Source organism: Actinacidiphila oryziradicis (assembly GCF_005047355.1).
Classification (GTDB): Bacteria; Actinomycetota; Actinomycetes; order Streptomycetales; family Streptomycetaceae; genus Actinacidiphila; species Actinacidiphila oryziradicis.
Map to the genome: position 1 here is coordinate 171,777 of NZ_SUMC01000004.1, position 55,939 is coordinate 227,715.

At 70.6% G+C, this 55,939-nt stretch carries 52 protein-coding genes and 7 tRNA genes (1 of these 59 running past the window's edge); 39 read left to right on the top strand and 20 right to left on the bottom strand.

What is annotated here, in order from left to right; genetic code table 11:
• From cbiE to FCI23_RS06395, 4 genes are all read left to right on the top strand, one after another.
• On the top strand, nt 1–890 hold the 3' portion of the coding sequence (gene cbiE, locus FCI23_RS06380; RefSeq protein WP_136722458.1) for a precorrin-6y C5,15-methyltransferase (decarboxylating) subunit CbiE. The gene continues 328 nt to the left of window position 1, outside the view; only the last 890 of its 1,218 coding nucleotides appear in the window; the start codon falls outside the window, past its left edge; the stop codon is at nt 888–890.
• 218 nt (nt 891–1,108) lie between these two features.
• Complete coding sequence (gene cobT, locus FCI23_RS06385) at nt 1,109–4,291, top strand: nicotinate-nucleotide--dimethylbenzimidazole phosphoribosyltransferase (RefSeq protein WP_136722459.1); 3,183 nt, start codon at nt 1,109–1,111, stop codon at nt 4,289–4,291.
• 333 nt (nt 4,292–4,624) lie between these two features.
• The gene (cobA, locus tag FCI23_RS06390) at nt 4,625–5,851 is read left to right on the top strand and encodes a uroporphyrinogen-III C-methyltransferase (protein ID WP_136722460.1); all 1,227 of its coding nucleotides are present in this window, start codon (nt 4,625–4,627) and stop codon (nt 5,849–5,851) included.
• 53 nt (nt 5,852–5,904) lie between these two features.
• Nucleotides 5,905–6,723 carry a TrmH family RNA methyltransferase gene (locus FCI23_RS06395; RefSeq protein ID WP_136722461.1) on the top strand — a complete coding sequence of 273 codons (819 nt, stop codon included), beginning with the start codon at nt 5,905–5,907 and terminating at the stop codon, nt 6,721–6,723.
• On the opposite strand, the gene FCI23_RS06400 is transcribed toward FCI23_RS06395, so the two are convergent.
• The 3 genes from FCI23_RS06400 to FCI23_RS06410 form a co-directional block, all read right to left on the bottom strand.
• Nucleotides 6,724–7,851: an acyl-CoA dehydrogenase family protein gene (locus tag FCI23_RS06400; protein WP_136722462.1), complete on the bottom strand. Its 1,128-nt coding sequence runs from the start codon at nt 7,849–7,851 to the stop codon at nt 6,724–6,726. It abuts the gene before it with no gap.
• Nucleotides 7,848–9,026: an acyl-CoA dehydrogenase family protein gene (locus FCI23_RS06405; RefSeq protein ID WP_136722463.1), complete on the bottom strand. Its 1,179-nt coding sequence runs from the start codon at nt 9,024–9,026 to the stop codon at nt 7,848–7,850. Before FCI23_RS06405 ends, FCI23_RS06400 begins: the two co-directional genes overlap by 4 nt.
• A 310-nt stretch (nt 9,027–9,336) precedes the next feature.
• The gene (locus FCI23_RS06410; RefSeq protein WP_136722583.1) at nt 9,337–10,527 is read right to left on the bottom strand and encodes a serine/threonine-protein kinase; all 1,191 of its coding nucleotides are present in this window, start codon (nt 10,525–10,527) and stop codon (nt 9,337–9,339) included.
• A gap of 205 nt (nt 10,528–10,732) precedes the next feature.
• Between FCI23_RS06410 and FCI23_RS06415 the strand changes: the two genes are divergently transcribed.
• The 4 genes from FCI23_RS06415 to FCI23_RS06425 all read left to right on the top strand — a co-directional run bounded on the left by FCI23_RS06415 (nt 10,733) and on the right by FCI23_RS06425 (nt 12,843).
• Entirely contained in the window at nt 10,733–10,975 is a 243-nt protein-coding gene (locus FCI23_RS06415; RefSeq protein ID WP_136722464.1) for a hypothetical protein, read from the top strand.
• A 257-nt stretch (nt 10,976–11,232) separates the two neighbouring features.
• Nucleotides 11,233–11,400 (top strand): hypothetical protein, encoded by a 168-nt coding sequence (locus FCI23_RS56180; protein WP_169316695.1) that lies wholly within the window; start codon nt 11,233–11,235, stop codon nt 11,398–11,400.
• Nucleotides 11,401–11,576: 176 nt separating this feature from the next.
• Nucleotides 11,577–12,488, top strand: a complete 912-nt coding sequence (locus FCI23_RS06420; protein WP_136722465.1) for an aminoglycoside phosphotransferase family protein — start codon at nt 11,577–11,579, stop codon at nt 12,486–12,488.
• Nucleotides 12,489–12,555: 67 nt separating this feature from the next.
• A complete protein-coding gene (locus tag FCI23_RS06425; protein WP_136722466.1) occupies nt 12,556–12,843 on the top strand; it encodes a TFIIB-type zinc ribbon-containing protein in 288 nt (95 codons plus the stop codon).
• Between the two features lie 50 nt (nt 12,844–12,893).
• On the opposite strand, the gene FCI23_RS06430 is transcribed toward FCI23_RS06425, so the two are convergent.
• The 5 genes from FCI23_RS06430 to FCI23_RS06450 all read right to left on the bottom strand — a co-directional run bounded on the left by FCI23_RS06430 (nt 12,894) and on the right by FCI23_RS06450 (nt 13,335).
• Nucleotides 12,894–12,965: transfer RNA gene (locus FCI23_RS06430), tRNA-Val, on the bottom strand.
• Nucleotides 12,966–12,994: 29 nt separating this feature from the next.
• Nucleotides 12,995–13,066, bottom strand: a tRNA-Val gene (locus FCI23_RS06435).
• A 24-nt stretch (nt 13,067–13,090) separates the two neighbouring features.
• A tRNA-Val gene (locus tag FCI23_RS06440) sits at nt 13,091–13,162 on the bottom strand.
• A 1-nt stretch (nt 13,163) separates the two neighbouring features.
• Nucleotides 13,164–13,234, bottom strand: a tRNA-Cys gene (locus tag FCI23_RS06445).
• A 28-nt stretch (nt 13,235–13,262) separates the two neighbouring features.
• Nucleotides 13,263–13,335 (bottom strand) — tRNA-Gly (locus FCI23_RS06450).
• A gap of 175 nt (nt 13,336–13,510) precedes the next feature.
• On the opposite strand from FCI23_RS06450, the gene FCI23_RS06455 reads away from it, so the two are divergent.
• The 3 genes from FCI23_RS06455 to FCI23_RS06465 all read left to right on the top strand — a co-directional run bounded on the left by FCI23_RS06455 (nt 13,511) and on the right by FCI23_RS06465 (nt 16,369).
• Nucleotides 13,511–14,575 (top strand): chorismate-binding protein, encoded by a 1,065-nt coding sequence (locus FCI23_RS06455; RefSeq protein WP_136722467.1) that lies wholly within the window; start codon nt 13,511–13,513, stop codon nt 14,573–14,575.
• On the top strand, nt 14,572–15,393 hold the full coding sequence (locus FCI23_RS06460) for an aminotransferase class IV (protein ID WP_136722468.1): 822 nt from the start codon (nt 14,572–14,574) through the stop codon (nt 15,391–15,393). Before FCI23_RS06455 ends, FCI23_RS06460 begins: the two co-directional genes overlap by 4 nt.
• 136 nt (nt 15,394–15,529) lie before the next feature.
• A complete protein-coding gene (locus FCI23_RS06465; RefSeq protein WP_136722469.1) occupies nt 15,530–16,369 on the top strand; it encodes a GNAT family N-acetyltransferase in 840 nt (279 codons plus the stop codon).
• On the opposite strand, the gene FCI23_RS06470 is transcribed toward FCI23_RS06465, so the two are convergent.
• Nucleotides 16,366–16,875 carry a DsbA family protein gene (locus FCI23_RS06470; RefSeq protein WP_136722470.1) on the bottom strand — a complete coding sequence of 170 codons (510 nt, stop codon included), beginning with the start codon at nt 16,873–16,875 and terminating at the stop codon, nt 16,366–16,368. The genes FCI23_RS06465 and FCI23_RS06470 overlap by 4 nt on opposite strands.
• 61 nt (nt 16,876–16,936) lie before the next feature.
• Between FCI23_RS06470 and FCI23_RS06475 the strand changes: the two genes are divergently transcribed.
• A complete protein-coding gene (locus FCI23_RS06475) occupies nt 16,937–17,386 on the top strand; it encodes a hypothetical protein (protein WP_136722471.1) in 450 nt (149 codons plus the stop codon).
• 227 nt (nt 17,387–17,613) lie between these two features.
• Entirely contained in the window at nt 17,614–17,742 is a 129-nt protein-coding gene (locus FCI23_RS62290) for a hypothetical protein (protein WP_265737724.1), read from the top strand.
• 14 nt (nt 17,743–17,756) lie between these two features.
• Here FCI23_RS62290 and FCI23_RS06480 read toward each other — a convergent pair whose 3' ends face one another.
• Nucleotides 17,757–18,320, bottom strand: coding sequence for a CGNR zinc finger domain-containing protein (locus tag FCI23_RS06480; RefSeq protein WP_136722472.1), 564 nt, complete (start codon nt 18,318–18,320; stop codon nt 17,757–17,759).
• A gap of 390 nt (nt 18,321–18,710) precedes the next feature.
• On the bottom strand, nt 18,711–19,124 hold the full coding sequence (locus tag FCI23_RS06485) for an SsgA family sporulation/cell division regulator (protein WP_003987206.1): 414 nt from the start codon (nt 19,122–19,124) through the stop codon (nt 18,711–18,713).
• A gap of 190 nt (nt 19,125–19,314) precedes the next feature.
• Here FCI23_RS06485 and FCI23_RS06490 point away from each other — a divergent pair, with 190 nt between their 5' ends.
• From FCI23_RS06490 to FCI23_RS06500, 3 genes are all read left to right on the top strand, one after another.
• Nucleotides 19,315–19,737 carry a TIGR02611 family protein gene (locus FCI23_RS06490; protein WP_136722473.1) on the top strand — a complete coding sequence of 141 codons (423 nt, stop codon included), beginning with the start codon at nt 19,315–19,317 and terminating at the stop codon, nt 19,735–19,737.
• Between the two features lie 66 nt (nt 19,738–19,803).
• Nucleotides 19,804–19,875: transfer RNA gene (locus FCI23_RS06495), tRNA-Val, on the top strand.
• 685 nt (nt 19,876–20,560) lie between these two features.
• Nucleotides 20,561–20,632 (top strand) — tRNA-Val (locus FCI23_RS06500).
• A 125-nt stretch (nt 20,633–20,757) separates the two neighbouring features.
• Here FCI23_RS06500 and FCI23_RS06505 read toward each other — a convergent pair.
• Nucleotides 20,758–21,486, bottom strand: a complete 729-nt coding sequence (locus FCI23_RS06505; protein WP_136722474.1) for an exonuclease domain-containing protein — start codon at nt 21,484–21,486, stop codon at nt 20,758–20,760.
• 152 nt (nt 21,487–21,638) lie between these two features.
• Between FCI23_RS06505 and FCI23_RS06510 the strand changes: the two genes are divergently transcribed.
• The 4 genes from FCI23_RS06510 to FCI23_RS06525 all read left to right on the top strand — a co-directional run bounded on the left by FCI23_RS06510 (nt 21,639) and on the right by FCI23_RS06525 (nt 26,265).
• On the top strand, nt 21,639–22,205 hold the full coding sequence (locus tag FCI23_RS06510; RefSeq protein ID WP_136722475.1) for a DUF4365 domain-containing protein: 567 nt from the start codon (nt 21,639–21,641) through the stop codon (nt 22,203–22,205).
• Nucleotides 22,202–23,425 carry a hypothetical protein gene (locus FCI23_RS06515; protein ID WP_407645934.1) on the top strand — a complete coding sequence of 408 codons (1,224 nt, stop codon included), beginning with the start codon at nt 22,202–22,204 and terminating at the stop codon, nt 23,423–23,425. The genes FCI23_RS06510 and FCI23_RS06515 overlap by 4 nt, the downstream gene beginning before the upstream one ends.
• A 130-nt stretch (nt 23,426–23,555) precedes the next feature.
• Entirely contained in the window at nt 23,556–25,541 is a 1,986-nt protein-coding gene (thrS, locus tag FCI23_RS06520; RefSeq protein WP_136722476.1) for a threonine--tRNA ligase, read from the top strand.
• A gap of 160 nt (nt 25,542–25,701) precedes the next feature.
• Complete coding sequence (locus tag FCI23_RS06525) at nt 25,702–26,265, top strand: HIT family protein (RefSeq protein ID WP_136722477.1); 564 nt, start codon at nt 25,702–25,704, stop codon at nt 26,263–26,265.
• A gap of 87 nt (nt 26,266–26,352) precedes the next feature.
• Here FCI23_RS06525 and FCI23_RS06530 read toward each other — a convergent pair whose 3' ends face one another.
• Nucleotides 26,353–28,026 (bottom strand): hypothetical protein, encoded by a 1,674-nt coding sequence (locus FCI23_RS06530; protein ID WP_136722478.1) that lies wholly within the window; start codon nt 28,024–28,026, stop codon nt 26,353–26,355.
• A 134-nt stretch (nt 28,027–28,160) separates the two neighbouring features.
• Between FCI23_RS06530 and FCI23_RS06535 the strand changes: the two genes are divergently transcribed.
• On the top strand, nt 28,161–28,547 hold the full coding sequence (locus tag FCI23_RS06535) for a thiol-disulfide oxidoreductase DCC family protein (RefSeq protein ID WP_136722479.1): 387 nt from the start codon (nt 28,161–28,163) through the stop codon (nt 28,545–28,547).
• Between the two features lie 13 nt (nt 28,548–28,560).
• On the opposite strand, the gene FCI23_RS06540 is transcribed toward FCI23_RS06535, so the two are convergent.
• The gene (locus FCI23_RS06540) at nt 28,561–30,768 is read right to left on the bottom strand and encodes an elongation factor G-like protein EF-G2 (RefSeq protein WP_246143429.1); all 2,208 of its coding nucleotides are present in this window, start codon (nt 30,766–30,768) and stop codon (nt 28,561–28,563) included.
• A gap of 248 nt (nt 30,769–31,016) precedes the next feature.
• Between FCI23_RS06540 and pgsA the strand changes: the two genes are divergently transcribed.
• The 15 genes from pgsA to FCI23_RS06615 all read left to right on the top strand — a co-directional run bounded on the left by pgsA (nt 31,017) and on the right by FCI23_RS06615 (nt 46,657).
• Nucleotides 31,017–31,688: a phosphatidylinositol phosphate synthase gene (gene pgsA / locus FCI23_RS06545; RefSeq protein WP_136722481.1), complete on the top strand. Its 672-nt coding sequence runs from the start codon at nt 31,017–31,019 to the stop codon at nt 31,686–31,688.
• Nucleotides 31,685–32,662: a phosphatidylinositol mannoside acyltransferase gene (locus FCI23_RS06550; protein ID WP_136722482.1), complete on the top strand. Its 978-nt coding sequence runs from the start codon at nt 31,685–31,687 to the stop codon at nt 32,660–32,662. The genes pgsA and FCI23_RS06550 overlap by 4 nt, the downstream gene beginning before the upstream one ends.
• Nucleotides 32,659–33,819, top strand: coding sequence for a glycosyltransferase family 4 protein (locus FCI23_RS06555; RefSeq protein WP_136722483.1), 1,161 nt, complete (start codon nt 32,659–32,661; stop codon nt 33,817–33,819). Before FCI23_RS06550 ends, FCI23_RS06555 begins: the two co-directional genes overlap by 4 nt.
• 122 nt (nt 33,820–33,941) lie before the next feature.
• Nucleotides 33,942–34,490 carry a hypothetical protein gene (locus FCI23_RS06560; RefSeq protein WP_136722484.1) on the top strand — a complete coding sequence of 183 codons (549 nt, stop codon included), beginning with the start codon at nt 33,942–33,944 and terminating at the stop codon, nt 34,488–34,490.
• A gap of 124 nt (nt 34,491–34,614) precedes the next feature.
• A complete protein-coding gene (gene pdxS, locus FCI23_RS06565) occupies nt 34,615–35,529 on the top strand; it encodes a pyridoxal 5'-phosphate synthase lyase subunit PdxS (RefSeq protein ID WP_136722485.1) in 915 nt (304 codons plus the stop codon).
• A 96-nt stretch (nt 35,530–35,625) separates the two neighbouring features.
• Nucleotides 35,626–36,222: a pyridoxal 5'-phosphate synthase glutaminase subunit PdxT gene (pdxT, locus tag FCI23_RS06570; RefSeq protein ID WP_136722486.1), complete on the top strand. Its 597-nt coding sequence runs from the start codon at nt 35,626–35,628 to the stop codon at nt 36,220–36,222.
• A 62-nt stretch (nt 36,223–36,284) separates the two neighbouring features.
• A complete protein-coding gene (locus FCI23_RS06575) occupies nt 36,285–37,034 on the top strand; it encodes a YebC/PmpR family DNA-binding transcriptional regulator (RefSeq protein ID WP_136722487.1) in 750 nt (249 codons plus the stop codon).
• Nucleotides 37,035–37,227: 193 nt separating this feature from the next.
• On the top strand, nt 37,228–37,812 hold the full coding sequence (gene ruvC / locus FCI23_RS06580; protein WP_136722488.1) for a crossover junction endodeoxyribonuclease RuvC: 585 nt from the start codon (nt 37,228–37,230) through the stop codon (nt 37,810–37,812).
• A complete protein-coding gene (gene ruvA / locus FCI23_RS06585) occupies nt 37,809–38,432 on the top strand; it encodes a Holliday junction branch migration protein RuvA (RefSeq protein ID WP_136722489.1) in 624 nt (207 codons plus the stop codon). The genes ruvC and ruvA overlap by 4 nt, the downstream gene beginning before the upstream one ends.
• 250 nt (nt 38,433–38,682) lie before the next feature.
• Nucleotides 38,683–39,771 (top strand): Holliday junction branch migration DNA helicase RuvB, encoded by a 1,089-nt coding sequence (gene ruvB / locus FCI23_RS06590; RefSeq protein ID WP_211265227.1) that lies wholly within the window; start codon nt 38,683–38,685, stop codon nt 39,769–39,771.
• A 162-nt stretch (nt 39,772–39,933) separates the two neighbouring features.
• Nucleotides 39,934–40,407: a preprotein translocase subunit YajC gene (gene yajC / locus FCI23_RS06595; protein WP_136722490.1), complete on the top strand. Its 474-nt coding sequence runs from the start codon at nt 39,934–39,936 to the stop codon at nt 40,405–40,407.
• A 93-nt stretch (nt 40,408–40,500) separates the two neighbouring features.
• Nucleotides 40,501–42,273, top strand: coding sequence for a protein translocase subunit SecD (secD, locus tag FCI23_RS06600; RefSeq protein WP_136722491.1), 1,773 nt, complete (start codon nt 40,501–40,503; stop codon nt 42,271–42,273).
• Nucleotides 42,273–43,397 (top strand): protein translocase subunit SecF, encoded by a 1,125-nt coding sequence (gene secF / locus FCI23_RS06605; RefSeq protein WP_136722492.1) that lies wholly within the window; start codon nt 42,273–42,275, stop codon nt 43,395–43,397. Before secD ends, secF begins: the two co-directional genes overlap by 1 nt.
• Before the next feature lie 77 nt (nt 43,398–43,474).
• The gene (locus FCI23_RS06610) at nt 43,475–44,038 is read left to right on the top strand and encodes an adenine phosphoribosyltransferase (protein ID WP_136722493.1); all 564 of its coding nucleotides are present in this window, start codon (nt 43,475–43,477) and stop codon (nt 44,036–44,038) included.
• A gap of 138 nt (nt 44,039–44,176) precedes the next feature.
• Nucleotides 44,177–46,657 (top strand): RelA/SpoT family protein, encoded by a 2,481-nt coding sequence (locus FCI23_RS06615; protein WP_136722494.1) that lies wholly within the window; start codon nt 44,177–44,179, stop codon nt 46,655–46,657.
• Between the two features lie 104 nt (nt 46,658–46,761).
• Here the strand turns inward: FCI23_RS06615 and FCI23_RS06620 are convergent, their stop codons facing one another.
• Both FCI23_RS06620 and FCI23_RS06625 read right to left on the bottom strand, forming a co-directional pair.
• Complete coding sequence (locus FCI23_RS06620) at nt 46,762–47,991, bottom strand: DUF349 domain-containing protein (RefSeq protein ID WP_136722495.1); 1,230 nt, start codon at nt 47,989–47,991, stop codon at nt 46,762–46,764.
• 224 nt (nt 47,992–48,215) lie between these two features.
• Complete coding sequence (locus FCI23_RS06625; protein ID WP_136722496.1) at nt 48,216–49,049, bottom strand: peptidylprolyl isomerase; 834 nt, start codon at nt 49,047–49,049, stop codon at nt 48,216–48,218.
• A 163-nt stretch (nt 49,050–49,212) separates the two neighbouring features.
• Here FCI23_RS06625 and FCI23_RS06630 point away from each other — a divergent pair, with 163 nt between their 5' ends.
• A complete protein-coding gene (locus tag FCI23_RS06630) occupies nt 49,213–49,923 on the top strand; it encodes an MBL fold metallo-hydrolase (protein ID WP_136722497.1) in 711 nt (236 codons plus the stop codon).
• 13 nt (nt 49,924–49,936) lie between these two features.
• The gene (gene hisS, locus FCI23_RS06635; protein ID WP_136722498.1) at nt 49,937–51,199 is read left to right on the top strand and encodes a histidine--tRNA ligase; all 1,263 of its coding nucleotides are present in this window, start codon (nt 49,937–49,939) and stop codon (nt 51,197–51,199) included.
• Between the two features lie 196 nt (nt 51,200–51,395).
• On the opposite strand, the gene FCI23_RS06640 is transcribed toward hisS, so the two are convergent.
• From FCI23_RS06640 to FCI23_RS06655, 4 genes are read right to left on the bottom strand one after another with little or no spacing between them, the layout of a single operon-like run.
• Nucleotides 51,396–52,016 (bottom strand): response regulator, encoded by a 621-nt coding sequence (locus FCI23_RS06640; protein ID WP_136722499.1) that lies wholly within the window; start codon nt 52,014–52,016, stop codon nt 51,396–51,398.
• The gene (locus tag FCI23_RS06645) at nt 52,013–53,299 is read right to left on the bottom strand and encodes a sensor histidine kinase (protein WP_246143430.1); all 1,287 of its coding nucleotides are present in this window, start codon (nt 53,297–53,299) and stop codon (nt 52,013–52,015) included. Before FCI23_RS06645 ends, FCI23_RS06640 begins: the two co-directional genes overlap by 4 nt.
• Nucleotides 53,257–54,108 carry an ABC transporter permease gene (locus FCI23_RS06650; RefSeq protein ID WP_136722501.1) on the bottom strand — a complete coding sequence of 284 codons (852 nt, stop codon included), beginning with the start codon at nt 54,106–54,108 and terminating at the stop codon, nt 53,257–53,259. The genes FCI23_RS06645 and FCI23_RS06650 overlap by 43 nt, the downstream gene beginning before the upstream one ends.
• The gene (locus FCI23_RS06655; RefSeq protein ID WP_136722502.1) at nt 54,105–54,965 is read right to left on the bottom strand and encodes an ABC transporter ATP-binding protein; all 861 of its coding nucleotides are present in this window, start codon (nt 54,963–54,965) and stop codon (nt 54,105–54,107) included. The genes FCI23_RS06650 and FCI23_RS06655 overlap by 4 nt, the downstream gene beginning before the upstream one ends.
• 160 nt (nt 54,966–55,125) lie before the next feature.
• On the opposite strand from FCI23_RS06655, the gene FCI23_RS06660 reads away from it, so the two are divergent.
• Nucleotides 55,126–55,770 (top strand): vitamin K epoxide reductase family protein, encoded by a 645-nt coding sequence (locus tag FCI23_RS06660; RefSeq protein WP_136722503.1) that lies wholly within the window; start codon nt 55,126–55,128, stop codon nt 55,768–55,770.
• Nucleotides 55,771–55,939 lie beyond the last annotated feature (169 nt).

Sequence of the window (55,939 nt, forward strand, 5' to 3'; positions counted from 1 at the left end):
GGATGCCGTGGGACGACGCCTGCGTGGTGGTCGCGCACAGCCGGACCCTCCGCCGCGCCGTCAACGTATGCCGTGCCTACCCCAAAGTCGCCGTGCTCACCGCGCCCGGCGCCGGGCCCGCCGAACTCGCCCTGATGCTCGAAGGGGTGCACCGCACCTTCGTCATCTGCGAGGCGCTCGGCACCGAGCAGGAGCAGGTCACCGTCCTCACCTCCGACAAAGTCGCCGACCACACCTGGCGGGACCCGAACGTGGTGCTCGTCATCGGCGGCACCTCATCGGCGGCCCCCGTCGTCGCCGGGCGCGGCGGCTGGATCGCCGGACGCGACCCCGGATTCCCCGGGCGGGTACGGGGCTGGGCGCTGCCGGGTGAGGAGTACGGCTCCGACGCCGGTGCCGCCGACAGCCGCGCGCCGCTGCGGGCGCTCCAACTCGCCCGGCTCGGCCCGCGCACCGGCGACCTGATGTGGGACATCGGCTCCGGCAAGGGCGCGGCCGCCGTGGAGGCCGCGCGGTTCGGCGCGGCGGTCATCGCCGTCGACCGGGACGCGGACGCCTGCGGGCGGACGGCGGCGAGCGCCCGCCGCTTCGGCGTGCAACTGCAAGTCGTGCACGGCAACGCGCCCGAAGTGCTGGAAAATCTTCCGGAACCGGACATCGTGCGGATCGGCGGCGGGGGAGCGGAAGTCGTCGCCGCGTGCGCCGCCCGCCGCCCCGAACGGATCGTGGTGAGCGCCGGTAATCGCGACGAGGCCGAGGCTGTCGGCCAGGCCCTCGAAGAAGGCGGATTCGCTGTCGTACGGGCCCTGTTGCAGGATGTCGAGCTCGACTCCGAGTGGTCGGAGAGCGAGCGGACGGTGGTCTTCACACTGTGCGGGTACCGCAGGTGAAGCGCCGCATTGCGCCCGTATTGCGGAGAACCCCCTAAGAGGTGCGTCGGGGCGGCTGCAGGGTAGGCTTGCGGACCGTTGTGCCGTCGTAGTTCGTTGACGGGTCGTCCGGAACGCCCGAGGCTGACGTGCCGCTTGCAGCGGACGCTCGTTCTCGCTGTGGGCCGTACGCGCGGCGCGGCGCTGGAAGGAGCGATACCGATGGGCGAGGGGCACGCATGACTGACACCGGCCAGGTCCCCGGCGAGGGACTGCCGGAGAACGCAGGCGAAGAAGCGGTTCTGCAGCCGCACGCCGAACGTCCCGGCAATATCGGCATTTCCGGCCACCCCGGCAATCCTGAGCAGCAGCCGACGGTCCCCCCGTGGGGCTCCGATCCGCTGGCCGCACAGGCACCTCCCGCTTACGCCTTCCTCGACCAGCAGCCGGTCGTCGAGGAGGAGGAGGACCTGCTCATCATGCCGGGCGTCCAGGGCTCCTGGAGCGATCCGCAACCGGTGCCGCCGCCGGCGCCGCTGGGGGTGCCCTTGCCGGTCCCCGCCTCCGCTCCGATAGCGGACCTGGCAGTGGATCAGGGTCCGGGCCCCGCTGCGGACCCGGCCCTCGCCGAGGCTCACGAGACGGGTGGCCGGGACTCCGGCCCCGTTGAATTCGACTACTCGACGGCCCGGGCCCCGCAGCCCGTAACGCCCACCCCCGTGGCGCCCGTCGTACCCGAGCCCGTCGCGCCGCCCCGGCGGCCGCTGCACATGGGCCCCCCGATGCCGGATCCGGCCACCGGTGGTGTCGTGCGCTCCCTCGCCGACCGCGGCCCGACCCCCGCGGCCCAGCCCCCGGCTCCCGCGCCCGCCGCCGCGCTCGTACAGCCGGCCCCGGTACGGCAGCCCGGTCCGCCCACCACAGGCCCGGAGTACTTCGACGTTCCGCAGGCCGAAACGCTCGCCCCGATCCCCGCCCAGCATCCGGGGGAAGCTTCCCCCGGCCCGGCAGCCCCCGAGCCCCTGGACGCGGGCTTCCCCGGCCTCCCCGCCCCGGGCGCCGCCTGGCCTTCCCCGGCCGTTGCCGAGGAACAGCCGGCGGGCATTCCGGCACCGGCCGCTGAAACGTCTCCCCCCCAGCCGGCGCCGCCTGTGGAGCCCACCGCTCTCGTCGGCGCCGCGGAGCCAGGCATTCCGGCCCAGGCCGTGCATGCCGGGTTGTTCCAACCGGTCGAGCAGCTCAGTGAGCCGGTGGCGCCCGAACTCCCCGTAGCCGAGCCGGAACCCGTATCCGCGGTCCCCGTGCCGGACCCCGTGGCGCCCGAGGCCCTCGCCCCGGAGCAGCCGCCCGTCGCGCCTGTGGCGGAGGCGGCGGCTGAGCCCACGCCCGTGCCGGTCGTCGCCGGCCCCGACACGACGCTGCCCTTCGGCCTGCACGCCGTCACTGATGACGTCGCTGAGGCGCCGGAGGCCGTGGCAGTCGTCGAAGAACCGGTCGTCGAAGAACCGGCTCCCGAAGAGCTGGTCACCGTGGAGCCCCTGGCCGCCGCACCCGAGCCCGAAGTCACCGTCTCTCCCGACCCTGCCGAGCCGGTCTCCGCTCCTGCCTCCCCTGACGGACTCGCCTCTGACGAGGTGACACAGGCTTCCGAGACCGAGGCGACCCCTGAACCGGCGGACGGCGGCCGCCCGGCCGCGGAGGGCTACGACAGCGCCGTACGCGATGCCGTACACCGAGTCATCCGCGAGCGCCGCGACATCCGCAACGGCTTCCGCGACGACCCGATCCCGCACGAGGTGCTCATCCGCGTCCTGGAGGCGGCCCACACCGCGCCGAGCGTGGGTCACTCGCAGCCCTGGGACTTTGTCGTCATCCGCTCCGACAAGACCCGCGAGAAAATGCACGAACTGGCGACGCGCCAGCGCGACGTCTACGCCAAGTCGCTGCCCAAGGGACGCGCCAAGCAGTTCCGCGAGCTGAAGATCGAGGCGATCCTCGACACCCCGGTGAACATCGTGGTGACGGCCGACCCGACCCGTGGCGGCCGGCACACCCTCGGCCGCTACACCCAGCCGCAGATGGCGCCGTATTCCTCGGCCCTCGCCGTGGAGAACCTCTGGCTCGCCGCTCGCGCCGAGGGCCTGGGCGTCGGCTGGGTCAGCTTCTTCGACGAGCGGGAGATGGTGCGTGAACTCGGCCTCCCCGAACACCTCGAGGTGGTGGCCTATCTGTGCGTCGGATACGTCGATGAGTTCCCTGAAGAGCCCGAGCTGATGCAGGCCGGGTGGTCCCAGCGACGCCCCCTGGCGTGGGTCGTGCACGAGGAGGAGTACGGGAACCGGGCACTGCCCGGCGAGGAACCGCACGACCTGCTGGAGGAGACCCTCCGCGGGATCCGCCCGCTCGACGCCAAGGCACTCGGAGAGGCGTGGGAGCGGCAGAAGCGGATGACCAAGCCGGCCGGCGCGCTCGGCATGCTCGAAATCATCTCCGCGCAGCTGAGCGGTCTTTCGCGGCAGTGCCCCCCGCCGATCCCCGAGCCCGCCGCCGTCGCGATCTTCGCCGGTGACCACGGGGTGCACGCCCAGGGCGTCACCGCCTGGCCCCAGGAAGTCACCGCCCAGATGGTCGCCAACTTCCTCGCCGGCGGCGCGGTCGTGAACGCCTTCGCCAACCAGGTCGGCGCCGAAGTGTGCGTCATCGACGTCGGCGTCGCGTCCGAACTCCCGGGCACCCCCGGGCTCCTGCCGCGCAAAATCCGGTACGGTACGGCCGACTTCACCGCCGGGCCCGCGATGTCCCGCGAGGAGGTGCTGCGCGCCATCGAGGTCGGCATCGAGACCGCCCGGGACCTGATCGCGGCCGGCAACCGGGCGCTGTTGACCGGCGAGATGGGCGTCGCCAATACGACGACCTCGGCCGCCCTCATCTCCGTCTACACGGGGGTCGATCCCGCCGAGGTCACCGGGCGTGGCACCGGCATCAACGACGAGATGCACGCCCGCAAGGTCGACGTCGTCCGGCGGGCCCTGGAGCTGCACCGGCCCGATCCGGCCGACCCCATCGAGGTCCTCGCCGCCATCGGCGGCCTGGAGCATGCCGCGATGGTCGGGCTGCTGCTCGGCGCCGCCTCCCTGCGTACACCCGTCATCCTCGACGGCGTCAGCGCCGGCGCGGCGGCCCTCGTCGCCCGCGCCATCGCGCCGGAAGTACTCGCGGCCTGCATCGCCGGGCACCGCAGCGCCGAGCCGGGGCACCGGGCCGCACTGACCAAGCTGGGGCTCCGGCCACTGGTCGATCTCGACCTGCGGCTGGGGGAGGGCACAGGGGCGCTGTTGGCGCTGCCGCTCGTGCAGAGTGCTGCGCGGGCTATGCATGAGGTGGCGACGTTTGACTCCGCGGGGGTTACCGAGAAGGGGTGATTTCCCGCCCACCCGCCCGTTGCTCGGCACCGTAAGGTTGCCGCCTCCTGGCGGGTGCCGGGAGTGGGGCGGGGGTGGGCCCTAGCGGGCGGCGCTGCAATCGGTTTGCGGCTCCGCCGCGTGGTCGCCCGCCCTGTTCCTCGCCGGCTCGGAACTGGGCGGTCTGCGCCGCTTTAGTGCCCGTACGGGCCCAACCCCGCCCCACCCCCTCCGGCCGTTGGCCGACTTTCGGGCCGGGGGGAAAGACGGCTCATCGGGCTGCCCGGCGTCGTTCCGGGGGCGGGTCTTAGGGTTGTTGCCAATGTTCTGTTTCATCTGAGGAGCCGCACTGCCATGGACCGTAACGACGTGCCCGCCTACCCGGTCGGGCTGCGGCTTTCCGGGCGCCGTGTGGTGGTCCTGGGGGGCGGGCAGGTCGCTCAGCGGCGGCTGCCGTCTCTGGTGGCGGCCGGCGCGGACATCGTCCTGATCTCGCCGTCCGCGACGCCGTCCGTTGAGGCGATGGCCGATGCGGGCGAGCTGCGGTGGGAGCGGCGTGGGTATCGGGCCGGGGATCTGGACGGTGCCTGGTATGTGGTCGTCGCGACCGGTGACGCGGAGGCCAACGCTGCTGCTTCGGAGGAGGCGGAAGCCCGGCGTGTGTGGTGTGTGCGCAGCGACGACGCGGACGCGGCGACGGCGTGGACTCCGGCCACCGGGAGGAGCGAGGGCGTCACTGTCGCCGTTTTGACCGGGCGGGACCCGCGGCGTTCGGCCGCGGTGCGCGATGCGGTGGTGGAGGGACTGCGGGACGGGACGCTCATCGCGCCCCGGCACCGGGGCCGTACGGCCGGTGTCGCGCTGGTGGGCGGGGGACCGGGGGATCCGGACCTGATCACGGTGCGGGGGCGGCGGCTGCTGGCCGAGGCCGATGTCGTCATCGCCGACCGGTTGGGGCCGAGGGATCTGCTGGACGAGCTTCCGCCGCATGTGGAAGTGATCGATGCCGCCAAGATTCCCTACGGGCGTGCGATGGCCCAGGAGGCCATCAACGCCGCACTGATCGAGCACGCCAAGGCCGGGAAGGCTGTCGTCAGGCTCAAGGGTGGCGATCCGTTCGTCTTCGGACGAGGTATGGAGGAGGCCGAGGCGCTGGCCGAAGCCGGTATCCCGTGCGAGGTGGTGCCTGGCATCTCCAGTTCGATCAGCGTGCCGGGCGCGGCGGGGATCCCCGTGACGCACCGAGGGGTCGCCCATGAGTTCACGGTGGTCAGCGGGCATGTCGCACCCGACGATCCGCGGTCGCTCGTTGACTGGGGCGCACTGGCGAAGCTGCGGGGCACACTCGTCATGCTCATGGCCGTGGAGCGCGTCGGTGCCATCGCGGCTGCGCTGATCGAGCACGGTCGTGGGGCGGACACTCCGGTGGCCGTCATCCAGGAGGGCACGACCGCCGCACAGCGCCGAGTCGACGCCACGCTTGCCACGGTCGGCCAGGTCGTGACGGAAGAGGCGATACGGCCGCCGGCCGTCATCGTTGTCGGCGAGGTCGTCGCCGTCGGCAGGGGTATCCGTCGGTAACAGCTCTTGACCCCGGCGTTGGCACCACACCCAGGACAAGGCAGTATCACCCTGTGGCTGAGCTCATCACGATCGACGACCCTGATGATCCGCGTCTGCATGACTACGTGTCATTGACCGATGTCGAGTTGCGGCGGCGCCGCGAGCCCGCGGAAGGGCTCTTCATCGCCGAAGGCGAAAAGGTGATCCGGCGTGCTCGGCACGCCGGATACCGGATGCGCTCCATGCTGCTGTCGGCCAAGTGGGTCGACGTCATGCGCGATGTGATCGATGAGGTGCCCGCGCCTGTCTACGCGGTCAGCCCCGAGCTCGCCGAGCGGGTCACCGGCTATCACGTGCACCGCGGGGCCCTCGCGTCCATGCAGCGCAAGCCGCTGCCGGGCGGTGATGAGCTGCTGGTGGGGGCCCGGCGGGTTGTGATCATGGAGTCCGTGAACGATCACACAAATATCGGCGCGATTTTTCGCAGCGCGGCTGCTCTGGGCATGGACGCTGTCCTCTTGTCGCCCGACTGCGCCGACCCGCTCTACCGGCGATCCGTGAAAGTCTCCATGGGCGCGGTTTTCTCAGTGCCGTACGCGCGGCTGCAGAGCTGGCCGCGCGACCTGGAGAGCGTGCGGGAGGCCGGGTTCAAGCTACTGGCCCTGACGCCGGACGAGAAAGCCGCGGATATCGATGAGGCCGCGCCTCATCGGCTGGAGCGCGTCGCCCTGATGCTGGGTGCGGAGGGTGACGGCCTCTCCACGCGAGCCCTGGTCGCGGCGGACGAATGGGTCCGCATCCCGATGGCGCACGGTGTGGACTCCCTGAACGTGGGGGCGGCGGCTGCGGTGGCCTTCTACGCGGTCGCCACCGGCCGCCCCCAAGCCTGATCACCCTGCGGGCGGAAGCCCGACCAGGCGGGCCAGTGCGGCGCGGTGGCGGCCGGGCGTGCCCAGCGCGATCTCGTCGGACTTGGCGCGCTTGAGGTAGAGGTGCGCGGGGTGCTCCCAGGTCATTCCGATGCCGCCGTGCAGTTGTACGCACTCCTCTGCCGCCCGGACGGCGGCAGCCGCGCCGTAGGCCTGCGCGACGGCCACCGCCACCGGGGCGCCGGGACTGCCGGAGGCAAGCGCGTCGGCGGCGTTACGGGCGGCGGCCCGGGCGGAGACGGTCTCCAGCCACAGGTCGGCGAGCCGGTGCTTGAGCGCCTGGAAGGAGCCGACGACACGCCCGAACTGGTGCCGTTCTCCCAGATAGCGAACGGTTTCGTCCAGGCACCACTGGGCGAGCCCCAACTGCTCGGAGGCCAGCAGCCCGGCGCCGGTGAGCAGAGCATGGTCGAGCGCGGCGACGGCGGTGCCGGGGCCGGCGAGCAGCCGGGAGGGGACGCCGTCGAGTTCGATGTCGGAGATGGGCCGGGTCAGATCGAGCGCAATGGGCATGGTGATCCGCACGCCGGGCGTGTCGGCCGCGACTTCGTAGAGCCCGGGCCCGTCGGGGCCGATGGCCGGGATGACCAGCAGATCAGCGACAAAGGCGTCGGCGACACTGGTCACCCGGCCGTTCAGGGTGCCGGTCTGATCGGCCCGTACACCGTTGGGGAAGGCGGCGCCCGGTGCGGTCGGCAGCGGCACGGCCAGGGCCGCGACGGCCTCGCCGGAGGCGAGCCGGCCGACGGTACGGTCGGCGATGTCGGTCGCGCAGCCCAGCAGGGCGCAGGTGGCGAGGACGGCGCTGCCCAGGAACGGCACCGGCGCGACAGCGGCGCCGAGCTCCTCCAGGACGACGGCGGCCTCCCGCGCGGACGCGCCCTGGCCGCCGAGCTTCTCCGGCACCAGCAGGCCGGCCAGTCCCAGCTCGACGGCGAGCGTCCGCCACAACCCCAGGTCGTACGGCGTGTCACTCTCGATGCGGGCCAGCACGGAGCCGGGCGAGCAGCGATCGGTGAGCAGGGCACGCACCGAGTCGCGCAGGTCGTCCTCGACGTCGGAGTAGAGCAGGTCCGGGGTACCGGTCATCGGGGTAGATCCTTCCAGGCGACGTCCTTGTCGGTGCGGGGTTCGGAGGGCAGACCGAGGACCCGCTCGGCGACGATATTGCGCAGGATTTCCGAGGTGCCGCCCTCGATGGAGTTGCCCTTGGCGCGCAGATAGCGGTAGCCGGCGTCACGGCCGTAGAAGTCGACGATCTGGGGCCGGGTCATGGCCCAGCCGCTGTAGCGGAGCCCGTCCTCCCCGAGAAGTTCGACTTCGAGGCCGCTGATCTGCTGGTTCAGCCGGGCGAACGCCAGCTTCATCCCGGATCCCTCCGGCCCCGGGGCGCCGACCGCCAGCTGCTGCCGCAACCGTTCGCCGGTGAGCCGGGTGACCTCCGCCTCGACCCAGAGCCGCAGCAGCCGGTCATGCAGGTCGGGGGTGCGCAGCTCGGGACGTTCCCGCCAGGTCTCGGCCACGGTGCCGATCATGCCGCCCTCGCGGGGCACCGAAGCGCCGCCGATCGCTACCCGCTCGTTCATGAGCGTGGTCTGGGCGACCCGCCAGCCGTCCCCCTCCGTGCCAAGCCGCTGGGCATCGGAGATGCGCACCTCGGTCAGGAAAACCTCGTTGAACTCCGCCTCACCGGTGATCTGCCGCAGCGGGCGCACTTCCACGCCCGGATCCGTCATGTCACACACGAAGTAGGAAATGCCCTGGTGCTTCGGCACATCCGGATCCGTACGTGCGATAAGGATGCCCCAGCGGGCGTTATGGGCACTCGACGTCCAGACCTTCTGGCCGGTCACCACCCAGTCGTCGCCCTCCCGCACCGCGCGGGTACGCAGCCCCGCCAGGTCCGAGCCCGCTCCCGGCTCGCTGAAGAGCTGGCACCACACCTCCTCGCCCGTCCACAACGGCCGCAGCAGGCGCGCCTTCTGCGCGTCTGTGCCGAAGCGCAGGATGGTCGGCGCCGCCATCCCCAGGCCGATCCCGATCCTCTCCGGCTCATTGCCGGGAGCCCCCGCTGCTGCCAGCTCGGCATCGACCACGTCTTGGAAGGCGCGGGGGGCTCCCAGTCCGCCGAGCCCCTCCGGGTAGTGGACCCAGGCCAGCCCGGCGTCGAACCGGGCGCGCAGAAACTCCAGCCGATCGCCGGGATCGTGTGCGGCCAGCAGCGCACCTACCCGCTCGCGCAGGTCCTCAGCGGTAATGCTCATGCGACATGTCCCTTCTGCCCGCAGCGCACTAAGCAAGCGCTTGGAAACGTACCCCCCCATCCACCCTCCCCGCCAGCCCCCCAGCAACCGCCGTAAGACAGACGCCCCGCTCGCCGGGGTGACCGAGGGACACCACGCACCGCAAGGCGCCGTGCCGGGCCGGAGGGGGCGGTGCAGGGGTGTCCCCGCAGACTGTGTGCCGTATGCCGGTGGCGATGGCGCATAGCACTCTGGGTACTGGCACACAGTCGTGGGGGCACCTCCCAGCGGTAGCTGGGGGAGGAACCGGTAACCCTGTTGAGGGTTGCCGCTAAGTACCTGGAAGCGGAAATTGCGCCGAGCCGGCCGCAGGCCGTCCCGTGAAGCCAAGCCCCCGCGCAGGCCCCTGGCAGCCCTGGGCGGCCGCGATACCCAAGGCGACGAGCAGGGTCACCGTCACGAAGACGATGAGGCGCTGTCGCAGCAGTCTCCGGTCGGGCCCCGGGGGGCGCCGGCCGGCGGGAGTCCGCACGGGGGTGCGGGGAAGGGGAACGGGAGGCCGGGGGGTGCGGGTGGTGCCGGGGGAGGGGCGGCGCTCCGTGTGCTGCTCGGCGTACTCCTCGGCGCGCCGTCCCGTGGGCCGCTCGGGCCGGGGCCCGGCGGCCTTGGGGACCCCGTCGCGACGCGGGGCACCGTGGCCGCGCGCTTCGCGGGTGGCGATCTCCGAGAGCCGTTCGGAGAGTTGTACGGTGCTGGGCCGGTCCTCGGGGTCCTTCGCGAGGCAGGCCTGGACAAGCGGAGCGAGGGCGTCCGGTACGCCGGCCAGATCCGGCTCCTCGTGCACGACGCGGTACAGCATGACCTCGGAAGTGCCCTGCCCGAAGGGCGAATCGGCGGTGGCCGCGTACGCCAGCGTCGCTCCGAAGGCGAACACGTCCGTCGCCGGGGTCACCGCGGCCCCGCGCACCTGCTCGGGCGCGAGGAAGCCGGGCGAGCCGACAGCGGTGCCGACATGCGTCAGAGTGCTCGCACCGGTCGACCAGGCGATCCCGAAGTCGATGATGCGCGGGCCCTTGGGCGACAGCAGGATGTTCGAGGGCTTCAGATCCCGGTGCACCACACCGGCTTCGTGCACCGCCACCAGGCCGTCCGCGAGCGCGGCGCCGATCGATGCGACCTCCGCCGCGGACAGGATGCCCTCTTCGGCGACCTTGTCGTGCAGGGAGGGGCCAGGAACATACTGGGTCGCGAACCAGGGGCGGTCCGCCTCCAGATCGGCGGCAACCAGCCGCGCCGTACAGCCGGCGCGGATCCGCCGGGCCGCCGACACCTCACGGGCGAACCGCGAGCGGAACTCCTGGTCCTCGGCCAGTTCCGGCCGGATCACCTTCAGCGCCACCCGCTGGCCGCGCTTGTCCGCGCCGAGGTACACCACACCCATGCCACCGGCGCCCAGCCGCCTGTGCAGCCGGAACGAGCCGACGACACGCGGGTCCTCGCGCCGGAGCCGCATCATCGCCATGTCCATCCCTGCTGCCTGCCTGGCCAGTCTGACGCCCACAGCTTACGGACTGACTGCCCGGTGTGCTGATAGGCCGCGCATGCGCCGGACGGGGGATTGTCAGTGCCGGGTGAGATCCTTGAAAAGTGGGCGACGGTCCGTCAAGCGGAGTCCCGGTACCGCCGCCATGTCATCAACGGTCCGTCGTGCAAGGGGGATTGACGCCGTGAAAGGTGATCGCGTGGAGATAGTTGTGGACGCCGGGGACACCACCCGCACGTATGAGGTGGTGGCCACCCGGGCCGGTCGCAGGGTGGAGACGGCAGTACGGCGCGGGGTGGTCGAAGTGAGCGAGGTCACCCGCAACGGCTCGGTCGTGCGCACCGCCCGGTTCATGGCCAACCGCGTGCTCGCGCTGGTCGAGCAGCCCATACCGAGGGACGACAAGGAAGCGGAGAGCGGCACCTGACCCGGATCGCTCCCGGGACCCTGGGGGACCCCCGGGAAATCCCCTCGGGGATCGCCCGGGGAGATCCGATGCCGCCTCCACCCAGGGGAGTATTCGCCCGGTCCGGACTCATCCTCCGGTAGGCCCGCCAAGGGGTACGAAGGCATGACGACCAATCCGTGCCGCCCGCCTAGTCTTGAGGTCAAGCGGCGGGCGAAGCACTCGTCCCCCGAGGTCAAACGCCCGCCGCCCACCACACGAGACCCCCGGAGAGGGCTATGGCGAACACGGTGAGCCGTCAGGCGCGGCAGAGGCGGGACACCCGCCATCCGCTGGTGGCGGCGGCGATGGCGGCACCGCTCGCGGTGCTGCTCGCCGTGGTCTTCGGAGGGTGGCAGGCGGTGGTCACACAGGCGTCGTCCGTAGCCGGCCTCATGGGACGGTAACAGCGAGTCCCAGGTCCGGAAGAGCGGTCCGGACCGGGGGAGGCCGGCGAAGAAACCCCGTGGGGACGGGGGTGCGGCGGACGGCAATAATGCCCGGGTACCCGTAGCGGTACCCGGGCGTTGCACTTCTCGGAACCGCTCGTTTTCAGGACCGCTCGACCGAAGCGGAGGCGGCAATGGGGGAGGAGCTCTCAGCGGGGCTCGCCGTGCTCGCGCACCGGGCCTCCGGGGTGCGCGACACTTCCGTACTCGCGCATCGCTCGGACGGGACGGTGGTGCGCAGCGGTGACCTTGTCGTGAAAGCCCATGCGGGCGACACCGACCCGGCAGCGCTCGCCGCCCGGCTGGCCGTCGCCGCGCACCCGCTGCTCTCCGGCATCCTCCTCGCTCCGGTGCCGCCGTTGGCGGAGGAGTGCTCGCTCACCGCAGCGCTGCACGGCCGACCGGTGAGTGCCTGGCCGCTGGGGCGGCCGGTGGACCGCGAACGGCCCGACGACGCCCCCTGGGAGGCGGCAGCCGTCCTGCTGGCCCGGCTGCACTCCCTGCCGCCGGACGATCTGCCACACCCCGTGCCCGCCATGCGCGGACCGGCGAAAGCGGCCCGCGCCATCGCGCGGATGCGGGCCGTGGTCCCCGAGCCCGCGGTGCTGCGGACCTGGGCGCGGCTGCCCGCCTGGGCCCGCGACGAGGCCCCGCAGCCGCACGCCCGCCACCTCTGCCACGGCGATCTGCACCTCGGGCAGCTCGTCAGGCACCCGGTTCCGGACGGGCCGTGGCGGCTGATCGACGTGGACGACCTCGGACTCGGCGTACCGGCCTGGGATCTCGCCCGGCCCGCCATGTGGTTCGCCACCGGGCTGCTCGCCCCGGACACCTGGGCCCGGTTCCTCGCCGCCTACCGCGCGGCAGGCGGCGCTGCCGTACCGGCGGAGGGCGACCCGTGGCCGTATCTCGATGTCCCGGCCCGGGCGTTGGCCGCGCAGTCCGCGGCTCTGGCGGTCGTCAGAGCCGCCGAGGAGGGCCGCCCACCGGATGAGGTGGAGCAGGACCTGGTCGATGCCTGCCGCCGGATAGCCGAAGTATCGTGAGCACGCTGAGAAGTACACGACGTACCCCGATCAGCGGGAACAGCGGAAACGAGGAGTTGAGCCGACGATGCTCTGTCCCAAGTGCCATGGCCCGATGCAGACTTACAACCGCAACGGGATCCAGATCGAGCAGTGCGGAAGTTGCCGTGGGATCTTCCTGGACTATGGGGAGCTCGAGGCGCTGACCCGGCTCGAGGGCCAGTGGAGCCAGCCGGCCCCGCCACCGCAGGCCTATCCGGCCCCGCAGGCCTACCCCCAGCAGCCGCACGCTCCGGCCTGGGGCGCCCCGCACCACGGCGACCACCACGGTCACAGCAAGCACCGCGGCTTCGGGCACATGCTCTTCTCGTCCTGAGACACGGCGAAGGGCCGAAGCGGAAGCTCCGGCCCTTCGCCGGTCAGATGTGGACGATACTGGGATTGAACCAGTGACCTCTTCCGTGTCAGGGAAGCGCTCTCCCGCTGAGCTAATCGTCCTCGGTACCGCAGGGGCACCGCGGGTCGCGTGCGCGATACTGGGATTGAACCAGTGACCTCTTCCGTGTCAGGGAAGCGCTCTCCCGCTGAGCTAATCGCGCGGAGGGGCCCACGAAGGGCCCCAGTGGACGATACTGGGATTGAACCAGTGACCTCTTCCGTGTCAGGGAAGCGCTCTCCCGCTGAGCTAATCGTCCGAGGTGGAGACGGGATTTGAACCCGTGTAGACGGCTTTGCAGGCCGTTGCCTCGCCTCTCGGCCACTCCACCAACGCAGGGGACGGGATCCCCCACTCCGAGCGGACGACGAGATTCGAACTCGCGACCCTCACCTTGGCAAGGTGATGCTCTACCAACTGAGCCACGTCCGCAGGTGCCGTTTGTCCGGGGCACTTCCACGTCCCGGCGACGTGTTGAACTCTAGCGGATTCCCGAGCCAGCTCAAAAACTGGTTTCCGCAGCGTGCCGGGCCGCTGACCAGCGGCACACCACCACGCGCTCCGGCCTACACTCGCAAGCATCCTCCGTACCGACCAGGGAAGCCCCGTGTCCGACCTCGCCCCGATAGCCAGATTCGGCGGTCTTGTCGCCTCCGACCTGCGTGATGTCACCAGTGATCCCGCGGCCCTGGACTCCGCCGGCTTCTGGGCCGTGGTCGCCGGTTTCGAGGGCGGCACGCTCTGCGCGCGCTTCAGGGACGTACGACCGGACCCCGTGCCCGCCGCGGGGCAGTGGCGGGGACCGGACCGGGGGCAGTGGGTCTCCTCACTCGACCGGGACGCCTACATCACGGCCGTACAGCGCATCCGCGAGTACATAGCGGCCGGTGAGGTGTACCAGGCCAACCTCTGCCGGGTGCTCTCAGCTCCCCTGCCCGACCAGGGAGGGTCCGCGGCGGAGGCGGACGTCGACGCCCTGACCGCTGTCCTCGCACGCGGCAACCCGGCCCCGTACGCCGGGACCGTCCGGCTGCCCGCACAGGGTGTCGAGATCGCGACCGCCTCCCCGGAGCTCTATCTGCGCCGGGACGGCGCGGCGGTCGAGTCCGGGCCGATCAAGGGCACCGGCAGGACCGAGGCGGATCTGCTCCCCAAGGACTACGCCGAGAATGTGATGATCGTCGACTTGGTCCGCAACGACCTGGGCCGTGTCTGCGCCACCGGATCGGTTACCGTGCCGGAGCTGTGCGTGACCGAGAAACACCCGGGGCTGGTGCATCTGGTCTCCACCGTACGAGGCGAGCTGCGCGCGGACGCGGGCTGGCCGGAACTGCTGGCCGCGGCCTTCCCACCCGGTTCCGTCACAGGAGCCCCGAAATCCAGCGCCCTCCGCATCATCGAGGAACTCGAAACAGTGCCCCGCGGCCCCTACTGCGGCGGTATCGGCTGGGTCGACGCGGACCGCCGTACCGGCGAACTCGCCGTCGGCATCCGTACTTTCTGGATCGACCGCACCGCTCCGGGCGGCCCGCTGCTCCGGTTCGGCACCGGTGCCGGGATCACCTGGGGCTCCGACCCGGCCGGTGAGTGGGACGAGACCGAACTGAAGGCCGCCCGGCTGCTGGCGGTAGCGTCGGGAACACATGTGACGAACGAAGGGACCAACCCATGAAGGTATGGGTCGACGGCACACTCCAGGACGTGGACAACGCGACGGTGTCCGTACTGGACCACGGCCTGACCGTGGGCGACGGCGTCTTCGAGACGCTCAAGGCCGTCGACGGCCGGGCGTTCGCCACCACCCGGCACCTCGCCAGGCTCGCCCGCTCCGCGCACGGCCTCGGACTCCCCGAGCCCGATCTGGACGCGATCACGTACGCCTGCGACGCCGTCCTGGCAGCAAACCCCATGCCGCTGGGCCGGCTCCGCATCACCTACACCGGTGGTCTGTCCCCTCTCGGCTCCGACCGCGGCGACGCGGGCGCCACCCTTGTCGTGGCCCTCGGCGAGGCCTCCGTACGCCCCGACACCACCGCGGTCATCACCGTCCCCTGGACGCGCAACGAGAAGGGGGCGCTGGCGGGGCTCAAGACCACCTCCTACGGCGAGAATGTCGTCGCCCTGGCCCGGTCCCACCAACACGGCGCCTCCGAGGCCCTGTTCGGCAACACCCGGGGCCGTCTGTGCGAGGGCACCGGCTCCAACGTCTTTGTCGTACTGGACGGCCGGCTGTTCACCCCGCCGCTCGCCTCCGGCTGCCTCGCCGGGATCACCCGCGAACTCGTCGTCGAATGGAGCGGCGCCCAGGAGGCCGACCTGCCGCTGGAAGTCCTCACCGAGGCCGACGAGATCTTCCTGACCTCCAGCCTGCGCGACGTACAGGCCGTGCACCGCGTCGATGACCGTCTCCTGCCGGGCGCGCCCGGGCCGGTCACCGCCAAGGCGATGCGGGTCTTCGCCGAGCGGGCCGCCGCCCACCCGAACCCGTGACGAAAGTCCTCCTCCACGGTACTGTGCCGGATCGGAGGGCGGCTTCCGATCCCCAGGCCGACGGGGCGGCCCTGCGGGGCACAGCGAGGGAATCCTCGACGGGACGTCCTCGAACACCGCGCGGGGGAGCGAACGGATGACCACCACACTGCGGCCTGCCGAGCCCGAGCGGCGCGGGCCGGACGGGGCGCGCTCGCGCCGCTACACGGTCTGCGTCAACAGCCGCCCGGTCGGCGCCATCCAGCTCTCCACCGACCAGCGCTTCGGCCCGGAGTCCGGCCGGATCGCCGGCCTGTCCATCGACGAACCCGACCGCGGGCGCGGCCGGGCCACCATCGCAGCGCTCGCGGCGGAGGAAGTGCTCCGCGACTGGGGCTGCCGCCGGATCGAGACGGCCATCCCCGCCTCGGCGTCGGCCGCGATCGCCCTCGCCGCCGTGCTCGGCTACACCGAGCAAAATCGCGGCATGTTCAAGACCCTGCCCCTCGCTCCGCCGCCACTGCCCGAGGGCAGCGCCCTGCACTCGCTCGCGGCCGCCGAGTTCCCCGCCTGGCACGAGCACGAGCAGTCGGGGTACGTCGAGAACTGGACGGTGCGCGGAATCCCGTACGAACGCGCACTCGCCATCGCCGAGGCCGGCCACCGGCTGCTGCTGCCGGACGGCCCCGCCACCGCCGACACGGTGCTGGGTGTGCTGTCCCACCGGGGCACCGACGTCGGCACTCTGTGGGTCCGGTTGCGTGACCCCGACCGTGCCCAGGCCCCCGCCTGGGTCTGCAATGTGGAGGTTGCCGAGCAGCACCGGGGTCACGGCCACGGCCGTACGCTCATGCTCGCGGCCGAGCGCGAGTGCCTGGCCGCCGGGGTGCGCACGCTCGGGCTCAATGTCTTCGCCGACAACACCCCGGCCCTGCGGCTGTACGAGTCGCTCGGCTACCAGGCGACGGACCTGCACTTCTCCAAGCCGCTCGGCTAAGAGGCCGCGCGCAACCTGTCCACGATCTCCTCGATCCGCTCGCGCAAACCCTCCTGGCTCTTCCCGCCGTCCAGCCGCTGCCCGTCGATCACATAGGTCGGCGTGCCGGTGACCCCGATCGCCTCCCCCTCCGCCTGGTCGGCGTCGACGGCCAGCAGATGCCGGCCGTCGATCAGCGCGGTGTCCACCTCCTCGCCGTCCATGCCCACCTCCACCGCGATCTCCACCAGCAGCGGCTCGCCGCGCTTGCCCAGTTCGTCCGCGCGGGCGAGTACGGCCTCCGCGTACGGCCAGCCCATACCCTGCGCCCAGGCCTCCTCGGCGGCCTGGGCGGCGGCGTACGCGTACTTGTGCTTCGGCAGCGGGAAGTGGCGCAGCCGGATGTCGAGCGTGTCGCCGTACCGGGCGCGCAGCGCGCGCAGATCGTCCAGTGATGCCCGGCAGTCGGGGCACTGCAACTCGCACCAGTAGTCGAGGACGACGGGACGGGAGATGGGTTGGTTCATGCCGCACATTCTCCCACTCGCGGAGGATCCGCTCCGGGGCCGTGAGGCGCACCATGGGACCATGCTGACCTCGACCGTATGCGTAGCGCTCTCCGCGGCGGGCCTGGCGATCGCGTTGCTGACCGCCTACCGCCGCCGGTATCTCGCGGCGACCCGTACCGCGGCCCTGGCACTGTTGCCGGTAGGCCTGTACATGACGGGACTGCTCACCTTGGCCCGCAAGGTGGGGCAGGCCGTCGGGACCTGGGCGGTTGATCTGGTGTTCAAGCCGTCGGTCTGGCTGGGCTTCGGGGTGCTGGCGGTTTCCGCTGTGCTCTTCGCCGGGGCTCGCCTGGCCGGTCGCCGCAGGGCCAGGGACGCGGGCAAGGAGACCGGCAGCGGCCGTCGCGAGCGGCCGGCGGTCCCCACAGCCGGCGCCGCCGCGCCGGCGCTGGCCAAGGGACGTAAGGACGAGCCCGAGTCCGGCGATTTCAGCGAGATCGAGAAGATCCTGAAGCGCCGCGGTATCTGAGCCGGACCCACGCCTCTGTATCACATGGCGAGACGAATCCGCTCGATGGACAAGAAACAACCCCTGAGAGTGTGCGTGTTGATCGCGGGCCCCGGGCCGGCTGCGCCATGATCGCCTGGACGGCCCCAACTACCGCTCGGAGGGCGGTAGTTGGCGTGCCCCGATACATACGCTTGTGCGAGTCAGCGACCCCTGTCGAGTGACCTCACCACGACCTCTCTAAGGCCATGGAAGTAGAAGAGAACGAGACCCGAGGGTGCCTTTTCGCGCTCTCCCAGCCGCCGCTGATGCTGTTCCTCACCGTGATCGGCTGTCTGCTCGGCTTCGGTGCGCTGTACGACCTGAGCCCGTTCTGAGCCCGTACCGGCGGTCAGCTCGCCGTTTCGGCTTCGCGCCGCCGTGCCCGGTAGGCGGCGACATGCAGCCGGTTTCCGCAGGTGCGGCTGTCGCAGTAGCGCCGCGAGCGGTTGCGGGACAGGTCCACGAAGGCCCGTCGGCAGTCCGGTGCGTCACAGCGGCGCAGCCGCTCGCGCTCTCCGGCGACGACGAGGAACGCCAGTGCCATGCCGCCGTCCGCAGCGAGGTGCTCGGCGAGCGTGGCGCCGGGCGCGAAGTAGTGCACATGCCAGTCGTGGCCGTCGTGGTCGGTGAGCCGGGGCGTTGTGCCTACGGCCGCGACCATGACGTTGATCGAGGTGGCGGCCGCCTGTGTGCTCGGCGCCGCGAAGACTCTGGCGAACTGCTCGCGTACCGTCCGCATCGCGGTCAGGTCGGGTTCGCCGAGCCGTCCCACCCCGCTGACGTGGTTCCGGTCGACGAAGTCGCGCAGCGCCGGGATATCAGCCAGGCCGTCGCGGCCCCCTGTTTCCGCAGTGGTGTTGATCAGGTCCACCACGGCGTCGAGCGCGCCTCTGGTGTCGTGATTGATCAGCACGGAATCGTTCCCCCAGCGGGGCTATGGCGAAGAGCGCCCGTCGGCCGGGGCTGCGTCGACGGTTCTCCGCGGCCTCTGCCGACGGGCGCTCCACGCGATCCGGTGACTTTGACGCCCACTGCGGCGACCTCGGTCCCCCCAGGGCCTACCGTCGCTGCGCGGGCGTGCGTCCTGTCCGCCCCTCCGACGGCCAGTGGCGGGCAGCCTAGCACGCCGGATGCGGGGCCCGGCCGGGCCCCGCATCCGGCCCGGACCCAGTCGGGCGGGGTCCGGGACATGGGTGCGCGAGAGCCGCCGTCGCGGAGCGCTGCTCCGTTACGGCGGCCCTCGCGGGTCGGTTCCGAGCCGTACCCCCGAGATGCGTACGGCTGCGGAAGGGGCGGGCGGGCGTCAGTTCTCGGCGAGGATGTGCGAGAGCTCCGTATCCAGGTCGAAGTGGCGGTGCTCGGTGCCCGGGGGCACGGCGGCGTCGGTCCGCTTCAGGAACGACTCCAGGGCCCGCGCCGGGGCCTCGAGCAGCGCCTCCCCCTCTGGGGAGCTCAGGGCGATGCACACGACGCCCTGTCCGTGGCTGCGGGACGGCCATACACGGACGTCTCCGGTACCGGTGGGCCGGTGCAGACCCTCTGCGAGGAGGTCGCGGGCGAATACCCATTCGACCGTTTCCTCCGCACCGGTGTGGAAGGTGGCGTGCACGGCGTAGGGGTCGGCCGTGTCGTACCGCAGGCCCGCCGGGACGGGCAGTGACGATTCGCTCGACACAACGAGGCGCAGGTGCAGCTCGCAGCTGACCGTGGTGTTCATAAGCGCCAGGGCCTTTCGCTCAGTGTGCGCTCGGGGATTCGCACGTCGGCGAAATCGACATGCCACCAGCGGGGACGTTGTAAACCCCTCTGACTGGTTTGTGCGGTATCCGGTACCTCGTCCGGCCGAGTACTTTTCCTCACTCGGGGTCCATTACGGTGATCGTCCGGCATCGGGTAAGTTGGAACATATGACTGCGGAGAGTGACGAACGGCAGGTGGTGATGGCCATGGATCCAGGTCCGGGCCTCGGATCGCGAGCCCCGCACTTCATCAGAAGGTCCCGGGCGCTGCACCTGAGCTGGCAGGTCGCCGTTTTCCTGATGGGCCTCGCGGTCGTGGCGGCGGGCGTACTCCTGCTGCCGCTGCCCGGTCCCGGCTGGGTGGTGATCTTCGCGGGCATGGCGGTCTGGGCCACCGAGTTCGTCTGGGCACAGCTCGTTCTACGCTGGACGAAGCGGAAAGTAACCGAGGCGGCACACAGGGCGATGGACCCCCGGGTGCGTCGCCGGAATCTCACCCTGACCGCCATTGGCCTCGTCGTCGTGGCGGCGGTCGTCGGGTACTACGTCTGGCGCTTCGGCTTCGTGATGCCCTGGAACGCCGGCGGCTGACGGCGGCGCGGGCCTGGAGCTGGTCCTGGGCACCCGTTGACATGCGGTAATGTTGTCCCCGCGCAGGGGCGATTAGCTCAGCGGGAGAGCACTTCGTTCACACCGAAGGGGTCACTGGTTCGATCCCAGTATCGCCCACCCTGGCCGAGGGGCCCGGAAGCCGAGAGGCTTCCGGGCCCCTCGGCGTTTGTTTGAGTTCGCGGCGGACGTGCGGCCACTCGCACCGGCTGGCGGATCTCGCTGATGCGGTAGGCCGGGCTCGCGCTCTCCGGCTTCGATCCGGCGGCGGCCCGCCAGCACCTCCGGGCGCTTGACGACCGTCCCGGCGACGACGCCGGCCGCGACGCCGGCGCCCGCATCCTCGGCCTCAGTCCACGCCCGCCGCCGTCCACGTCCAGCAGGCCACCATCGAACGCCACCGGAGCGACCCGTCCGGGCGCGTCGTGCCGGGGCTGCAGCTGCCGACCCGGCCGCCGGGGCGGTGCTGCACCTCCTGCCCGGGCGGCCACGCCGTCGAGCTCGGCTTGGACTGGCGGGCGGATCACCGCTCTGGGGGCGGGCGCCATGTTCCGCGCCGCCGGGATCCTGGCCAAACAGCACCGGGTGCGCCGCCACAGCGAACGCTGCGAGTGCCAGGGCGACCGCCGACCACGGGGCGTGGCAGCGCATCGCCGCACGCGGTGTGACCCACCAGGCAGCGCCAACCACCACCCGGGCGGACCGGTCCAAGACCGGCCCAGCGGGAAAGCGTCCGGAGGGACGCGATCAGCCTCGCCGGGGTTTGAACACATCGCCCCGCGCCCTGTATTCTTCTCGGCGTCCCGGGCGATTAGCTCAGCGGGAGAGCACTTCGTTCACACCGAAGGGGTCACTGGTTCGATCCCAGTATCGCCCACGAGGGCGGGTCCGGTCCGCGAAAAGCGCGGACCGGACCCGCCCTCGTCGTTGTGCCCGGCTTCGACTCGCGTGCCGGGGACTTCACCACGGACGGGCCGCACTTCTGCTGCTCCACTCGCAGGTCTACGCTGCCTCCCTCGCCGTGTCCGGCCGCAGCGGCCACGCCGGATCTACCCGCTCCCCGGAACCGTTCCTGGAGAAATACGCCTGCAGGCCCCGCGCCTGCCCCGCGTGCCACATCGCCTGCCGTGTGTGCAGCTGAGCGGGGCTCAGTTCGCCGATCCGCTCAGCGAACCGCCGCCCCAGGAGACGGACCAGCTGCGTTGACGCCGCGGCGTCGGCCGCCGCGTCATGCGCATCGGTGAGCGGCACCCCGTAGTGCGCGCACAGGTCGGTGAGCGTCCGCCGGCCCTTCCGGTACCGGTCGAGGTACTTGTCGAGCACCCGCGGATCCAGGACGCACAACGGGAAGGGCCCCAGATACGCGTCCAGCGACGCTCCGCGATGCCGCCGCAACTCCCGGTCCAGCAGGGTCAGATCGAACGGGGCGTTCATCACCACCAGCGGCACGGCGGCCGCCGACCGCTGAGCCAGCGTCCGCCCCAACTCCTCCACCACCGGGCCCGGCTGCCGCCCGTTCAGCCGCAGAAACTCGTCGGTCAGACCATGCACCGCCCGCGCCCCGTCCGGCACCGGCACGCCCGGGGCCACCAGCCAGCGCACTATATGAGGCTGCGTATCGGGTGACTCCTGCGTCACCAGGGCAGCCGAAACTATCCGGTCGTATTCCACGTCGACCCCGGTCGTCTCCGTATCGAAGGCGGCCAGGGGTCCGTCGTACCAGCGTGGCATGACGTACTCCCGTACCTGTTGAGGGTGTTATACGGTAAGTACCCGTGACCGCTCGTCACCGAACCGCGACCGTTTGCGACTTGTCGCAGGTGGGGAAGATGGTAGAGACAGAGGAGTTCGAAGAGGACCCATCCGGGGAGGCACGGAGAGCGATGGCGATCGCGCAGCCCGAACCGGGAGGGCTGCTGCCAGAGCGGATCGCATCACTGCGAGGAGCGCTCGCCACCACCAGCTGTATGGAGACCTTGCAGGTGGGCTATCTGCACGCGGTTGCCGCCGCGGCGGGCTGTTCGCTCGCGCAGCCCTTCCCGGACAACGGCATCGACTGGCACATCAGCCACGCTTCGGGCCGCCATGCGGTCGACGACGAAGTCACCATAAAAGTGCAGCTCAAATGCACCTACCAGGTGGCCCCGCACCCAGCGGGCGCTACTTTCGCCTTCACGCTGGAGAACGAACACTTGGTGAAACTCGCCAGATCCCCGGTATCGGTGCACAAGATACTGGTCGTGATGCTGGTGCCCCGGACCCAGGAAGAGTGGTTGCGGGCCAGCCATGACCGCCTGGAACTGCGACACTGCTGTTACTGGATGAATCTTGCCGGTCACCCTGTCACCGGCAAGCGCAAGACCACGGTGCGGGTGCCTACCGCACGTGTTTTCGACGACCGAGCGCTCTGCGAGATCATGACGCGGGTAGGGGCAGGAGGGAGGCCATGATGTCCTGGTCGACCGAGGAGTTCGTGCCGCCCGACCCCGAACGGGTCGACCCCGCCGTCCTTACCGCGCTCCTCGCCCGCTATGGCTGGGAGCGGCGCGGCGGCGCCCCCGGCCGTTACACCCGCTGGACCCCGCCCGGGGAGACGGCCGTGACCGGGGGGCACCGCAATACCAGCACCAGCCTCCTCGTCCCCGAGAATCGTGGATCCGGCGCCTACGCGGACTATGCCGATCTGCTCGGCGAGGCCCTCACCGCTCTCGCCCGTTCCGCCGCGCCCTCCGCCCGGGAGGTGCTGATCGCCCTCACCTTCCCCGGCGACGAGATCCGCTGGCGGCGCGACACCCCCCTTGTCGCCGAGGCCGTGCCGTGGACCGCGGACGCGCAACTGCGCTCCGCCGCCCGCGCCATGCTGATGGCAGCCGCCCGGGCCGAACGCGGCAGCGCCGGATACTTCGGCGAGCGGCACGGCCGCTACGCGTCGGCCTTCCTGGAGCAGGTGCTGGTCGGCCCCTCGCCGAGCGGCCGTATGCTCACCGCCTTCGTCCCCGTGCCGGCCGGCCGGGGTCCCGTGACGACCCTGCTCCGCGCTTTGCAGGCGACACGTGACGCCGTCGACTACCAGCGCGCCACCGGCGGCATGGAGGCCTTCCAGGCCGCCGTCGGCCTCGGCGTCTGCCATGAGCTCACCGACGCTCTCGTCCGACTGGTACGCGGCACGGAAGGAGCCGAGGTGGCGCTGGCCTGGTTACCCGCCACCAGCCCGCCCGAGGGCTTCGCGGCCCGTCCCGAGCCCATCGAATTCTCGCCCGGCGACCTCCCCGCCCTGGAGGCCGCCGGCGCTCTTTACGTCCGCGACGAACCCTCCGTCGAGGTCCGCGTCACCGGCACCGTCGTCCGCCTCCGCCGCCCCCGCCCCTCCGGCGGCGGCACCGTACGGCTCCGTGTCCTCGCCGGCGCGGACGTCCGCCAGGTCCGCGTCCGTCTCGACGAGGCCGCCTACCGCATCGCTGTCCACGCCCACCTCGTCGGCCTTCCCGTCCGCGTCAGCGGCCGCCTGGAGAGCGTCAGCGGTTTCCGGGCCATCGTCGGTCCCACCGGCGTCACCCCGGTCCATGTCGACGAGGCCGAGCGTGACCGGCTGCTCAAGTCCCTCCATGGCGGCGTCGACACCTTCGAGGATGCCTGCGGCGGCGACAGAATAAGCCCCTCCGACGATTGAGCCCACCACACACCTTCCGGGGCCGAGCCGCACGCAGTGCTTATCGCTTCGCGGCCCACCCGTGCGGCTCGGTACGATTCACCGGTGCAGCATTCGCTGCCGAGTGTGGTGCATACGTCAGGAGAGACCGGTGTCAGACGTCCGTGTGATCATCAAACGCGATTCCGTTGAGCGGGAAGAGCGGGTGGTCACGGCCGGGACGACTGCCGCCGACCTTTTCGACGGCGACCGCACCATCGTCGCCGCCCGTGTCGCCGGACAGCTCAAGGACCTCGCGTACCCAGTCGCCGAGGGCGACGAGGTCGAGCCGGTGGAGATCACCAGCGAGGACGGCCTCAACATCCTGCGCCACTCGGCCGCGCATGTCATGGCCCAGGCGGTCCAGGACCTCTTTCCCGAGGCCAAGCTCGGCATCGGGCCGCCGATCAAGGACGGCTTCTACTACGACTTCGACGTCGAGAAGCCGTTCACCCCCGAGGACCTCAAGGCCGTCGAGAAGCGGATGCAGGAGATCCAGAAGCGCGGCCAGCGCTTCTCCCGTCGCGCGGTGACCGATGAGGCCGCCCGCGAGGAGCTGGCCGCCGAGCCGTACAAGCTGGAGCTGATCGGCCTCAAGGGCTCCGCCGCCGAGGCCGCCGACGGCGCGTCCGCCGAGGTAGGCGCGGGCGAGCTGACCATCTACGACAATCTCGACGCCAAGACCGGCGAGCTGTGCTGGAGCGACCTCTGCCGCGGCCCGCATCTGCCCACCACCCGCAACATCCCGGCGTTCAAGCTGATGCGCAGCGGCGGTGCCTACTGGCGCGGCAGCGAGAAGAATCCGATGCTCCAGCGGATCTACGGCACCGCTTGGCCGACCAAGGACGAGCTGAAGGCGCACCTGGACTTCCTGGTGGAGGCCGAGAAGCGGGATCACCGCAGGCTCGGCGCGGAGCTGGACCTGTTCTCCTTCCCGGACGAGCTGGGCCCGGGCCTCGCGGTCTTCCACCCCAAGGGGGGCGTCGTCCGGAAGGCCATGGAGAACTACTCGCGGCGCCGCCACGAGGAGGCGGGGTACGAGTTCGTCAACACCCCGCACATCTCCAAGGAGCACCTCTTCGAGACCTCCGGGCATCTGCCGCACTACGCGGACGGCATGTTCCCGCCCATCGAGTTCGACGGGCAGAACTACCGCCTCAAGGCGATGAACTGCCCGATGCACAATCTGATCTTCAAGTCGCGCGGCCGGTCGTACCGTGAACTGCCGCTGCGGCTCTTCGAGTTCGGGACGGTCTACCGCTACGAGAAGTCCGGCGTGGTGCACGGGCTGACCCGCTCCCGCGGCTTCACCCAGGACGACGCGCACATCTACTGCACCACTGAGCAGATGCCGCAGGAGTTGGACACGCTCCTGACCTTCGTCCTGGACCTGCTGCGCGACTACGGACTGGTCGACTTCGAGCTGGAGCTGTCCACCCGCGACCCGGAGTCCGACAAGTTCATCGGCTCCGACGAGGACTGGGCGGAGGCCACCGAGGCGCTGCGGCAGGCCGCCGAGAAGCAGGGCCTGCCGCTGGTCCCCGACCCGGGCGGGGCGGCCTACTACGGCCCGAAGATCTCCGTACAGGCGCGCGACGCGATCGGGCGGTCCTGGCAGATGTCGACCATCCAGGTCGACTTCAACCAGCCCAAGCGGTTCGGCCTGGAGTACACCTCGGCGGACGGCTCCCGGCAGCAGCCGGTGATGCTGCACCGCGCGCTCTTCGGCTCCATCGAACGGTTCTTCGGAGTGCTGGTCGAGCACTACGCGGGAGCCTTCCCGGCGTGGCTCGCGCCGGTCCAGGCGGTCGGTATCCCGATCGGGGACGCGCATGTGCCGTACCTGGAGGAGTTCGCGGCGGCGGCGAAGGCGAAGGGCCTGCGCTTCGAGGTGGACGCTTCGGCGGACCGTATGCAGAAGAAGATCCGCAACGCCCAGAAGAGCAAGGTTCCGTACATGGTCATCGCGGGCGACGAGGACATGGCCGCCGGAGCGGTGTCCTTCCGCTACCGCGACGGCTCGCAGAAGAACGGGATCCCCCGTGACCAGGCACTGGCCGAGATCTTGGACGCGGTGGAGCGCCGGATCCAGGTCTGACCCGGTCCCCGCCGGAGCGCGACGCGCAAGGCGCCCGCGCGGCTTTTCCAGGTGCGGTCCCACCCGGGGCCGCACCTGGCGCCTGTCCGGCGGATCTCCGCGGCGTCCACGGAGATCCGCCGGACAGGCCCTAACCGCATCCGGGCCGCCGCAGGAGAATATGCTGGCCCTCATGACAAGTGAGCCGGAACAGCAGATCGGAGTCGGGACGCCGGACGCGTTCCAGCGCTTGTGGACGCCCCACCGGATGGCCTACATCCAGGGCGAGAACAAGCCGACCGGCCCGGGGGCCGACGACGGGTGCCCGTTCTGTGCGATCCCGGCGAGGAGCGACGAGGACGGCCTGGTCATCGCCCGTGGCGAGAAGGTCTACGCGGTGCTCAATCTGTACCCGTACAACGGCGGCCACCTGATGGTGGTCCCGTACCGCCATGTCGCCGACTACACGGAGCTGGACCTGCCGGAGACGGCGGAGCTGGCCGAGTTCACCAAGCGGGCGATGACCGCGCTGCGCACCGCCTCCGGGGCGCACGGGTTCAACATCGGGCTCAACCAGGGCAGCGCGGCCGGCGCGGGGATCGCCGCGCACCTGCACCAGCACGTGGTGCCACGCTGGGGCGGCGACACGAACTTCATGCCGGTGGTGGGGCATACGAGGGTGCTGCCGCAGCTGCTCGCGGACACCCGGAAGATGCTCGCGGACGCCTGGCCCTCTCAGCCGTAGCCTTCAGCGCCGGGACTCATACCGGCGGCCTCTGGTGCGGCGCCCCCCGAAGGGTGCCGCGCCACAGGCCGCCGACTCCTCTGTTCGCTACGCGTTGTAGACATCGGCCTTGCCCGGTTCGGCGCCCTGGACGCCGCCGCTGAGGACCGACGAGCGACCGGTGAACTTCTCGGTGTCGACGCCGTTCTCCGTCAGGACCTGGATGGCGGCGGAGTGCACCGCGCGCAGCACCGGGGTGGCGGCGCGCAGCGCGTCGTCGGCCATGAAGCGGTGACTCCAGGGCTTGCCGGCCCAGGTGTGGCGGACCCCGAAGGGCTCGGGCAGAGCGAGCTTGCCGCCGAGGTGGTCCAGGACAGGGGGGAACCAGGTCAGGGGGGCGCGGGCGGCGAGCCGTACGACCTCGTCGGTCTTGACGAGGGGGAGCGCCACGGTCCGGGTCTCCCAGAACCGCACGGTCTTGCTGACCGTCTTCTCGTTGGCCGGGGGCGCGCCCATGAACACGTCGTGCACGGGGCCGAGAACGTGTCCGCTCACCTCGACCCGCAGGGTGGAGGCCAGCACCGTCACGGTGATCATGAACGTTATGACCAGCTGGCCGTCCCAGCCCGTGAACTGGACGCCCAGGTAGTGCCGGTTGCCCTTGCCGAACTGCTGGGTGTTGCAGATGTTCTGTATCTCGAAGTCCTTGACGGTGAACCCCTCGACCTCCGCTCCGGTCGGCCGCACGATCTTGTCCGCGCCTTCGCCGATCGGGACGACGACCCAGTGCCTTATCGAGGGTTTCGGGAAACCGCCGGTGTGCAGCGGACCGCGCTCCAGCTCGCGCAACCGGCCGTGGATGGCCTTGATCACGTCCCAGCTGCGGAAGGGGTGGATCTCGGCCAGGCCCTCGCGCGGCACCAGCTCCTCGGCCAACTGCCAGCTGCCCCAGCGTGAGCCCATGCCGAGTATGCCCTTGTCGGCACCGCCGGCGTAGAAGACCACATTGCTCTGCTGCTCGGTGGCGAGCTTGGCCAGGTTCTGGCGCAGCGCCTCGGCGCGGGTCTCATTGGGGTTGCGCGGCACGGCCCCGGGGATCTTGGCGCCGACGCCGCCACCGGAGACCAGACCGCCCCAGCGGTCCCGCAGGTCCTTGGCGGTGCGTTCGCAGATCCGCTTGGCCCAGAACCAGCCGAGGACCGGGGCGACCATCATCACCCGCAGATACTGCGACCAGAAACCGGACAGCGGCGGCTTGACGATGAGCAGCACGGTGAAGAAGCCCACGACGACCAGCACCGCCCCGCCCAGTACCCCGGCTCTGCTGCCGTTGGCCTTGCCCAGGGTGCGGCGCAGCTGGAAGACGGCGAGCCAGATGAGGACTCCGGGCAGGAAGAGCAGTCCGAAGACGCCCATGAGGAGCGTCAGCCGGGTGTCACGTTCCTTGCGGATGTGGGTGGCGGCGAGGCAGTGCTCGACGACAGTCTGCGGCTCGGCTCCGAAGGACTGGACGACTTCGTTGCGGGCGCCGCCGAGCATCCTTATCTCGACGGCGCGGGCGAAGGCCTCACCGAGATTGGGCTGGAAGAGCGAGAAGGCGGGGGCCTTGACCGTGGTCTTCCCGTCGGCGTTGGCCAGCGCGTCCACGGGACTGTCCCGGTACGCGGCCGAGGCGAGCGCCTGCGTCGCGGCGGTCTCTCCGTCCGTGCCGGTCAGCGGTACTTGCGCACCGGGTCGCAGAAAGTCGAAGTCCGTACCGCTGAACGCCACTACCGCCCCCATCTCGTCAACGTGCAGGCCAGCCCGGCCCCTTGCCCATTCCCCGCCGCCGGGGCCGGCACACCTTCTGCCCTGCGGATACCAGCGTATAGGTGGTGTACAGGGCACGTCAGCGGCGCGGCATGCATGATGGCGGTATGAGATCACGGCCTGTTCTCGTGTACGACGGCGATTGTGCTTTCTGCACCTCCTCCGTGCGCTTCGCCGAGCGGCACCTGCGGCTCAACTGTGAGGTCACGCCCTGGCAGTTCGCGGATCTGGGCGCGCTCGGCGTGACCCGGGAGCGCGCAGAGTACGAACTGCTGTGGGTTGCCCCTGACGGTGCCGTGCGCGGTGGCGCCCAGGCCGTCGCGAAGCTGCTGCTCGGCGCGGGCAGGGGCTGGGCGGTGGCGGGTGCGCTGCTCGCGCTGCCGCCGCTGCGGTGGCTCGCGCACGGCGTCTACCGGTCGATCGCGAACAACCGGGAGAAGATGCCCGGGGGCACGCCCGCGTGCGCGGTGCCAACGGGCCGCCGTCCGGGCTGATCCGGGCAGGCACTCACTTCTGGGCTGCGGCCTGCTCTCTGAGTTTGACCGCGAGCTGCGCCGGCATCGGTTCGTGGCGCGCGTAGAGACGGCTGTACCGCCCGGTGCCGTGCGACAGCGACCGCAGGTCCACCGCGTAGCGGCCGATCTCGATCTCCGGCACTTCGGCCCGCACCAGGGTGCGGCCGGGCCCGGCCGGTTCGGTGCCGAGGACCCGCCCGCGCCGGCCGGAGAGGTCGCTCATGACGGAGCCGACGTACTCGTCGGAGACCAGTACCCCGAGCTCGGCGACGGGTTCCAGCAAGTGGATACGGGCGTCGGCGGCGGCCTCCCGCAGGGCGAGCGCCCCGGCGGTCTGGAAGGCGGCGTCGGAGGAGTCTACCGAGTGCGCCTTGCCGTCGGTGAGGGTCACGCGGATGTCCACCACCTGGTAGCCGAGGGCGACCCCGCGTGCGGCCTGGGCGCGTACGCCCTTTTCCACCGAAGGGATGAACTGCCGGGGCACCGATCCGCCGACGACTTTGTCAACGAATTCGATGCCGGAGCCGACCGGGAGCGGCTCGACCTCGATCTCGCAGATGGCGTACTGGCCGTGGCCCCCGGACTGCTTGACATGCCGGCCGCGCGCGGTGGCCCGCTCGCCGAAGGTCTCGCGGAGCGAAACCTTGTGCGGTACGGCGTCGACCTGCACTCCGTAGCGGCTGCGCAACCGCTCCAGCGCGACGTCGACATGGGCCTCGCCCAGGCACCACAGGACGACCTGCCGTGTGTCGGGGTTCTGTTCCAGGCGCATCGTCGGGTCCTCGGCGACCAGCCGGGACAGCCCCTGGGACATCTTGTCCTCGTCCGCCTTGCTGTGGGCCTCGATGGCCACCGGCAGCAGTGGGTCGGGCATCACCCAGGGCGCCATGAGCAGCGGGTCGTCCTTCGCGGAGAGCGTGTCGCCGGTCTCGGCGCGGCCGAGTTTGGCGACGCAGGCCAGATCGCCGGCGATGCACCGGGTGACGCTGCGCTGCTGCTTGCCGAAGGGCGAGGAGAGCGCGCCGATCCGCTCGTCGACATCATGGTCCTCATGTCCGCGGTCCTGCAGCCCGTGCCCGGATACATGCACCGTCTCGTCGGGGCGCAGGGTGCCGGAGAAGAGCCGCACCAGGCTGATCCGGCCGACGTAGGGGTCGGAGGCGGTCTTGACCACTTCTGCGGCGAGCGGCCCGTCGGGGTCGCAGGCCAAGGGGGCACGCGGCTTGCCCTGGGGGGTGGTGACGGGCGGGACCTCGCGCTCCGTCGGGGTTGGGAAGCCGCCGGTGATGAGTTCCAGCAGCTCTACGGTGCCGATGCCCTGTTTGCAGCCGTCGGCGGCGGGCGCGGCGGCCAGCACGGGATGGAAGGAGCCGCGCGCGACGGCACGTTCCAGGTCCCCGACGAGAGTCTTGAGGTCGAGTTCCTCGCCGCCGAGATAGCGCTCCATGAGGGTCTCGTCCTCGCTCTCCGCGATGATCCCCTCGATGAGCCGGTTGCGGGCCTCCTCCATCAGCGGCAGGTGCTCGGGGCCCGGGTCCCGCTCGACGCGCTGCCCGGAGGAGTAGTCGTAGACCCGCTGGGAGAGCAGCCCGATCAGCCCGGTGACGGGGGCGTGCCCGTCCGGTGCCTGCTCGCCGTGGAGCGGCAGGTAGAGCGGCAGCACGGATTCGGGGGAGTCGCCGCCGAGGGTCTGTCCGCAGACGGCGGTCATCTGCTCGAAGTCGGCCCGGGCGGATTCCAGGTGGGTGACGACCATGGCGCGCGGCATGCCGACGGCCGCGCACTCGTCCCACACCATGCGGGTGGCACCATCGACGCCGTCGGCGGCCGACACAACGAAGAGGGCCGCGTCCGCCGCGCGCAGACCGGCCCTCAGCTCCCCGACAAAGTCGGCGTATCCGGGAGTGTCCAGTAGATTGATCTTGATACCGCCCCATTCCACCGGCACCAGCGACAGCTGTACCGATCGTTGCTGGCGGTGTTCGATCTCGTCGTGGTCGGAGACCGTGCCACCGTCCGCGACATGGCCTGCCCGGTTCACCGCCCCGGTGGCCAGCGCCAGCGCCTCGACGAGGGTGGTCTTGCCCGCACCGCTGTGGCCGACCAGCACCACGTTGCGAATATCGTCGGGCCGGTCGGCCGCCGGTACCCTTCCGGCGGCTCCTGCTTGGGTGTGAGTCCTGTCCACTGCATTGCCCACGTGTCTCGCCTCCCGGTCCATCACGCATGGGATGGGGACTGCGCGACGACCCGGACCAGCGGCGGCTCCGGCGACGCCCGCGGTACTTCCGACCTTCCCACGCCCATCACGGGGCGTCCATACGTCGGACGGGTAGGGGCGGGCCGGACAGGCACTGGGACGGAGCCACACGCGTTCGGAGGACGGGCGCTGGCTACGATGGGCCAGCCGGGGGCCGCCCGGCATTCCCACCGACCACCGGGAAGGCCATGCTGAACAAGTACGCGCGTGCTTTCTTCACGCGTGTTCTCACGCCGTTCGCCGCGTTTCTGCTACGCCGGGGCGTCAGCCCCGACGCGGTCACCCTCATCGGCACCGGGGGCGTGATGGCAGGAGCGCTGGTCTTCTATCCCAGGGGAGTGTTCTTCTGGGGCACCGTGGTGATCACTCTGTTCGTCTTCTCCGACCTGGTGGACGGGAACATGGCCCGCCAGTCCGGAGTGTCCAGCCGCTGGGGCGCCTTCCTGGACTCCACCCTCGACCGGGTCGCGGATTCCGCGATCTTCGGCGGGCTGGCGCTCTGGTACGCGGGGGGTGGGAACGACCTGGTGCTCTGCGCCGTGTCGATCTTCTGCCTGGCCAGTGGCCAGGTGGTGTCGTACACCAAGGCGCGCGGCGAGAGCATCGGCCTGCCGGTCAACGTCAACGGGCTGGTCGAGCGCGCCGAGCGGTTGGTGATCACGCTGGTCGCCTGCGGCCTGGCCGGGCTGCACAAATTCGGGGTGCCGTGGATCCAGTGGCTGCTGCCCGCCGCGCTGTGGATCGTCGCCGTCGGCAGCGCGGTGACCCTCGGCCAACGGGTAGTGACCGTACGCCGTGAGGCCGAAGAGGCCGACCGCGAGGCCGCGGCGGCCGGCGTGGACGGGGGAGGCAGCGCATGAAGGAGCGGCTGACCGACGGGCTCTACGGGCTGGGATGGGGCGCGGTCAAGCGGCTCCCCGAGCCGGTCGCGAACGGTCTCGGCCGCCGGATCGCCGATCTGGCGTGGAGCCGGCGGGGCAAGGGCGTCGCGCGCCTGGAGTCCAATCTGGCCCGGGTGGTGCCTGATGCGGACGCCGAGCGGCTGCGTGAGCTGTCCCGGGCCGGCATGCGCTCGTACCTGCGCTACTGGATGGAGTCCTTCCGGCTTCCCACCTGGAGCAAGGAGCGCATCCGTGGCGGTTTCGACCCGGAGGACATCCACTATCTGACGGACGGGATCGCCTCCGGGCGTGGCGTCATCATCGCCCTGCCGCACATGGGCAACTGGGACCTCGCCGGCGCCTGGGTCACCGCCAAGCTCGAGGTGCCCTTCACGACGGTCGCCGAACGGCTCAAGCCGGAGACCCTCTACGACCGCTTCGTCGCCTACCGCGAGGGCCTCGGCATGGAGGTGCTGCCGCACTCCGGCGGCACTGCCTTCGGCACCCTGGCGCGGCGGCTGCGTAACGGCGGCCTGGTCTGCCTGGTCGCGGAGCGCGACTTGTCCTCGAAGGGCATCGAGGTGGAGTTCTTCGGCGAGACCACCCGGATGCCCGCCGGCCCGGCCCTGCTGGCCCAGCAGACCGGCGCACTGCTGCTGCCGGTTACTCTCTGGTACGACGACTCGCCCGTCATGCGGGGCCGGGTCCACCCGCCGGTCGCCGTCCCGGAGACCGGCACCCGCGCCGAGCAGGCCACCGTCATGACGCAGCAGCTCGCCGACGCCTACGCCTCGGGAATCGCCGAGCACCCGGAGCACTGGCACATGCTCCAGCGTCTGTGGATCGCCGACCTGGACCCAAGGCCGGACCAGCCGTCCCCGGTCCGTTCCGCTCCGCCCAGCCCGCGTGACATCGGCGCGGCCCCTGATCGCTCCAGAACGGAGAAGCCTTGAGGATCGGGATCGTATGCCCGTACTCCTGGGACGTCCCAGGCGGCGTCCAGTTCCATATCCGTGACCTCGCCGAGCACCTGATCGCGCTCGGCCACCAGGTCTCCGTGCTCGCCCCCGCCGACGACGACACTCCACTGCCGCCGTATGCCGTCTCCGCCGGGCGCGCCGTCCCGGTGCCGTACAACGGCTCGGTCGCCCGGCTCAACTTCGGCTTCCTGTCCGCCGCGCGGGTCCGCCGCTGGCTGCACGACGGTGGCTTCGATGTGATCCACATCCACGAACCGGCCTCGCCCTCACTCGGCCTGCTTGCCTGCTGGGCCGCGCAGGGCCCGATCGTGGCGACCTTCCACACCTCCAACCCGCGCTCGCGCGCCATGATCGCCGCCTATCCGATCCTCCAGCCCGCGCTGGAGAAGATCAGTGCCCGGATCGCCGTCAGCGAGTACGCCCGCCGCACCCTGGTCGAACACCTCGGCGGCGACGCTGTCGTCATCCCGAACGGTGTGGACGTCGGATTCTTCGCCGGGGCCGAACCGAACCCCGCGTGGCAGGGGGGCACCATCGGCTTCATCGGCCGTATCGACGAGCCGCGCAAGGGCCTGCCGACGCTGATGAAGGCGCTTCCCAAGATCCTCGCCGAGCGGCCGGAAACCCGGCTGCTGGTCGCCGGGCGCGGCGACCAGCAGGAGGCGGTCGAGAACCTGCCGGAGCAGATGCGGGGCAGCGTCGAGTTCCTCGGCATGGTCAGCGACGAGGACAAGGCCCGACTGCTGCGCAGCGTAGACCTGTATGTGGCCCCCAACACCGGCGGCGAGTCCTTCGGGATCATCCTGGTCGAGGCCATGTCGGCGGGCGCGCCCGTGCTCGCCAGCGATCTCGACGCCTTCCGCCAGGTGCTCGACCAGGGTGCGGCCGGTGACCTCTTCCCGATAGAGGACGCGGACGCGCTGGCCGCCTCGGCGGTACAGCTGCTGGGCGACCCGCAGCGGCTGGCCGAGCTGAGGTCGCTGGGCAGCCGGCATGTACAGCGCTTCGACTGGTCGGCGGTCGGCGCGGAGATCCTCTCGGTGTACGAGACGGTGACGGCCGGGGCCGCGTCGGTCGCCGCCGACGAGCGCACCGGCTTCCGGGCCCGCTTCGGTCTGGCACGGGACTGACCGGCACCGGCAGCGCCCGGACGGGGTCCCTCACGCCCGCCAGCGCGTAGGGGCGCCCCCGGGGCACGGCAACCCGGTTCCGGGGGCCGCCGCAAGGGTGTCCGCCGGTAGCCTTACCCGCCGTGACCACCTTCATCTGGGTCGCGGTAGCGCTCGTCGCCGTCGCCCTGTACCTGAGCTGGACCGCAGGCCGTCTCGACCGGCTGCACGCCCGTATCGACGCCGCCCGCGCCGCGCTGGACGCGCAGTTGCTGCGCCGGGCCTCGGTGGCCCAGGAACTGGCCACGTCGGGAGTGCTCGACCCGGCGGCGTCCATCGTGCTGTACCAGTCCGCGCACGCGGCCCGGCAGGCGGAGGACGAGGCGCGCGAGGTGGCGGAGAGCGAGCTGAGCCAGGCTCTGCGGGCGGTGTTCGCGGAGCCGGACGCGATGGCGGCGGTGCGGGAGGCGCCGGGCGGCGAGCAGGCGGCCAGGGAGCTGACGCAGGCGGTGCGCAGGGTGCCGATGGCGCGGCGGTTCCACAACGACTCCGTACGCGCGGCGAGGGCGCTGCGCCGGCACCGCTCGGTGCGCTGGTTCCGGCTGGCGGGCCATGCGCCGTTCCCGGGGTCGTTCGAGATGGACGACGAGCCGCCGTCGCTGCTGACGGCGGAGGGCGCGGCGGGCCGCTAGGCCCGCCGCGCTGGATCTCCGCGGAGCACTCAGGCCACTGGAGGGCGATTGGCTCTTTTCCGGTCCACTTGGTCCGCGCGACCATACGTACGTCGCAGTGTTACGTCTTGGAGTGAGGTCCACCGTGTCCAGCACGTCTTCCAGTACCCCCCAGTCCCCGGCGACCGGTACCGCACGCGTCAAGCGCGGCATGGCCGAGCAGCTCAAGGGGGGCGTGATCATGGACGTCGTCACCCCTGAGCAGGCGAAGATCGCCGAGGACGCCGGCGCCGTCGCGGTCATGGCCTTGGAGCGGGTCCCCGCCGACATCCGCAAGGACGGCGGCGTGGCGCGGATGTCCGACCCGGACATGATCGACGGCATCATCGGCGCCGTATCGATCCCGGTCATGGCCAAGTCCCGGATCGGCCACATCGTCGAGGCCCAGGTCCTCCAGGCGCTCGGCGTGGACTACATCGACGAGTCCGAGGTCCTCACCCCGGCCGACGAGGCCAACCACAGTGACAAGTGGGCCTTCACCACCCCCTTCGTCTGTGGCGCCACCAACCTGGGCGAGGCCCTGCGCCGGATCGCCGAGGGCGCGGCCATGATCCGCTCCAAGGGCGAGGCCGGCACCGGCAACGTCGTCGAGGCCGTCCGTCACATGCGGCAGATCAAGCAGGAGATCGGCCGCCTGACGACTCTTGACAACAACGAGCTCTACGCCGCCGCCAAGGATCTGCGTGCCCCGTACGAGCTGGTCAAGGAAGTCGCCGAGCTCGGCAAGCTCCCGGTCGTGCTCTTCTCCGCCGGTGGTGTGGCCACCCCGGCCGACGCCGCGCTGATGATGCAGCTCGGTGCCGAGGGTGTCTTCGTGGGCTCCGGCATCTTCAAGTCCGGCGACCCGGCGCAGCGCGCCGCAGCGATCGTGAAGGCCACCACCTTCTACGACGACCCCAAGATCATCGCGGACGTCTCGCGCGGCCTGGGCGAGGCCATGGTCGGCATCAACTGCGACACGCTCCCCGAGACCGAGCGGTACGCCAACCGGGGCTGGTAGCCCCGGAGCCCGGGCCGCACGGCCCGCGCCCGCCGCGCCCTGCCCACGGGCGGGGCGCCAATCCGCTTCCCAGAGGTTCTGAGAGGTTCCGCTTCCGTGACCGCCACTCCCACCATCGGCGTCCTCGCCCTCCAGGGCGACGTACGAGAGCACCTCACCGCACTCACCGAGGCCGGTGCCCTGGCCCGTCCGGTGCGCCGGCCGGGAGAACTGGCCGGGGTCGACGGCCTGGTGATACCCGGCGGTGAGTCCACCACCATGTCCAAGCTGGCGGTGATCTTCGGGATGCTGGAGCCGCTGCGCGAGCGGGTCCGGGCCGGGCTGCCGGTCTACGGGACCTGCGCCGGCATGATCATGCTCGCCGACAAGATCCTCGACGGCCGCGACGACCAGGAGACGATCGGCGGCATCGACATGATCGTGCGCCGTAACGCCTTCGGGCGGCAGAACGAGTCCTTCGAGGCTGCCGTCGACATCACCGGCATCGACGGCGGCCCGGTCCAGGGTGTCTTCATCCGTGCCCCCTGGGTCGAGTCGGTGGGCGAGGACGTCGAGGTGGCCGCGACGCTGCCCGACGGCACGATCGTCGCCGTACGGCACGGAAACCTGCTCGCGACCTCGTTCCACCCCGAACTGACCGGCGATCACCGGGTCCACCGGCTTTTTGTGGACATGGTGCGCACAGCGGCCTGACCTTATCCCGGTAGGATCGCAGGCGTTCGTGAAGTAATCGGTGACGCGAAGGAGACAGGCTGATGTCCGGCCACTCTAAATGGGCTACGACGAAGCACAAGAAGGCCGTGATTGACGCCAAGCGCGGCAAGCTCTTCGCGAAGCTGATCAAGAACATCGAAGTGGCGGCCCGCACCGGCGGTGCCGACCCCGACGGCAACCCGACCCTCTTCGACGCCATACAGAAGGCGAAGAAGAGCTCGGTCCCGAACAAGAACATCGACAGCGCGGTCAAGCGCGGTGCGGGTCTTGAGGCCGGCGGTGCCGACTACCAGACGATCATGTACGAGGGCTACGGCCCGAACGGTGTCGCCGTCCTCATCGAGTGCCTCACCGACAACCGCAATCGCGCCGCCTCCGATGTCCGCGTCGCCATGACCCGCAACGGCGGCTCGATGGCCGACCCTGGCTCGGTGTCGTACCTCTTCAACCGCAAGGGCGTGGTGATCGTCCCCAAGGGCGGGCTCGGTGAGGACGACGTCCTCGGCGCGGTCCTCGACGCGGGCGCGGAGGAGGTCAATGACCTCGGCGAGTCCTTCGAGGTGGTCAGCGAGGCCACCGACCTGGTCGCGGTGCGCAGCGCCCTCCAGGAGGCCGGAATCGACTACGACTCGGCCGACGCCAACTTCCTCCCCACCATGCAGGTGGAGCTGGACGAGGACGGCGCGCGCAAGATCTTCAAGCTGATCGACGCGCTGGAGGACAGCGACGACGTGCAGAACGTCTTCGCGAACTTCGACGTCTCCGACGAGGTCATGGAGAAGGTCGGCTGACTTTTGCGGCTAAACCGCCGCCGCTCTCGCGGAGGTGGTTGCTCGCCGTGGTGGTTCCTCAATTGATGGTTGCGGTTCCAGAGGGCTTCCGACGGGCCGGTGAGGGAGACACACCTCACCGGCCCGTCGGTGTTGTCGGTGGCAGCCGATAGCCTGCGATCACGCAGGAACAGGTGGCCGAAGGGGGAGCGTGATGCGGGTACTGGGCGTGGACCCGGGGCTGACGCGGTGCGGGATCGGGGTGGTGGACGGCGCCCCGGGCAAACCGCTGCGGATGGCCGGGGTCGGCGTGGTGCGCACCGCGGCGGACGCGGCGATCGGCTTCCGGCTCGTCGCCATAGAGCAGGGCATCGAGGCCTGGCTGGACGAGTACCAGCCGGCAGCCGTCGCCGTGGAACGGGTTTTCAGCCAGCACAATGTCCGCACGGTCATGGGTACCGCCCAGGCCAGCGCGGTCGCCATCCTGTGCGCGTCCAGGCGTGGCCTGCCCGTCCATCTGCACACCCCCAGCGAGGTCAAGGCCGCCGTCACCGGCAGCGGTCGCGCGGACAAGGCCCAGGTCGGCGCGATGGTCACCCGGCTGCTGAGGCTCGATGCCCCGCCCAAGCCCGCCGACGCCGCGGACGCGCTGGCGCTCGCCATCTGCCACATCTGGCGCGGCACCGCGAGCAACCGCCTCCAACAGGCCATGGAGGCCCACCGCCCCGCGGGCCAGGCCCAGACCGCTGGCGCCGCCCGGCCGCCGGCTCGCGTACGCACCCAGGAGCAGCCCCGATGATCGCCTTCGTCAGCGGACCCGTCGCGGCCCTCGCCCCCGACACCGCGGTCATCGAGGTCGGCGGCATCGGCATGGCCGTCCAGTGCACCCCCAACACCCTCGCGGGCCTGCGCCTCGGCGAACCGGCGAAGCTCGCCACCTCGCTCGTCGTACGCGAGGACTCCCTCACCCTCTACGGCTTCGTGGACGAGGACGAGCGCCAGGTCTTCGTGCTCCTCCAGACCGCCAGCGGCGTCGGCCCGCGGCTCGCCCAGGCCATGCTCGCCGTCCACACCCCTGACGCCCTCCGCCGTGCCGTCGCCACCGGAGACGAGCGAGCCCTCACCGCCGTGCCGGGCATTGGCAAGAAGGGCGCCCAGAAGCTGCTCATCGAGCTCAAGGACCGCCTCGGCGCCCCCGTCGGCACGGGGACGGCCCGCGCCGTGACCGCCCGGGTCGCGTCCTCCTGGAGCGACCAGCTCCACACCGCTCTCATCGGCCTCGGCTACAACCCCCGCGAGGCGGACGAGGCGGTCACCGCCGTCACGCCACAGGCCGAGGCCGCCGAGGCCGAAGGCACCGCCCCCAATGTCTCGGCCCTGCTCCGCGCCGCCCTCCAGACCCTGAACCGCAGCCGGTGACGCCCCGCCTCCCGCACCGCACGACGGCGCCGGCCGCACAAGGCCCGCACGGCGGCCTTCCGCGCGGTGGCGGTGCTGCGGGTCGCGGCGCGACCGAGACGGCGGTGCCGGGCCAGGCCGGCCGGCCGAAGCCACGGCGGCACAAGAAATCCGCCACGACGGCCAAAAGCCGTACGGCGCGGTCCGGCGGTATCGGACCGGCCGCCACCCGGCGGCCGCCGAGGCCGCACACACGGCAAGGAAGACCTCAGTGAACTGGGACGACGAGTCCGTACCGACGACCGCAAACGGCCTGCCCAGCGAAGCGGAACGGCTGGTCGCCGGCGCCGCCGACGGCGAGGACCAGGCCGTCGAGGCGGCGTTGCGCCCGAAGGACCTCGACGAGTTCGTCGGGCAGGAGCGGGTCCGGGAGCAGCTCGACCTCGTCCTCAAGGCGGCGCGCAAGCGCAATGGCACCGCCGACCATGTGCTGCTCTCGGGCGCGCCGGGGCTGGGCAAGACCACCCTGTCGATGATCATCGCGGCGGAGATGGGTGCCCCCATCCGGATCACCTCCGGCCCCGCCATCCAGCACGCCGGGGATCTCGCCGCCATCCTGTCCTCGCTCGCCGAGGGCGAAGTGCTTTTCCTGGACGAGATCCACCGGATGTCCCGGCCCGCCGAAGAGATGCTCTACATGGCGATGGAGGACTTCCGGGTCGACGTGATCGTCGGCAAGGGCCCGGGAGCCACCGCCATCCCGCTGGAACTGCCGCCGTTCACCCTGGTCGGCGCCACCACGCGGGCCGGGCTGCTGCCGCCTCCGCTGCGTGACCGCTTCGGCTTCACCGGACACATGGAGTTCTACGCCCCCGCCGAGCTGGAGCGCGTGATCCACCGCTCGGCGCGGCTGCTCGATGTCGAAATAGAGGCCGACGGCGCTGCCGAGATCGCCGGGCGCTCCCGTGGCACCCCGCGGATCGCCAACCGGCTGCTGCGCCGGGTCCGCGACTATGCCCAGGTCAAGGCCGACGGGCTGATCACCAGGGGTATCGCGGAGCAGGCGCTGAAGGTCTACGAGGTGGACGGCCGTGGCCTGGACCGCCTGGACCGGGCGGTGCTGCGGGCGCTGCTGAAGCTGTTCGGCGGCGGCCCGGTCGGTCTGTCGACTCTGGCGGTCGCGGTGGGGGAGGAGCGTGAGACCGTCGAGGAGGTCGCCGAGCCGTTCCTGGTGCGGGAGGGACTGCTGGCGCGTACTCCCCGTGGCCGGGTGGCCACCCCGGCGGCCTGGTCCCACCTGGGACTCGTACCGCCCCAGCAGGGCGGTACACCCGGACAGCCGGGCCTGTTCGGGTCATGACGGCGGGGAGACTCGCCGCGACAGGAACCTGAGTGCGATGCTTGGCGTTGTTCCATCGGCGAGGACTCCCTTAGACTCCGCCGACGCCCTTCCTCCGGAACGGCACCCATATCCCGTAAACCAGGCCAGCCATTCTTGGCCGTGCGAAGGAACGTCCGAACCGTGAATATCGGCTTGCTCCTCCCGTTCATCATCCTCATCGGCGCCATGTTCCTCATGACCCGCTCCGCCAGGACCAAGCAGCGGCAGGCAGCGCAAATGCGGAACCAGGTGGCGCCGGGCTCCGGCGTCCGCACGATCGGCGGCATGTACGCGGTCGTGAAGGAGGTGCACGACGACACGCTGCTCCTGGAGCTGGCGGACGGTGTGCACGCCCATTTCGCCAAGAACGCGATCGGCGCCGTCCTGGATCAGGCCGAGTACGACCGCATCGTTCACGGCATCGAGCCGGCCGAGGACGACGACACGGAGCCGGGGACGGACGCGGAAGCGCACACCGCAGACGAGCCGGACGCGGGCACGGACGCCGCTGACGAGGGGGACCGCATCGATCTGAGCAAGTCCGCGGACGACGACGCCACCGGCGAGCAGCCGGAGGACGGCCCGAAGACGGACGGCGCGGACCCCAAGAAGTAGCACCCGGGTCCGCGCAGGTCCGTACAACACTTCGTTGCCGCCCCGGGTGCGCGCGCAGGCTCGCGGGGCGGTTGGACAGGGAGAAACGAGAAGGTGGCAGCACCGAAGAAGGGCCGCAGGTCCTCGGCGAGCCAGGGATACCCCGGACGGGCCCTGGCCGTGATCCTGCTGGCCATGGTGGCGCTCACCGGAGGGATGTTCCTCTCCGGGAACACCACACCGCGACTGGGAATCGACCTCGCGGGTGGCACGAGCATCACGCTGACGGCCAAGAGCAACCAGCCCAACGCGGTCAACAAGACCAATATGGACACCGCGGTAAGCATCATCGACCGACGGGTCAACGGTCTTGGCGTTTCCGAGGCTCAGGTTCAGACCCAGGGCAGCAATAACATCATTGTCAACATCCCCAAGGGTACGAACTCCAAGCAGGCCGAGGACCAGGTCGGTACCACCGCCCAGCTGTACTTCCGGCCGGTGATCGCCGAGGTGGCCAACACCACGGCCTCCGCCTCGCCGTCCGCGTCCGCCAGTTCCTCGGCGTCGCCGTCGGCCTCCTCCAGCAGCAAGGCGAAGGCCACCACCTCCGCCACCGCCTCCGCGAGCCCGACGGCCAGCTCCACCAGCCAGGGCCGCGCCGTCACCGACGCACTGAAGGCCGGCGCCTCCTCGACACCCTCCGCGTCCGCGAGTGCCCCCGCCACATCGGCCAGCCCCGCGGCCTCCCCGTCGGCGTCAACGAGTTCCGGCGCCCTGGACACCACCGTCCCCGCCGACCTCCAGGCCAAGCTCGCCGCGCTGGACTGCAAGAACCCCAAGCAGCAGGCAGCGGTGAACGCGAACGCCAAGCCCACCGACAAGATCGTCGCCTGTAGTCAGGACCTCACCACCAAGTACGTGCTCGGCCCCTCAGCGGTGGACGGCAAGAACGTGAGCAAGGCCACCGCCGCGTTCGACACCCAGCAGGGCCTCGGCTGGACCGTGAACCTGGATTTCAACGGCACGGGCTCCAGTGAGTTCTCCAAGGTCACCTCGCTGCTCAAGTCGCAGACCGCACCGAACAACCAGTTCGCGATCGTCCTGGACAACCAGGTGGTCATGGCTCCCTCGGTGAGCCAGACGCTCAGCGGCAGTGCCCAGATCTACGGCAGCATGACCCAGACGAGCGCCAGTGACCTGGCCAACGTCCTGTCCTACGGCTCGCTGCCGCTGACCTTCGACAAGTCCGACGTCACCACCGTCTCCGCCGCGATTGGCGGCCAGCAGCTGCACGGCGGCCTCATCGCCGGTGCGGTCGGCCTCGCGCTCGTCCTGCTCTACCTGCTGGCCTACTACCGCGGCCTCAGCTTTGTCGCGGTGCTCAGCCTCGTTGTCTCCGCGATCCTGACCTACACGATCATGGCGCTGCTCGGCCCGGCCATCGGTTTCGCGCTGAGCCTGCCGGCCGTCTGCGGAGCCATCGTCGCCATCGGTATCACCGCGGACTCGTTCATCGTCTTCTTCGAACGCATCCGTGACGAGCTCCGCGAGGGCCGCTCCCTCCAGCCCGCGGTCGCCCGCGGCTGGCCGCGCGCTCGGCGCACCATCCTGGTGTCGGACTTCGTGTCCTTCCTCTCGGCCGCCGTGCTGTTCATCGTCTCGGTCGGCACGGTGCGGGGCTTCGCGTTCACGCTCGGCCTCACCACCCTCCTCGACGTCGTCGTGGTGTTCCTCTTCACCAAGCCGCTGATGACGATCCTGGCCCGCAACAAGTTCTACGCGAGTGGTCACCCCTGGTCCGGGCTCGACCCGCATGCGCTGGGCGTCCAGCCCCCCATCCGCCGCGTCCGCCGAACGGCCGGCACCGCCGAAGTCAAGGAGGCCTGATGTCCCGGCTCGGTAATCTCGGGCACCGCCTGCACCGCGGCGAGATCGCGTACGACTTCGTCGGCAAGCGCAGAATCTGGTACGGCGTCTCGCTGCTGATCACGGTCGCCGCCATTGTCGGCCTCGCGGTCAACGGCCTCAAGATGGGCATCGAGTTCTCCGGCGGTGCGGTCTTCACCACGCCCAAGACCTCGATCTCGATCTCCGAGGCGCAGAACAAGATCGCGGGCCACACGGCCGGCCAGACCGCGGTTGTCCAGAAGCTCGGCACCGGCAGCCTGCGCATCCAGCTCAGCAACGTCAGTGCCGCCCAGGCCAGGACGATCCAGTCGGACATCGCCAAGGACCTTGGCATGAAGACCGACGACGTCAATGAGCAGGTCGTCGGTCCCAGCTGGGGCAAGGAGATTTCCCAGAAGGCCATCACCGGCCTGGTGATCTTCATGATCCTGGTGGTGATCTACCTTGCCATCGCGTTCGAGTGGCAGATGGCGCTGGCCGCCCTGGTCGCCCTGATCCACGACCTCACCATCACCGTCGGCGTCTACGCGATCGTCGGCTTCGAGGTCTCCCCGGGCACCGTCATCGGTCTGCTCACCGTCCTGGGTTATTCCCTCTACGACACCGTCGTCGTCTTCGACGGCCTGAAGGAGACCACCAAGGACATCACCAAGCAGACCCGCTTCACCTACAGCGAGCTCGCCAACCGCAGCCTCAACCGGACCCTGGTGCGTTCGATCAACACCACGATCGTCGCGCTGCTCCCGGTCGCGGCCCTGCTGTTCGTCGGTGGCGGTCTGCTCGGCGCCGGCCTGCTCAACGACATCGCCCTGTCGCTCTTCGTCGGTCTCGCCGCCGGCGCGTACTCCTCGATCTTCATCGCTACCCCGCTGGTCGCGGACTTCAAGGAGCGCGACCCGGCGATCCGGGCTCTCAAGAAGCGGGTGCTCGCCAAGCGCGCCTCCGACGCGGCCAGGGCGGCCCAGGGCGGCTCGGAAGAGGAGCCCGAGGCGGAGGAGGAGCGGGAGGACGCCCACGCGGCAGCTGCCGGGGTGGTCGGCCCGCGAAACCAGCCGGCCTCCCGCAACCGAGGGAAGAACCGTCCCTCCGGCAAGCGTCGCTGAGGGCCGACGCCCTCAACACCGAGGTCTGCCTGACGGGGGCCGCACAACGAGGCCCGCAACAACGAGGAATCGCCGAGATGACCACGACGGACGCCGCCCCGGACGAAGCGCTGCGCAGCCTGCTGCTCAGCCGGATCCGGGACGTCCCGGACTACCCGAAGCCCGGAGTGGTCTTCAAGGACATCACCCCGCTGCTGGCCGACCCCACCGCGTTCAACGCGCTGGTGGACGCCCTGGCCGCGCTCGCCGCACGGCACGGGGCGGACAAGGTCGTCGGTCTGGAGGCGCGCGGGTTCATCCTCGCAGCCCCCGCGGCGGCCCGTGCCGGGCTCGGATTCGTGCCCGTACGCAAGGCGGGCAAGCTGCCGGGTGCGACGCTGGCCCAGGCGTACGAGCTGGAGTACGGCACCGCCGAGATCGAGGTGCACCAGGACGCCTTCGCCGTCGGCGACCGGGTGCTGGTCATCGACGACGTACTGGCCACCGGCGGCACCGCCGAGGCGTCGCTGCAGCTCCTGCGGCGCACCGGCGCACAGATCGCCGGCGTCGCCGTGCTGCTGGAGCTGGGCTTCCTCGGCGGCCGGGCGCGGCTCGGCCCGGCCCTCGGCGGGGCCCCGCTGGAGGCTCTGATCGCGGTCTGAGGACACGGACGGGAGGCGGGTTCCGGCAAGCGGCCTGGACCCGCCTCCTGGCGTTCGCAGCGGCATTACCAGGGCACCGGAGGCGTTTTGCGCCGTCACATCAGTACCATGGTGTTTCGGACCGCTTGAGGAGTGCCCTTGCCAGACGAGGCCCAGCCGGCCCAGCCGATGACTGTCGCGGACGGAATCAATCCCCCCGCCGTCCGAGCGGCTCCTGCCGACACGCCCGCCGGGGACACCTCCGCCACGCCCGCGCCCGCTGCCCCCCCCGCACCGCTCGTCAAGCCCGTACGCTCTCCGGGAAGCGTGACGCCGCCCTCGCGCCCAGGCGGCTCCTCCAACCGCGTCCGCGCCCGCCTCGCGCGCCTCGGCGTGCAGCGCTCCAGCCCGTACAACCCGGTCCTGGAGCCGCTGCTGCGGATAGTGCGCAGCAACGACCCCAAGGGCGACACGTCCCAGCTCCGTCAGATAGAGCGCGCCTACCAGGTCGCCGAGCGCTGGCACCGCGGTCAGAAGCGCAAGAGCGGCGACCCGTACATCACCCACCCGCTCGCCGTCACCACCATCCTCGCCGAGCTCGGCATGGACCCCGCGACGCTGATGGCGGGCCTCCTGCACGACACCGTCGAGGACACCGAGTACGGCCTCGAAGCCCTCCGCCGCGACTTCGGCGACCAGGTCGCCCTCCTCGTCGACGGCGTCACCAAGCTGGACAAGGTCAAGTTCGGCGAGGCCGCCCAGGCCGAGACCGTACGCAAGATGGTCGTCGCCATGGCCAAGGACCCGCGCGTCCTGGTCATCAAGCTCGCCGACCGGCTGCACAACATGCGCACCATGCGCTTCCTGAAGCGGGAGAAGCAGGAGAAGAAGGCCCGCGAGACCCTGGAGATCTACGCCCCGCTGGCGCACCGGCTGGGCATGAACACCATCAAATGGGAGCTTGAGGACCTCGCCTTCGCGATCCTCTACCCCAAGATGTACGACGAGATCGTCCGCCTCGTCGCCGAGCGCGCGCCCAAGCGCGACGAATACCTCGCCGTCGTCACCGACCAGGTCCAGCAGGACCTGCGCGCGGCCCGTATCAAGGCCACCGTCACCGGCCGCCCCAAGCACTACTACAGCGTCTACCAGAAGATGATCGTGCGAGGCCGCGACTTCGCGGAGATCTACGACCTGGTGGGCATCCGCGTACTGGTCGACACCGTCCGCGACTGCTATGCGGCGCTGGGCACCATTCACGCGCGGTGGAACCCGGTCCCCGGCCGGTTCAAGGACTACATCGCGATGCCCAAGTTCAACATGTACCAGTCGCTGCACACGACGGTCATCGGGCCCAGCGGTAAGCCCGTCGAGCTGCAGATCCGCACCTTCGACATGCACCGCCGCGCCGAGTACGGCATCGCCGCCCACTGGAAGTACAAGCAGGAGGCCGTCGCCGGCGCCTCCAAGGTGCGCACCGACACGCCCAGGCGCGGCGAAGGCGACGCCATCAACGACATGGCGTGGCTCCGCCAGCTCCTGGACTGGCAGAAGGAGACCGAGGACCCCGGCGAGTTCCTGGAGTCGCTGCGCTTCGACCTCTCCCAGAACGAGGTCTTCGTCTTCACCCCAAAGGGCGACGTCATAGCGCTCCCGGCCGGCGCCACCCCCGTCGACTTCTCCTACGCCGTGCACACCGAGGTCGGCCACCGCACCATCGGCGCCCGGGTCAACGGCCGCCTCGTGCCGCTGGAGTCCACCCTCGACAACGGCGACACGGTCGAGGTCTTCACCTCCAAGGCCGCCGGCGCCGGGCCGTCCCGTGACTGGCTGGGCTTCGTCAAGTCGCCGCGGGCCCGGAACAAGATCCGTGCCTGGTTCTCCAAAGAACGCCGCGAGGAGGCCGTCGAGCAAGGCAAGGAAGCCATCGCCCGGGCGATGCGCAAGCAGAATCTGCCCATCCAGCGCGTCCTGACCGGCGACTCGCTCGTCACACTGGCCCATGAGATGCGCTACCCCGACATCTCCGCGCTCTACGCGGCGATCGGCGAGGGGCACATCACCGCCCAGTCCGTCGTCCAGAAGCTCGTCGACGCCCTCGGCGGCGAAGAGGGCGCGACCGAGGACATCGCCGAGGTCACCACCCCCTCACGCAGCCGCAGCAAGCGCCGCGCCAATGCCGACCCCGGCGTGATCGTCAAGGGCGAGAAGGACGTGTGGGTCAAGCTCGCACGGTGCTGCACGCCGGTACCGGGCGATCCGATCATCGGCTTCGTCACCCGTGGCAACGGGGTGTCGGTGCACCGTGCGGACTGCGTCAATGTGGAATCGCTGTCCCAACAGCCCGAGCGGATCATAGAGGTCGAGTGGGCCCCCACCCAGTCCTCGGTCTTCCTGGTCGCCATCCAGGTCGAGGCCCTCGACCGCTCCCGGTTGCTCTCGGACGTCACCCGGATCCTGTCCGACCAGCACGTCAACATCCTGTCCGCCGCCGTCCAGACCTCCCGCGACCGGGTCGCCACCTCCCGCTTCACCTTCGAGATGGGCGACCCCAAGCACCTCGGCCACGTCCTCAAGGCCGTACGCGGCGTAGAGGGCGTCTACGACGTCTACCGCGTCACCTCCTCCCGCCAGCGCTGAAGGAACGATGGGCTGCCCTGGTACGGACCCGTACCAGGGCAGCCCATCCTGGACCGCAGCCATCAATTGAGGCACCCCCGCGGCCTCTTAGCCGCAAAGAGGGGTTAGCCGCCGAACTCCTGCAACCCCTTCAGCGCCTGCTCAAGCAGGGCCCGGCGCCCCTCAAGCTCCCGCTCCAGCTTCTCCGCGCGAGAGGTGTTGCCGGAATCACGGGCGGCCTGCGCCTGAGCGGCAAGCTTTTCCACCGCGGCCTGCAGCTGCCCGGTCAGGCCCGCAGCACGGGCCCGTGCCTCCGGGTTCGTGCGGCGCCACTCCGTCTCCTCGGACTCCTGGAGCGCCCGCTCGACGGCCTGCATGCGGCCCTCGATGCGCGGCCGGGCGTCGCGCGGTACGTGGCCGATGGCCTCCCACCGCTCGTTGATCGCCCGGAACGCCGCCCTGGCTGCCTTGAGATCCGTCACAGGGAGTAGCTTCTCGGCCTCTATGGCCAGCTCCTCCTTGAGGGCGAGGTTCTCGCGCTGCTCGGTGTCACGCTCCGTGAACAACTCGGAACGGGCCGCGAAGAACACATCCTGGGCCCCGCGGAAGCGGTTCCACAGGTCGTCCTCGGCCTCCCGCTGAGCGCGGCCGGCGGCCTTCCAGTCGGCCATCAGTTCGCGGTAGCGGGCGGCCGTCGGACCCCAGTCGGTGGAGCTGGAGAGCGACTGTGCCTCCTCGACCAGCTTCTCCTTCCGGCGCCGCGCGTCCTCCCGCTCGGCGTCCAACGCCGCGAAGTGCGCCTTGCGCCGCTTGGAGAAGACCGAACGGGCATGACTGAACCGGTGCCACAGCTCGTCATCCGCCTTACGGTCCAGCCGCGGCAGCCCCTTCCAGATGTCCACCAGCGCGCGCAGCCGCTCGCCGGCCGACCGCCACTGCTCGCTCTCCGCGAGCTGCTCGGCCTCGACGACCAGCTCCTCCTTGGCGTGCTTCGCCTCGTCGGTCTGCTTCGCCTTGGCGGCCTTCCGCTCCTCACGGCGGGCCTCCACCAGCCCGACCAGCGCATCCAGCCGCTTGGCCAGCGCGTCCAGGTCGCCCACCGCGTGAGCGTCGGTGACGGAGGTCCGCAGATGCTCGATCGCGGTCAGTGCCTCCTTGGGCGCCAGATCGGTGGTCCGCACCCGGCGTTCGAGGAGGCCGATTTCGACGACAAGGCCCTCGTACTTGCGCTCGAAGTAGGCGAGGGCCTCCTCGGGAGAGCCTGCCTGCCACGAACCGACCTCACGCTCACCGTCAGCCGTACGCACGTACACGGTCCCCGTCTCATCGACGCGGCCCCACGGGTCGCTGCTCACAGCGCCTCCTCCACGTGATGCCCGGCCGCTGTACGGCACGCGGGCATCGTCCACAGTTTCCCTCCGGCCGGGCTGCGCCCTGGCCGGTCCGACGCGCTGCACTTGGCCAGACCGTTCGACCCAACCACGGCAGCCGTCGGAGCAGGCACCCTACACAACGCCAACATAGGCGACCGGCGCCCCGGCTGTCCGCATCCGGCGCCAGCGAAATTCACCCGCCCGGCTCAGGACTTCGTCACGGTCGCTTTGTTGATCACGACGGTGGCGTTCGGGGCGGTGTTGCCCGTGGTGGGATCGGCGGCCTGGGCGCCTGCGGCGGCGATCTTGTCCAGCACCTTCATACCCGCAGTACTGATGGTGCCGAACGGCGTGTAGCTCGCGGGCAGCGAACTGTCCTTGTAGACCAGGAAGAACTGGCTGCCGCCGGTGTGGCTCTTGCCGGTGTTCGCCATCGCCACCGTGCCCGCCGGGTAGGTGCCCTTCGCGATGGACTTCGCCTTCAGGTTCTCGTCCGGAATCGTGTAGCCGGGGCCGCCGGAACCGGTGCCGGTCGGGTCGCCGCACTGGAGCACATAGATGCCCGTGGTGGTCAGCCGATGGCACTTGGTGTGGTCGAAGAAGCCCTTGTCGGCAAGGAACTTGAAGGAGTTGACGGTGTGCGGGGCATCCGCCGCGTCCAGCGCCAGCGGGATGTCACCACACGTGGTCTGCAGTGTGAAGGTGTACTTCGCGGCCTTGTCGATGGTGACCGCGGGCTCCGTCTTCCACTGCGTGGTGCCGGCCTTGCCGGCCGCCGCCTTCGCGCACGGGTCCGCCGCCTTGGTGGTGGCGGAGGCGCTCGGGGAGGCCGATGTTGCCGCCGCGGCATTCTTCTTCTTGGCGCTGCCGAAGCCCGCCGTGGCCCAGGCGGCGGCCCCGACCGCGACGACCACGGCCACCACCGTGGCGACGACGGCGTTGCGCCGACGTGCCTTGGAGCGTGCCGCGACACGGCGCTGCTGCTGCCGCTCGAATTTCTCGCGTGCGATCTGCCGCCGCCGCTGATCCTTCGTGACCACTTCGCCGTCTCCCATGTGCTTCAACCGAACGTGAATCCGCGTTCCGCAGATCTTCGCGTCCGCCGTACCCGGCAGTCCAGTCCCGGAACCGGTTCGCGATCGTGTCTCTCGCGCCGGTAGGCTCTTGGACTGCGATCCTCCCGCAGACGACAGAAGGACGAACGTGCTCATTGCAGGGTTCCCCGCCGGGGCCTGGGGGACCAATTGCTATCTGGTCGCCCCCGCCGCCGGTGAGGAGTGCGTCATCATCGACCCGGGCCATGAAGCGGCCCAAGGTGTCGAGGAGACCCTCGCCAAGCATCGGCTCAAGCCTGTCGCCGTCATCCTCACCCACGGCCACATCGACCATGTGGCCTCGGTGGTCCCGGTCTGCGGCGCCCACGGCGTCCCGGCCTGGATCCACCCCGAGGACCGCTACATGCTCACCGACCCGGAGAAGGCCCTCGGCCGGTCCATCGGCCAGCCGCTCCTCGGCGAGCTGTCGATCGGGGAGCCGGACGACGTCAAGGAGCTGGCCGACGGCAGCGCCCTCCAGCTCGCCGGCATGGAACTCACCGTCGCGCACGCACCGGGCCATACGAGGGGGTCGGTGACCTTCAGGCTGCCGGAGAGTCCCGACATCCCGTCGGTCCTCTTCTCGGGCGACCTGCTCTTCGCCGGCTCCGTCGGACGCACCGACCTGCCCGGCGGCAACACGGCCGAGCTGTACGAGTCGCTGGCCCGGGTGTGCCTGCCGCTCGACGACTCGACCGTGGTGCTGTCCGGCCACGGCCCCCAGACGACCATCGGCCGCGAGCGCGCCGCCAATCCCTACCTCGGGGAAGCGGCCCGCGGCCCCGGAGCCGACGACGCGGCTCCGCGACGAGGATTGTGACGAGAGACCTACCGTGAGCACTTTCTCCGCCCCCAAGGGCACGTACGACCTTCTCCCGCCGGATTCCGCCACCTTCCTGGCGGTACGAGAGGCGATCTCCGCGCCGCTCAAGCGTTCCGGCTACGGCTATGTGGAGACCCCCGGATTCGAGCAGGTGGAGCTCTTCTCCCGCGGTGTCGGCGAGTCCACCGACATCGTGACCAAGGAGATGTACACCCTCACCACCAAGGGCGGCGACCAGCTGGCGCTGCGTCCCGAGGGCACCGCCTCCGTACTGCGCGCCGCCCTGCAGGCCAATCTGCACAAGGCGGGGGTCCTCCCCGTGAAGCTCTGGTACTCGGGCTCCTACTATCGGTACGAACGGCCCCAGGCGGGCCGCTACCGGCACTTCTCCCAGGTCGGTGCCGAGGCCATCGGAGCCGAGGACCCCGCCCTCGACGCCGAGCTGATCATCCTCGCCGTTGACGCCTACACGTCCCTCGGCCTCAGCAACTTCCGGCTGCTGCTGAACTCGCTCGGCGACAAGGTGTGCCGCCCGGTCTACCGGGCCGCCCTCCAGGACTTCCTGCGCGCCCTCGACCTGGACGAGGAGACCCGCCGCCGGATCGAGATCAACCCGCTACGCGTCCTCGACGACAAGCGCGAGGCCGTCCAGAAGCAGCTGGCCGGCGCCCCCCTCATCGCCGACCACCTCTGCGAAGCCTGCAAGGCCTACCACGAGCAGGTCCGGGAACTGCTGACCGCGGCGGGCGTGCGCTACGAGGACGACCCCAAGCTGGTGCGCGGCTTGGACTACTACACCCGCACCACCTTCGAGTTCGTCCACGACGGCCTCGGTTCCCAGTCCGCCGTAGGCGGTGGCGGCCGCTACGACGGTCTCTCCGAGATGATCGGCGGCCCTGCCCTTCCCTCCGTCGGCTGGGCCCTCGGCGTGGACCGTACGGTCCTCGCCCTCAAGGCGGAGGGCATCGAACTCGAACTGCCCCCGGCGACCCAGGTGTTCGCGGTCCCCCTCGGCGAGGAGGCGCGGCGCGTGCTTTTCGCGACGGTGACCGAGCTGCGCCGGGCCGGGATCGCCGCGGACTTCGCCTTCGGCGGCAAGGGCCTGAAGAACGCGATGAAGTCGGCGAATCGCTCCGGTGCCCGCTTCGCCGTGATCGCCGGCGAGCGGGACCTCACCGAGGGCGTGGTTCAGCTCAAGAATCTGGAATCCGGCGAGCAGATCCCCGTCGCCCTCGACACGGTCGTCGCCGAGCTCCAGGCCAAGCTGGCCTGACACCGCCCTCGCCGGGCCGGCCGGCAACGGCCCGCCCGGCAATCAGCGGGTGGGCTGGGACGGGTTGCCAGAGGCCGATGCTGAGTTCGTCCGAAGGGCTAGGGGCGAAGGACCCGGAAGGTCTGCGGGCCTGGGGCCGATGTGCCGCCGCGATGTCGAGAGGGGGCGGCGCGGCGGGGTGCGGAGCGCCGGTTTCTTACAGCAGGCCGTAGCGCATCGCGCTGGTCACCGCCGCCGTCCGGTCGGCGACGCCCAGCTTGCCGAAGGCACGCAGCAGATGCGTTTTGACCGTCGACTCGCCGATGAAGAGCCGGCGCCCGATCTCGGCGTTCGTACAGCCCTCGGCGACCAGCCGCAGTACCGCGGTCTCGCGCTCCGAGAGCCGGGGCCGCTCGGGGCGGGTGCGCAGTTGGTCCACCAGGCGGGCCGCGACCGAGGGCGCGAGGACGGTCTCGCCGCGGGCGGCGGCCCGGATGGCGTCGGCGAGTTCGGCGCGGGCGAGGTCCTTCAGGAGGTAGCCCGCGGCGCCGGCTTCGACGGCGCGCAGGATATCGCTGTCGGTTTCGTACGTCGTGAGCACGACCACCCGGCAGGGCAGCCCGGCGGCGGTCATGCGGGCGATCGACTCGACGCCGCCGCCGTCCGGCATCCGCAGGTCCATGAGCACGATGTCGGGCAGGAGGGCGGCGCTGAGGGCCTCGGCCCGGGGGCCGCTGGCGGCCTCGCCGACAACTTCCAGGTCCGGCTCGGTGCTGAGCATGCCGCGCAGGCCTTCCCGTACGACCGGATGGTCGTCGGCGAGCAGGATCCGGATCACGCGTCGCTCCTCGGGGGCAGGGACAGGGACGGGCCGACCGGCAGGGTCACCGTGACTTCCGTGCCGCGGCCGGGGGCACTGCGGATCTCGGCGGCACCGCCGATCTCCGCGGCGCGGGAGCGGATCCCGGCGAGACCGTAGCCGCCGGAGGTGGCATGAAGGGGGAAGCCGCGGCCCCGGTCGCGGACGGACAGGTGCAGGGTCTCGGCGGCGTAATCCAGCGCGACGGTGACGCAGGCGTCCGGTCCCGCGTGCCGTCTGGCGTTGGCCAGGGCCTCCTGGCAGGTGCGGAGCGCGACCACTTCCACGGCGGCGGGCAGGCCGCGGGCGGCGCCCGTCACCTCGACGGCGGCCGGGGTTCCGGTCTGTTCCGCGTGCCGGGCCGCCAGGCGCCGTAAGGCGTCCGGGAGGGAGCTGCCGTCAAGGCCGGCGGGGGTGCCGTCGGTGACGAGGGCGCGGGCCTCGGCGAGATTCTCGCGGGCGGTACGGTCCATGAGCCGGAGATGGCGGAGGGCCTGCGCGGGGTCGTGTCCGAGCTCGGACTCGACGGCCTGCACGAGCATGAGCAGGCTGGTGAAGCCCTGCGCGAGGGTGTCGTGTATCTCACGGGAGAGCCGTTCCCGCTCGGCGAGGGCGCCGCGTTCGGCGGAGAGCCGGGTGACCTCCTCCCGGCTGGCGTCCAACTCGGCGATCAGCGTGGCCCGTTCGGAGCTCTGGTCCATGATGCGGCTGATCCAGGTGCCGAACACGCCGGAGAAGACCAGCGTGACCACGGCGAAGACGGAGTTGAAGAACAGCACGTCGCTCGCGGGACGCCACAGCAGTGCCCAGCCCACCACCGGCACGAGGTTGATCACTACGACGCCTAGCAGCGCCCGCCGCAACCCCAGCACCATGAAGCACTGCGGGACGAGCACGAAGGCGGCGAGCCTGGTCTCGCCCACCATGAAGGCCGACGGCAGGAAGAGCAGCAGGGCCACGTCGATGTAGACCAAGGCCCGCCGCTCGTCCTCGCCCCCGGTCCGCAGCAGGGGGCGCCCGACCCATACGTACCAGGGCACTTGCGCGGTGAACAGCACTGCCGCGGCCACCCGGATCCCCAGCCCGGGCACAGAGGCCCCGAGCACGAAGACCAGGGTGGCCGCGTACGTCACCGCGAAGTAGGCGTCCCAGAGGCGGAAGGAGCGCTCCCAGACGTGGCCGTCGCGGGCCGGTGCGCCGACCCGCACGCCGTCCCCGCTCAGCCGTCGCTCCGGTTCTTCCACCGGAAGGTCATCAGGCACAGCACCAATCCTCCGACGCACCAGGCCGCCAGCACCAGCGCGGTCTTTCCGTACTCCCATGATCCGGCCTGTTCGAGCACGGCCGCCCGCTCGGGCAGGAACACCCCGCGGAAACCCTGGCACATCCACTTCAACGGGAAGAGCGCGCCGACGTCGAGCAGCCAGTTGGGGACGGTGCCGATCGCTATGTAGACGCCTGACACGAACTGCAGGACCAGGAAGGGCAGTACGACCACCGAGGTGGCGCTTTTCCCCGTACGGGGGAGGCTGCTGATCGCGATCCCCAGCAGCGCGCAGCCGGTCAGCCCCAGGGTGAAGATCCAGCCGAAAGTCAGCCACTTCGTGGGGCTGGTGGGCAGATCGAGGCCGAAGAGGGTCGCGCCGGCGGCCAGCAGGACGGCGGTCTCGGCGATGCCGGTGACCAGAACGAGCCACAGCTTGCCGAGGAAGTACGCGGCCGGCGGCATCGGGGTGCCGCGCAGCCGGCGCAGCACCTTCTCGTCCCGTTCGATGGCGATGGAGATGCCGAGCGACTGGAAGCTCACCGACATCAGGCCGGCGCCGATCATCGCCGCCACATAGAGCTGCGAGGCGCTGATGCCCGCGCCCTGGACGTCGTCGTGGAAGATCGAGGCGAAGAGCGCCAGGAACACCACAGGGAAGGCGAAAGTGAAGACCACCTGGTCGCGCTGGCGGAAGAACTGCCTGATCTCCAGCGCCCCCCGGACCAGCCCGAGGTTCCAGGCCCCCGGCAGCCGTGGGGCAGTGGCGGCGGAGCCGGTCCGTGCGGTCGTCGCGGTGGTTGTCATCGAGCGTCCTCCTGTGCCTCTCCGATGAGTCGCAGATACATGTCCTCGAGAGTGGGCCGGGTGACCCGCAGCTCCGGGATCTCGCCGTCGATGCGGCGGGCCAGTTCGGCCACCGTCCGGGTGGGGGTGTCGGTGTCCTCGGTGCGAGGCGTGCCGTCGGGCTCCGTCCAGCGCACAGTGGCCCGGGCCTGGGCACGGCCGCCGAGCGTGCCGGGGGCGCCCTGGGCGACGACCCTGCCCGAGGCGATCACCGCGAGGCGGTCGGCGAGCGCCTCGGCCTCGTCCAGGTAGTGGGTGGTGAGGACGATGGTGGTGCCCTCCTCGGCAAGGCGCCGGATCAGCTCCCAGAACTGCCGCCGGGCCACCGGGTCGAAGCCGGTCGTCGGCTCGTCCAGGAGCAGCAGTTCCGGGGCGCCGATCACCCCGAGCGCCACGTCCAGCCGTCGGCGCTGTCCTCCGGACAGCGCCTTGGTACGGCTGTCCGCCTTCTCCTGCAGCCCGACCAGCGCGATGGTCTCCTCCGGGTCGCGTGGCCGCGGGTAGTACCGGGCGAAGTGCCGGACCGTCTCGGCGACCGTCAGCTCCGCGGGGGCGGACTCGTCCTGCCATACGATGCCGACCCGCGCCTGCCAGTCCCGGCTGCCGCTGCCGGGGTCCTCGCCCAGTACGGAGACCTCGCCCCCGTCGCGGGTGCGGTGTCCCTGGAGGATCTCCACCGTTGTGCTCTTGCCGGCCCCGTTGGGCCCAAGGATGCCGAACACCTCGCCCTGCTCGATGTCCAGATCCAGACCGTCGACCGCGGTGACATCGCCGTACCGCTTGCGAAGCCCCCGGACTCGTACCGCGTGTTGTGTCATGCCTCAATGCTCCGGTCGCCGGCGGCGGAACGGAACGACCGGGAGGACGGGGTGTTGTCCGTCGAACGGTGGACACGGCAGGATGACACCCGGCACCTCCCGCAGGGCGCTAGCGTTGGCAGGACAGCAGAGGATTTACGGGACCTACGGGAACGGCGACATGACGACATCAGCTCTGGACGAGACCCGCACCGGTGGCGACGAGCAGCCCCAACCCCAGGAGGGTATCGGTGCCGGGCGGGCGTTCAGCTGGCTGCTCGTGGTGTGCGGCGCCCTGGGGCTGCTCGCCTCATGGGTCATCGTGATCGACAAGTTCAAGCTGCTGGAGGACCCCAATTTCGTCCCGGGCTGCAGCCTGAACCCGATCATCTCCTGCGGCAACATCATGAAGAGCGCGCAGTCGCACGTCTTCGGGTTCCCGAACCCGATGATCGGCATGGTCGCCTACCCCGTGGTCATCTGCGTCGGCGCGGGGATCCTGGCCGGCGCCCGCTACCGGCGCTGGTTCTGGCTCGGGCTGCAGGGCGGCACCCTCTTCGGCGTCGGCTTCGTGACCTGGCTGCAGTACCAGTCGCTGTACAGCATCGGTTCCCTGTGCCTGTGGTGCTCACTGGCGTGGGTCATCACCATCGCCCTCTTCTGGTACACGGGGGTTCACAACATCAAGCACGGCGTCATCCCCGTGCCCGAGCGGGCCCGGGACCTGATCCTGGAGTTCCACTGGGTGGTGCCGGTGCTCTGGTACGGGATCATCGCGACGCTCATCCTGACCCGCTGGTGGTCGTACTGGAGCACGCTGCTCTGATTTTTCATGCCGGGCTCGCACTGCTCGGCCCTGGGGGCCTCACAGGCAGCGCCGTGGTGCACGCTGCGCCGGACTCCGTCCGGCGGGTCGGGTGCCCCGGGACTGCTGCCTGGCCGACGGGTTGCCGCAGACGTGTGGCGCAGCCGGTCTGGAGCGCCGGACACATCCC

What these genes read in the sequence shown, in the direction of transcription:
- cobT (WP_136722459.1), top strand. Translation starts at nt 1,109, where the DNA reads ATGACTGACACCGGCCAGGTCCCCGGCGAGGGACTGCCGGAGAACGCA.
- cobA (WP_136722460.1), top strand. Translation starts at nt 4,625, where the DNA reads ATGGACCGTAACGACGTGCCCGCCTACCCGGTCGGGCTGCGGCTTTCC.
- FCI23_RS06400 (WP_136722462.1), bottom strand. Translation starts at nt 7,851, where the DNA reads ATGACCGGTACCCCGGACCTGCTCTACTCCGACGTCGAGGACGACCTG.
- FCI23_RS06405 (WP_136722463.1), bottom strand. Translation starts at nt 9,026, where the DNA reads ATGAGCATTACCGCTGAGGACCTGCGCGAGCGGGTAGGTGCGCTGCTG.
- FCI23_RS06410 (WP_136722583.1), bottom strand. Translation starts at nt 10,527, where the DNA reads ATGGCGATGATGCGGCTCCGGCGCGAGGACCCGCGTGTCGTCGGCTCG.
- FCI23_RS56180 (WP_169316695.1), top strand. Translation starts at nt 11,233, where the DNA reads ATGGCGAACACGGTGAGCCGTCAGGCGCGGCAGAGGCGGGACACCCGC.
- FCI23_RS06420 (WP_136722465.1), top strand. Translation starts at nt 11,577, where the DNA reads ATGGGGGAGGAGCTCTCAGCGGGGCTCGCCGTGCTCGCGCACCGGGCC.
- FCI23_RS06425 (WP_136722466.1), top strand. Translation starts at nt 12,556, where the DNA reads ATGCTCTGTCCCAAGTGCCATGGCCCGATGCAGACTTACAACCGCAAC.
- FCI23_RS06460 (WP_136722468.1), top strand. Translation starts at nt 14,572, where the DNA reads ATGAAGGTATGGGTCGACGGCACACTCCAGGACGTGGACAACGCGACG.
- FCI23_RS06465 (WP_136722469.1), top strand. Translation starts at nt 15,530, where the DNA reads ATGACCACCACACTGCGGCCTGCCGAGCCCGAGCGGCGCGGGCCGGAC.
- FCI23_RS06470 (WP_136722470.1), bottom strand. Translation starts at nt 16,875, where the DNA reads ATGAACCAACCCATCTCCCGTCCCGTCGTCCTCGACTACTGGTGCGAG.
- FCI23_RS06475 (WP_136722471.1), top strand. Translation starts at nt 16,937, where the DNA reads ATGCTGACCTCGACCGTATGCGTAGCGCTCTCCGCGGCGGGCCTGGCG.
- FCI23_RS62290 (WP_265737724.1), top strand. Translation starts at nt 17,614, where the DNA reads ATGGAAGTAGAAGAGAACGAGACCCGAGGGTGCCTTTTCGCGCTCTCC.
- FCI23_RS06485 (WP_003987206.1), bottom strand. Translation starts at nt 19,124, where the DNA reads ATGAACACCACGGTCAGCTGCGAGCTGCACCTGCGCCTCGTTGTGTCG.
- FCI23_RS06490 (WP_136722473.1), top strand. Translation starts at nt 19,315, where the DNA reads ATGACTGCGGAGAGTGACGAACGGCAGGTGGTGATGGCCATGGATCCA.
- FCI23_RS06505 (WP_136722474.1), bottom strand. Translation starts at nt 21,486, where the DNA reads ATGCCACGCTGGTACGACGGACCCCTGGCCGCCTTCGATACGGAGACG.
- FCI23_RS06510 (WP_136722475.1), top strand. Translation starts at nt 21,639, where the DNA reads ATGGCGATCGCGCAGCCCGAACCGGGAGGGCTGCTGCCAGAGCGGATC.
- FCI23_RS06515 (WP_407645934.1), top strand. Translation starts at nt 22,202, where the DNA reads ATGATGTCCTGGTCGACCGAGGAGTTCGTGCCGCCCGACCCCGAACGG.
- FCI23_RS06525 (WP_136722477.1), top strand. Translation starts at nt 25,702, where the DNA reads ATGCTGGCCCTCATGACAAGTGAGCCGGAACAGCAGATCGGAGTCGGG.
- FCI23_RS06530 (WP_136722478.1), bottom strand. Translation starts at nt 28,026, where the DNA reads ATGGGGGCGGTAGTGGCGTTCAGCGGTACGGACTTCGACTTTCTGCGA.
- FCI23_RS06535 (WP_136722479.1), top strand. Translation starts at nt 28,161, where the DNA reads ATGAGATCACGGCCTGTTCTCGTGTACGACGGCGATTGTGCTTTCTGC.
- pgsA (WP_136722481.1), top strand. Translation starts at nt 31,017, where the DNA reads ATGCTGAACAAGTACGCGCGTGCTTTCTTCACGCGTGTTCTCACGCCG.
- FCI23_RS06550 (WP_136722482.1), top strand. Translation starts at nt 31,685, where the DNA reads ATGAAGGAGCGGCTGACCGACGGGCTCTACGGGCTGGGATGGGGCGCG.
- FCI23_RS06575 (WP_136722487.1), top strand. Translation starts at nt 36,285, where the DNA reads ATGTCCGGCCACTCTAAATGGGCTACGACGAAGCACAAGAAGGCCGTG.
- ruvC (WP_136722488.1), top strand. Translation starts at nt 37,228, where the DNA reads ATGCGGGTACTGGGCGTGGACCCGGGGCTGACGCGGTGCGGGATCGGG.
- ruvA (WP_136722489.1), top strand. Translation starts at nt 37,809, where the DNA reads ATGATCGCCTTCGTCAGCGGACCCGTCGCGGCCCTCGCCCCCGACACC.
- secF (WP_136722492.1), top strand. Translation starts at nt 42,273, where the DNA reads ATGTCCCGGCTCGGTAATCTCGGGCACCGCCTGCACCGCGGCGAGATC.
- FCI23_RS06610 (WP_136722493.1), top strand. Translation starts at nt 43,475, where the DNA reads ATGACCACGACGGACGCCGCCCCGGACGAAGCGCTGCGCAGCCTGCTG.
- FCI23_RS06650 (WP_136722501.1), bottom strand. Translation starts at nt 54,108, where the DNA reads ATGACAACCACCGCGACGACCGCACGGACCGGCTCCGCCGCCACTGCC.
- FCI23_RS06655 (WP_136722502.1), bottom strand. Translation starts at nt 54,965, where the DNA reads ATGACACAACACGCGGTACGAGTCCGGGGGCTTCGCAAGCGGTACGGC.
- FCI23_RS06660 (WP_136722503.1), top strand. Translation starts at nt 55,126, where the DNA reads ATGACGACATCAGCTCTGGACGAGACCCGCACCGGTGGCGACGAGCAG.